The organism is Gemmatimonadota bacterium, assembly GCA_009692115.1.
GTDB lineage: Bacteria > Gemmatimonadota > Gemmatimonadetes > Gemmatimonadales > GWC2-71-9 > SHZU01.
Genome location: SHZU01000012.1, coordinates 1 through 56,097, shown reverse-complemented (window position 1 = coordinate 56,097; position 56,097 = coordinate 1). Strand labels below are relative to the sequence as shown.

Annotated in this window: 57 protein-coding genes, 3 tRNA genes and 1 pseudogene (1 of these 61 only partly in view); 50 read left to right on the top strand and 11 right to left on the bottom strand. The window is 67.6% G+C overall.

Annotated elements, in window-relative coordinates; all coding sequences use genetic code 11:
* The 6 genes in view from EXR94_13335 to hflX are tightly spaced (at most 10 nt apart) and all read left to right on the top strand, a layout consistent with a single transcriptional unit that may run on beyond the window.
* Positions 1 to 608 carry the 3' portion of a hypothetical protein gene (locus tag EXR94_13335; GenBank protein ID MSR03697.1) on the top strand. It extends 91 nt beyond the left edge of the window, so the window shows 608 of its 699 coding nt (coding positions 92-699); its start codon lies off the left edge, out of view; the stop codon is at positions 606 to 608.
* The gene (locus EXR94_13330) at positions 605 to 1,174 is read left to right on the top strand and encodes an SIS domain-containing protein (GenBank protein MSR03696.1); all 570 of its coding nucleotides are present in this window, start codon (positions 605 to 607) and stop codon (positions 1,172 to 1,174) included. Before EXR94_13335 ends, EXR94_13330 begins: the two co-directional genes overlap by 4 nt.
* Entirely contained in the window at positions 1,171 to 1,923 is a 753-nt protein-coding gene (locus EXR94_13325) for an SDR family oxidoreductase (GenBank protein MSR03695.1), read from the top strand. Before EXR94_13330 ends, EXR94_13325 begins: the two co-directional genes overlap by 4 nt.
* Positions 1,924 to 1,933: 10 nt before the next feature.
* Positions 1,934 to 3,109, top strand: coding sequence for a CCA tRNA nucleotidyltransferase (locus EXR94_13320; protein ID MSR03694.1), 1,176 nt, complete (start codon positions 1,934 to 1,936; stop codon positions 3,107 to 3,109).
* Positions 3,106 to 4,446: a replication-associated recombination protein A gene (locus tag EXR94_13315; protein MSR03693.1), complete on the top strand. Its 1,341-nt coding sequence runs from the start codon at positions 3,106 to 3,108 to the stop codon at positions 4,444 to 4,446. Before EXR94_13320 ends, EXR94_13315 begins: the two co-directional genes overlap by 4 nt.
* Positions 4,443 to 5,741: a GTPase HflX gene (gene hflX / locus EXR94_13310; GenBank protein MSR03692.1), complete on the top strand. Its 1,299-nt coding sequence runs from the start codon at positions 4,443 to 4,445 to the stop codon at positions 5,739 to 5,741. Before EXR94_13315 ends, hflX begins: the two co-directional genes overlap by 4 nt.
* Here hflX and EXR94_13305 read toward each other — a convergent pair.
* Positions 5,738 to 6,226, bottom strand: a complete 489-nt coding sequence (locus EXR94_13305) for a hypothetical protein (protein MSR03691.1) — start codon at positions 6,224 to 6,226, stop codon at positions 5,738 to 5,740. The genes hflX and EXR94_13305 overlap by 4 nt on opposite strands.
* On the opposite strand from EXR94_13305, the pseudogene EXR94_13300 reads away from it, so the two are divergent.
* Positions 6,125 to 6,373, top strand: a pseudogene (locus EXR94_13300) (hypothetical protein). The gene EXR94_13305 and the pseudogene EXR94_13300 overlap by 102 nt on opposite strands.
* 89 nt (positions 6,374 to 6,462) lie before the next feature.
* On the opposite strand, the gene EXR94_13295 reads toward EXR94_13300, so the two are convergent.
* Positions 6,463 to 6,750 carry a hypothetical protein gene (locus tag EXR94_13295; GenBank protein ID MSR03690.1) on the bottom strand — a complete coding sequence of 96 codons (288 nt, stop codon included), beginning with the start codon at positions 6,748 to 6,750 and terminating at the stop codon, positions 6,463 to 6,465.
* 50 nt (positions 6,751 to 6,800) lie between these two features.
* Positions 6,801 to 7,871, bottom strand: coding sequence for a glycosyltransferase (locus EXR94_13290; protein ID MSR03689.1), 1,071 nt, complete (start codon positions 7,869 to 7,871; stop codon positions 6,801 to 6,803).
* Between the two features lie 61 nt (positions 7,872 to 7,932).
* Here EXR94_13290 and EXR94_13285 point away from each other — a divergent pair.
* Positions 7,933 to 8,006: transfer RNA gene (locus EXR94_13285), tRNA-Met, on the top strand.
* Between the two features lie 85 nt (positions 8,007 to 8,091).
* Here the strand turns inward: EXR94_13285 and EXR94_13280 are convergent.
* Positions 8,092 to 8,763, bottom strand: a complete 672-nt coding sequence (locus EXR94_13280) for a twin-arginine translocation signal domain-containing protein (GenBank protein MSR03688.1) — start codon at positions 8,761 to 8,763, stop codon at positions 8,092 to 8,094.
* 111 nt (positions 8,764 to 8,874) lie between these two features.
* Here EXR94_13280 and EXR94_13275 point away from each other — a divergent pair.
* Positions 8,875 to 8,948, top strand: a tRNA-Val gene (locus EXR94_13275).
* Between the two features lie 14 nt (positions 8,949 to 8,962).
* On the opposite strand, the gene rfaE1 is transcribed toward EXR94_13275, so the two are convergent.
* Genes rfaE1 through EXR94_13260 form a run of 3 tightly spaced genes read right to left on the bottom strand, consistent with a single transcriptional unit; the run spans position 8,963 to position 11,486 of the window.
* A complete protein-coding gene (gene rfaE1, locus EXR94_13270) occupies positions 8,963 to 10,003 on the bottom strand; it encodes a D-glycero-beta-D-manno-heptose-7-phosphate kinase (protein ID MSR03687.1) in 1,041 nt (346 codons plus the stop codon).
* Entirely contained in the window at positions 10,000 to 11,085 is a 1,086-nt protein-coding gene (locus tag EXR94_13265) for a hypothetical protein (GenBank protein MSR03686.1), read from the bottom strand. Before EXR94_13265 ends, rfaE1 begins: the two co-directional genes overlap by 4 nt.
* Complete coding sequence (locus EXR94_13260; GenBank protein MSR03685.1) at positions 11,082 to 11,486, bottom strand: hypothetical protein; 405 nt, start codon at positions 11,484 to 11,486, stop codon at positions 11,082 to 11,084. Before EXR94_13260 ends, EXR94_13265 begins: the two co-directional genes overlap by 4 nt.
* 41 nt (positions 11,487 to 11,527) lie before the next feature.
* Between EXR94_13260 and EXR94_13255 the strand changes: the two genes are divergently transcribed.
* The 38 genes from EXR94_13255 to recN all read left to right on the top strand — a co-directional run bounded on the left by EXR94_13255 (position 11,528) and on the right by recN (position 50,952).
* A complete protein-coding gene (locus EXR94_13255) occupies positions 11,528 to 12,544 on the top strand; it encodes an asparaginase (GenBank protein ID MSR03684.1) in 1,017 nt (338 codons plus the stop codon).
* A 38-nt stretch (positions 12,545 to 12,582) separates the two neighbouring features.
* On the top strand, positions 12,583 to 13,194 hold the full coding sequence (locus EXR94_13250; protein ID MSR03683.1) for a hypothetical protein: 612 nt from the start codon (positions 12,583 to 12,585) through the stop codon (positions 13,192 to 13,194).
* Positions 13,191 to 14,207 (top strand): GTPase ObgE, encoded by a 1,017-nt coding sequence (gene obgE / locus EXR94_13245; protein ID MSR03682.1) that lies wholly within the window; start codon positions 13,191 to 13,193, stop codon positions 14,205 to 14,207. The genes EXR94_13250 and obgE overlap by 4 nt, the downstream gene beginning before the upstream one ends.
* Positions 14,182 to 15,303, top strand: a complete 1,122-nt coding sequence (dprA, locus tag EXR94_13240; GenBank protein ID MSR03681.1) for a DNA-protecting protein DprA — start codon at positions 14,182 to 14,184, stop codon at positions 15,301 to 15,303. Before obgE ends, dprA begins: the two co-directional genes overlap by 26 nt.
* Before the next feature lie 33 nt (positions 15,304 to 15,336).
* Positions 15,337 to 16,440, top strand: a complete 1,104-nt coding sequence (gene hemW, locus EXR94_13235) for a radical SAM family heme chaperone HemW (protein MSR03680.1) — start codon at positions 15,337 to 15,339, stop codon at positions 16,438 to 16,440.
* A 9-nt stretch (positions 16,441 to 16,449) separates the two neighbouring features.
* Complete coding sequence (gene hrcA, locus EXR94_13230; protein ID MSR03679.1) at positions 16,450 to 17,493, top strand: heat-inducible transcription repressor HrcA; 1,044 nt, start codon at positions 16,450 to 16,452, stop codon at positions 17,491 to 17,493.
* Positions 17,469 to 18,638: a molecular chaperone DnaJ gene (gene dnaJ / locus EXR94_13225; GenBank protein MSR03678.1), complete on the top strand. Its 1,170-nt coding sequence runs from the start codon at positions 17,469 to 17,471 to the stop codon at positions 18,636 to 18,638. The genes hrcA and dnaJ overlap by 25 nt, the downstream gene beginning before the upstream one ends.
* Positions 18,635 to 19,459 (top strand): methyltransferase domain-containing protein, encoded by an 825-nt coding sequence (locus EXR94_13220; GenBank protein ID MSR03677.1) that lies wholly within the window; start codon positions 18,635 to 18,637, stop codon positions 19,457 to 19,459. Before dnaJ ends, EXR94_13220 begins: the two co-directional genes overlap by 4 nt.
* Positions 19,320 to 20,171 (top strand): 16S rRNA (uracil(1498)-N(3))-methyltransferase, encoded by an 852-nt coding sequence (locus EXR94_13215; GenBank protein MSR03676.1) that lies wholly within the window; start codon positions 19,320 to 19,322, stop codon positions 20,169 to 20,171. Before EXR94_13220 ends, EXR94_13215 begins: the two co-directional genes overlap by 140 nt.
* Positions 20,168 to 20,515 (top strand): histidine triad nucleotide-binding protein, encoded by a 348-nt coding sequence (locus tag EXR94_13210; protein MSR03675.1) that lies wholly within the window; start codon positions 20,168 to 20,170, stop codon positions 20,513 to 20,515. The genes EXR94_13215 and EXR94_13210 overlap by 4 nt, the downstream gene beginning before the upstream one ends.
* Positions 20,516 to 20,556: 41 nt before the next feature.
* Positions 20,557 to 23,010, top strand: coding sequence for a hypothetical protein (locus tag EXR94_13205; protein ID MSR03674.1), 2,454 nt, complete (start codon positions 20,557 to 20,559; stop codon positions 23,008 to 23,010).
* Complete coding sequence (gene dnaG / locus EXR94_13200) at positions 23,011 to 24,789, top strand: DNA primase (protein ID MSR03673.1); 1,779 nt, start codon at positions 23,011 to 23,013, stop codon at positions 24,787 to 24,789.
* A 5-nt stretch (positions 24,790 to 24,794) separates the two neighbouring features.
* Entirely contained in the window at positions 24,795 to 25,508 is a 714-nt protein-coding gene (locus EXR94_13195) for a hypothetical protein (GenBank protein ID MSR03672.1), read from the top strand.
* A complete protein-coding gene (gene recJ / locus EXR94_13190; GenBank protein ID MSR03671.1) occupies positions 25,469 to 27,229 on the top strand; it encodes a single-stranded-DNA-specific exonuclease RecJ in 1,761 nt (586 codons plus the stop codon). The genes EXR94_13195 and recJ overlap by 40 nt, the downstream gene beginning before the upstream one ends.
* Entirely contained in the window at positions 27,226 to 27,744 is a 519-nt protein-coding gene (gene rsmD / locus EXR94_13185) for a 16S rRNA (guanine(966)-N(2))-methyltransferase RsmD (protein ID MSR03670.1), read from the top strand. The genes recJ and rsmD overlap by 4 nt, the downstream gene beginning before the upstream one ends.
* Entirely contained in the window at positions 27,741 to 28,223 is a 483-nt protein-coding gene (locus tag EXR94_13180; GenBank protein ID MSR03669.1) for a pantetheine-phosphate adenylyltransferase, read from the top strand. The genes rsmD and EXR94_13180 overlap by 4 nt, the downstream gene beginning before the upstream one ends.
* 352 nt (positions 28,224 to 28,575) lie before the next feature.
* Positions 28,576 to 29,472 (top strand): anti-sigma factor antagonist, encoded by an 897-nt coding sequence (locus tag EXR94_13175; GenBank protein MSR03668.1) that lies wholly within the window; start codon positions 28,576 to 28,578, stop codon positions 29,470 to 29,472.
* Between the two features lie 38 nt (positions 29,473 to 29,510).
* Positions 29,511 to 29,936 (top strand): ATP-binding protein, encoded by a 426-nt coding sequence (locus EXR94_13170; protein MSR03667.1) that lies wholly within the window; start codon positions 29,511 to 29,513, stop codon positions 29,934 to 29,936.
* Positions 29,937 to 29,950: 14 nt separating this feature from the next.
* Positions 29,951 to 31,504 carry a GAF domain-containing protein gene (locus tag EXR94_13165; protein MSR03666.1) on the top strand — a complete coding sequence of 518 codons (1,554 nt, stop codon included), beginning with the start codon at positions 29,951 to 29,953 and terminating at the stop codon, positions 31,502 to 31,504.
* A gap of 11 nt (positions 31,505 to 31,515) precedes the next feature.
* Entirely contained in the window at positions 31,516 to 32,319 is an 804-nt protein-coding gene (gene rsmA, locus EXR94_13160) for a ribosomal RNA small subunit methyltransferase A (protein MSR03665.1), read from the top strand.
* Between the two features lie 15 nt (positions 32,320 to 32,334).
* Positions 32,335 to 32,955, top strand: a complete 621-nt coding sequence (locus tag EXR94_13155) for a redox-sensing transcriptional repressor Rex (protein ID MSR03664.1) — start codon at positions 32,335 to 32,337, stop codon at positions 32,953 to 32,955.
* A 23-nt stretch (positions 32,956 to 32,978) separates the two neighbouring features.
* Positions 32,979 to 34,214, top strand: coding sequence for a hypothetical protein (locus tag EXR94_13150; protein MSR03663.1), 1,236 nt, complete (start codon positions 32,979 to 32,981; stop codon positions 34,212 to 34,214).
* Entirely contained in the window at positions 34,211 to 35,062 is an 852-nt protein-coding gene (locus tag EXR94_13145) for a 3'-5' exonuclease (GenBank protein ID MSR03662.1), read from the top strand. The genes EXR94_13150 and EXR94_13145 overlap by 4 nt, the downstream gene beginning before the upstream one ends.
* Positions 35,063 to 35,338: 276 nt before the next feature.
* Positions 35,339 to 36,139 carry a serine/threonine protein kinase gene (locus EXR94_13140; protein ID MSR03661.1) on the top strand — a complete coding sequence of 267 codons (801 nt, stop codon included), beginning with the start codon at positions 35,339 to 35,341 and terminating at the stop codon, positions 36,137 to 36,139.
* A 264-nt stretch (positions 36,140 to 36,403) separates the two neighbouring features.
* Positions 36,404 to 37,033 carry a translation initiation factor IF-3 gene (locus tag EXR94_13135; GenBank protein MSR03660.1) on the top strand — a complete coding sequence of 210 codons (630 nt, stop codon included), beginning with the start codon at positions 36,404 to 36,406 and terminating at the stop codon, positions 37,031 to 37,033.
* A 15-nt stretch (positions 37,034 to 37,048) separates the two neighbouring features.
* Entirely contained in the window at positions 37,049 to 37,243 is a 195-nt protein-coding gene (locus EXR94_13130; protein MSR03659.1) for a 50S ribosomal protein L35, read from the top strand.
* Between the two features lie 15 nt (positions 37,244 to 37,258).
* Complete coding sequence (locus EXR94_13125) at positions 37,259 to 37,609, top strand: 50S ribosomal protein L20 (GenBank protein ID MSR03658.1); 351 nt, start codon at positions 37,259 to 37,261, stop codon at positions 37,607 to 37,609.
* A gap of 91 nt (positions 37,610 to 37,700) precedes the next feature.
* Entirely contained in the window at positions 37,701 to 38,759 is a 1,059-nt protein-coding gene (locus EXR94_13120; protein ID MSR03657.1) for a phenylalanine--tRNA ligase subunit alpha, read from the top strand.
* Entirely contained in the window at positions 38,756 to 41,125 is a 2,370-nt protein-coding gene (locus EXR94_13115) for a phenylalanine--tRNA ligase subunit beta (GenBank protein ID MSR03656.1), read from the top strand. Before EXR94_13120 ends, EXR94_13115 begins: the two co-directional genes overlap by 4 nt.
* 57 nt (positions 41,126 to 41,182) lie before the next feature.
* Positions 41,183 to 41,710 (top strand): cell division protein ZapA, encoded by a 528-nt coding sequence (locus tag EXR94_13110; protein ID MSR03655.1) that lies wholly within the window; start codon positions 41,183 to 41,185, stop codon positions 41,708 to 41,710.
* Between the two features lie 57 nt (positions 41,711 to 41,767).
* The gene (rny, locus tag EXR94_13105; GenBank protein MSR03654.1) at positions 41,768 to 43,348 is read left to right on the top strand and encodes a ribonuclease Y; all 1,581 of its coding nucleotides are present in this window, start codon (positions 41,768 to 41,770) and stop codon (positions 43,346 to 43,348) included.
* Complete coding sequence (locus EXR94_13100) at positions 43,345 to 44,226, top strand: bifunctional 5,10-methylene-tetrahydrofolate dehydrogenase/5,10-methylene-tetrahydrofolate cyclohydrolase (protein MSR03653.1); 882 nt, start codon at positions 43,345 to 43,347, stop codon at positions 44,224 to 44,226. The genes rny and EXR94_13100 overlap by 4 nt, the downstream gene beginning before the upstream one ends.
* Positions 44,136 to 45,398, top strand: a complete 1,263-nt coding sequence (xseA, locus tag EXR94_13095) for an exodeoxyribonuclease VII large subunit (GenBank protein MSR03652.1) — start codon at positions 44,136 to 44,138, stop codon at positions 45,396 to 45,398. Before EXR94_13100 ends, xseA begins: the two co-directional genes overlap by 91 nt.
* Positions 45,395 to 45,616, top strand: a complete 222-nt coding sequence (xseB, locus tag EXR94_13090) for an exodeoxyribonuclease VII small subunit (protein MSR03651.1) — start codon at positions 45,395 to 45,397, stop codon at positions 45,614 to 45,616. Before xseA ends, xseB begins: the two co-directional genes overlap by 4 nt.
* Positions 45,609 to 46,514, top strand: coding sequence for a polyprenyl synthetase family protein (locus tag EXR94_13085; GenBank protein MSR03650.1), 906 nt, complete (start codon positions 45,609 to 45,611; stop codon positions 46,512 to 46,514). Before xseB ends, EXR94_13085 begins: the two co-directional genes overlap by 8 nt.
* Before the next feature lie 9 nt (positions 46,515 to 46,523).
* On the top strand, positions 46,524 to 48,422 hold the full coding sequence (gene dxs / locus EXR94_13080; GenBank protein MSR03649.1) for a 1-deoxy-D-xylulose-5-phosphate synthase: 1,899 nt from the start codon (positions 46,524 to 46,526) through the stop codon (positions 48,420 to 48,422).
* Positions 48,419 to 49,288, top strand: coding sequence for an NAD(+)/NADH kinase (locus tag EXR94_13075; GenBank protein ID MSR03648.1), 870 nt, complete (start codon positions 48,419 to 48,421; stop codon positions 49,286 to 49,288). The genes dxs and EXR94_13075 overlap by 4 nt, the downstream gene beginning before the upstream one ends.
* Complete coding sequence (recN, locus tag EXR94_13070; GenBank protein ID MSR03647.1) at positions 49,207 to 50,952, top strand: DNA repair protein RecN; 1,746 nt, start codon at positions 49,207 to 49,209, stop codon at positions 50,950 to 50,952. The genes EXR94_13075 and recN overlap by 82 nt, the downstream gene beginning before the upstream one ends.
* On the opposite strand, the gene EXR94_13065 is transcribed toward recN, so the two are convergent.
* Positions 50,949 to 52,481, bottom strand: a complete 1,533-nt coding sequence (locus tag EXR94_13065; protein MSR03646.1) for a hypothetical protein — start codon at positions 52,479 to 52,481, stop codon at positions 50,949 to 50,951. The two genes, recN and EXR94_13065, sit on opposite strands and share 4 nt — an antisense overlap.
* Positions 52,482 to 52,656: 175 nt before the next feature.
* Between EXR94_13065 and EXR94_13060 the strand changes: the two genes are divergently transcribed.
* From EXR94_13060 to EXR94_13050, 3 genes are all read left to right on the top strand, one after another.
* The gene (locus tag EXR94_13060) at positions 52,657 to 52,953 is read left to right on the top strand and encodes a hypothetical protein (GenBank protein MSR03645.1); all 297 of its coding nucleotides are present in this window, start codon (positions 52,657 to 52,659) and stop codon (positions 52,951 to 52,953) included.
* A 132-nt stretch (positions 52,954 to 53,085) separates the two neighbouring features.
* A complete protein-coding gene (locus tag EXR94_13055; GenBank protein MSR03644.1) occupies positions 53,086 to 53,553 on the top strand; it encodes a hypothetical protein in 468 nt (155 codons plus the stop codon).
* Positions 53,541 to 53,624: transfer RNA gene (locus EXR94_13050), tRNA-Leu, on the top strand. The genes EXR94_13055 and EXR94_13050 overlap by 13 nt, the downstream gene beginning before the upstream one ends.
* 36 nt (positions 53,625 to 53,660) lie before the next feature.
* Here the strand turns inward: EXR94_13050 and EXR94_13045 are convergent.
* Genes EXR94_13045 through EXR94_13035 form a run of 3 tightly spaced genes read right to left on the bottom strand, consistent with a single transcriptional unit; the run spans position 53,661 to position 55,832 of the window.
* Positions 53,661 to 55,040, bottom strand: a complete 1,380-nt coding sequence (locus EXR94_13045) for a site-specific integrase (GenBank protein ID MSR03643.1) — start codon at positions 55,038 to 55,040, stop codon at positions 53,661 to 53,663.
* Positions 54,991 to 55,293, bottom strand: coding sequence for a DNA-binding protein (locus EXR94_13040; GenBank protein MSR03642.1), 303 nt, complete (start codon positions 55,291 to 55,293; stop codon positions 54,991 to 54,993). Before EXR94_13040 ends, EXR94_13045 begins: the two co-directional genes overlap by 50 nt.
* Positions 55,290 to 55,832: a hypothetical protein gene (locus EXR94_13035; GenBank protein ID MSR03641.1), complete on the bottom strand. Its 543-nt coding sequence runs from the start codon at positions 55,830 to 55,832 to the stop codon at positions 55,290 to 55,292. Before EXR94_13035 ends, EXR94_13040 begins: the two co-directional genes overlap by 4 nt.
* Positions 55,833 to 56,097 lie beyond the last annotated feature (265 nt).

Here is a 56,097-nt window from a genome sequence, read left to right as displayed (position 1 = left end):
CTCCCGAGCACGACGAAGCCATGGCCGCGCTGACGTCCCAGGCGCCGGCGGGCATCCGACTCCATCGGGGTGCCGAGGTCATGCTCGACCGGGGTCTGACCCCGCGGGCGATTGCTACCCGCCGGATCACGTTGGCCGGGAGCCGGTACCTGCTGGTGGAATTCACCCGGCAGGTGGCGGGTCGCTCCGCCGGGGCGGCCTTGACGCAGATGGTCAAGGCCGGGCTGACACCCTTGGTGGCTCATCCGGAGCGCTACTCGGTGTGTTCGGTCGAAATCGTGACGTGGTGGAAAGAGATCGGCGCCATCATGCAGGTCGATGCGAACACCCTGTTCCTGCCCACGAGCCGGGGTAACCGAGCCCGGGATCTGGTGGCGCATGGATTGGCCGATGTATTGGCGGCCGAAAACCATGGCGACTCCCGCTCGCCCGGGATTCCGTGGCCCAAGCTGGTGGCGAGCGGTCTCGAAGCGGAGGCCGGGCTGCTGATGCAGGCCAATCCGGCGGCGATCCTGGCCGACCAGCAGGTGGACTCGGTACCGCCGGCCAAGGTGAAGGTGTCGCTGCTGACCCGTCTCAAGGGCTGGGTGCGGGAGGTCCAGGAATGAACGGCGAACGGATCCGGGCCCAGTTCGAGGGCTTGGCGGTGCTCGCCGCCGCGATGGCGGGGCAGAGTGAGGCGATCGCTCGGCTGGCCGACCGGTATGTGCGGGCGCTCCGGGCCGGTGGCACGCTGTTCTTTGCCGGCAACGGCGGTAGTGCGGCCCATGCCCAGCACATCGCGACCGAGTACGTGGTTCGTCTGGGTCGGACTCGGCGTCCGTTCCGGGCGTTGGCGCTCTCGGTGGATACGTCGGTCGTGACGGCGGCGGGGAACGACCTCGGGTTTGCCGAGGTGTTTGCCCGGCAAATCGAGGCCTTGGCGGGTCCGGCCGACGTGGTGATCCTGATCAGCACCAGCGGCCAGAGCGCCAATCTGATTCGCGCCGCCGAGGCCGCCCGGCGGGTCGGGGCGACCGTGGTGGCCTTGTTGGGCCGGGACGGGGGCGCGCTGGCTGGACTTTGCGACGAGGTGGTGATCGTGCCGTCGGAGGACACCAGCCGAATTCAAGAACTCCAGCTCGCCATCGATCACACGATCGTCGAGTTGGTCGAACGGGAGTTGGCACCATGATTTCATTGGCAGGCAAGTCGGTGGTGATTACCGGGGGTTCACGGGGGATCGGCCGGGCGGCGGCGTTGCTCTGTGCCCGGGCTGGGGCCGACGTGGGTGTCACCTACCACCAGCGGTCGGCCGAGGCCGACCAGGTGGCCAAGGAGGTCCGATCGTTAGGCCGCCGGGCTTTCGTCGGGGGTGGCGATCTGGCCGATCCAGCGGTGGTCGCCCGGATCTTCAAGGAAGCCAAGGCGGCCTTCGGGGGCCTCGATGGCTTCGTGGCCAACGCCGGGGTCTGGCCGAGCGATGACACGCCGTTGGCAGAGATGGCGGAATCGCGGTGGCGGTCGACGATGGCGCAAAACCTCGATTCGGTGTTTCTGTCGACCAAGGCGGCGTTAGGGCTGATGCGTCCGGGCGGGTCGGTGGTGATAGTGTCGAGCACGGCAGGCCAGCGGGGTGAGTCCTTTCACGCCGACTACGCCGCGACCAAGGGGGCGTTGATTTCGTTGACCAAGTCGCTCTGTATCGAGTGCGCGCCGGCCATTCGGGTCAACTGCGTGGCGCCCGGGTGGGTCGACACCGACATGAGTGCCCTGGCGTATGCCGATGGCGGCCGGGAGCGGATCGCGGCGACGATCCCGATGAAACGGGTTCCGCTGGCTGAAGACATTGCCGGACCGATTCTGTTCCTGTTGTCCGATCTGGCCTGTCACGTGACGGGCGAGGTGCTCAATGTGAACGGCGGGAGCGTGCTCTGCGGGTAAGGATGACGCGGTGACCCGGCTCGATCGGCTCGACATCCCCACGGAGGTGGTCGAGATCGCGGCCACCCTCGAGGCCGCCGGGTATGAGACCTGGTGCGTCGGGGGGGCGATTCGGGACGCCCTGCTCGGCGGAAGCCGCGACGACGTGGATCTTGCCACCGCGGCAACGCCCGACGAGGTCCAGCGACTGTTCCGCCGGACAGTGCCGGTCGGGCTCAAGTTCGGGACGGTCGGGGTCTTCGACCGCCGCAATCACCTCCACGAAGTGACGACCTTCCGCCGGGATGTGACCACCGACGGCCGCCACGCGGTGGTCGAGTACGGCGTGTCGCTCGAAGCCGATTTGGCCCGCCGCGATCTCACCATCAACGCCATCGCGTATCATCCGATCAAGCATCTCTGGCGCGACCCGTTCGGGGGCGTCCGGGATTTGGACCTCCGGGTGGTGCGTGCGGTGGGGAATCCCTCGGAGCGCTTTGAAGAAGATTACCTCCGGATTCTTCGAGCGATCCGGTTTGCCGGCCGACTGGGGTTCGAGATCGATCCGGCCACGTGGGCGGCGGCCAAGGCGGCCGCCCCCGGGCTCGAGCGGCTCTCGGCTGAACGGGTCCGGGACGAATGGTTTCGGAGTCTCGAGTCGGCCCTGGTGCTGCCGCCGTTGTTTGAACGGTGGCGCGAGGTCGGGGCGGCGGCGCGTTGGCTGCCGGGATTCCCGGAGGTCTACCCGTTTGCCGATCCCCGTCCGGTGACTCGGGATCCGGTGTTGCTGACCGCAGTGGCCTGGGACGACGGCGGTCCGGTCCTGGCCCGGCTCAAGGCGCCGACGGCCGCGATCGACCGGGCGGAGCGGATTGCCCGGGGGCCGGCGGCCCCGGAGGCGAGCGGGGCGGTGGCGGCGCGCCGTTGGTTGGCCGCGGTCGGGCCGGCGGCGGATGACCTGATCGAAGCGCACCAGCTCTGCCACGGGGTCCTGGCCCCGTGGCGGGACGAAGTGGCCGGGATCCGGGCCCGGGGTGAGGCCACGTCGCGGGCCGGACTGGCCGTGACCGGCACGGACCTCAAAGGGGCCGGGATCGCGTCGGGGCCGGAGATTGGCCGGGTGCTGGGCGAGTTGTTGGCGGTGGTGCTGGAGGACCCAGCAATGAACGAGCGGGAGGCGTTGTTGGCCCGGGTCCGGCGGTCATGAGCGAGACCTTGGGCTTGTTTGCGACCGAGACGGGGCCGCTGGCCGAGCGGATGCGGCCCCGGGTGCTGGAGGAGTTCCTGGGCCAGCGGCAGTTGTTGGGGCCGGGCAAGGCGTTAGGCGAATCGATCCGGCGGGGCGACCTCGGCAGTACGATCTTCTGGGGCCCGCCCGGGGTCGGGAAGACGACGCTGGCCCAGTTGATTGCGCAGCACACCGGGCGGGAGTTCGTCGGGTTCAGCGCCGTCACTGAAGGAGTGCCCCGGGTCCGGGAGATCATCAAGGAGGCCGAGTCGCGCTTGCTGATGGGCCGCGGCACGGTGCTTTTTTGCGACGAGATTCATCGATTCAACCGGGCGCAGCAGGACGCCTTCCTGCCCCATGTGGAACGGGGGACGGTGGCGTTGATTGGGGCCACGACCGAAAATCCGAGTTTCAGTCTGAACGGCGCGTTGCTGAGCCGGTGCCGGGTGTTCGTGCTGGAGCCGCTCTCGGTGGAGGACTTGGCCGGGCTCTTGGAACGGGCCCTGGCCGACCGGGACCGGGGCTTGGGCGCCCAGTCGATCGAGGCCGATCCGGAAGCGCTCCAGGTCATCGCCACCCAGGCCGACGGCGACGCGCGACGGGCGTTAGGCACCCTCGAATCCGCGGTCCGGTACGTGGGGCTCAAGGGGCATCTGACCGTGGCCTCGCTCGAGACGGCGCTGGCCCGGCGGATGCCGCGGTACGACGCCTCGGGCGAGGAGCACTTCAATCTGCTCTCGGCTTACCACAAATCGCTCCGGGGCAGCGATCCGGACGGGGCGCTCTACTGGGCGGCCCGGATGATCGAGGGCGGGGAGGATCCCCGGATCTTGTTCCGGCGGGCGATCGCGATGGCGGCCGAGGACGTGGGGCTGGCTGATCCCAATGCGTTGCTGATCGCGGTCGCGGCCCGGGAAGCCTTCGACCAGTTAGGCGCACCGGAAGGCTTTCTCCCGCTGGCTGAGATGACGATCTATCTCGCGACGGCGCCGAAGTCCAATAGCGCCATGAAGGCGATGCGGGCGGCGTTCGAGGCGGCCCGGGAGACGCCAGCGGCGCCGGTGCCGCTGCACCTTCGGAACGCGCCGACCCGGTTGATGAAGGACCTCGGGTATGGGGCCGAATACAAGTACGCCCATGACGCTCCCGATCATTTCGTCGCCCAGAGCTACTTGCCGGAGGCGCTGGCCGGGCGGGCATTCTATGAGCCGGGGCGGTTAGGCTTCGAAACCAAGGTGGCGGAGCGACTCACGTGGTGGCGGCAAAAGGCCGCCGGACCTCCAACGCAGGGGAGTACACCATCTCACGAGCCATGATAGAGGTCGCGCCGCCGGTTGAGCGGGCGATCTTGGTGGGGTCGCCGAGGAAAGGGTCCCGCGACGCGCAGCAGCTCGATGAGCACTTGGCCGAGTTGGCCCGGTTGGCGGATACGGCGGGGGCCCAGGTGGTTGGGCGCTTGACCCAGCAAATTGCCGCGGCCAGTTCCGCCACCTTGATCGGCGAGGGGAAGGTCGAGGAGCTCAAGGACCTGGTGGCCTCGCTGCAGGCGACGCTGGTCATTTTCGACGAGCAGTTGAGCCCGGTGCAAGGGGCCAACCTGGAGAAGGAGCTCAAGATCCGGGTCATGGACCGGTCCGAGATCATTCTCGCCATTTTTTCGACCCGGGCCCGGAGTGCGGAGGCCAAGTTGCAGGTGGGACTGGCGCAGCTGCAGTACCTGCTGCCGCGGTTGGCCCGGATGTGGACCCACTTGTCGCGGATCCGGGGCGGCATTGGGCTTCGGGGCCCGGGCGAAACCCAGATCGAGACCGACCGCCGGATGATCCGGGAAAAGATCCAGCACCACCGGCTCAAGTTGAAGGACGTCGAGCGGCACCGCGAAACGGTGCGGGCCGGCCGGAGCTCGATGCTGAGCGCGTCGCTGGTCGGCTATACCAATGCCGGCAAGTCGAGCATCCTTCGGGGTCTGACGGGCGAGCGGGAGATCGTGGTCGAGGACCGGTTGTTCGCGACGTTGGACACGCTGACCCGGGAGCTTTCGTTAGGCGACGGCCTTCGGGCTCGGGTGACCGATACGGTGGGTTTCATCCGGAAGCTGCCCCACCATCTGGTGGCGAGTTTCCGGGCCACGCTTGAAGAGGCGCGGGAGGCGGATGTGCTGCTCCACGTGGTGGACGCGAGTCATCCGGAGTACGAGGAGCAGATTCAGGTGGTCGAGGCGGTGCTCGGCGAGCTCGAACTGGAAGACCGGCCGGTGATCATGGTTTTCAACAAGATCGACTTGGTGGCAGACCCGGGGGCGTTTGCGGCCCGGGTTCGGGAGATGCACCCTGGCGCGGTGATTGTCAGTTCGGTGCGTCCAGGTGGGTTGGAGGAGCTGATCCAGGCGTTGGCAGAGCGGGCCAAAACCATGGCGCCGGTAGTCCGGGTAGTGGTGCCGGCGACGGATGGGAAGCGGATTGCGGAGGTGTATCGGCAGGGGGAGGTGGTAGGGCGGGAGGATACGGAGGAGGCGGTGGTGTTGATGGTGCGGATGGCGGAGTGGAGGGCGAAAGCGCTCGGCACTCGGCACTCGGCGCTCGGCGCTCGGCCGGAGGAGGGGCGGGGTTAGGCGGGGGGCTCGCCGCTTTGCTGGAGCAATTTGGTGACGAGTCCGGTCCAGCCGGTTTGGTGTGAGGCGCCGAGGCCGGTGCCGGTGTCGCCGTGGAAGTATTCGTGAAAGAGGACGAGATCGCGCCAATGGGGATCGGTGGCGAATCGTTCCGGCGCGCCCATGGCGGGCCGCCGGCTCAGCTCGCCGGCGATCTCCGAGAGGGTGAGCATCCGTCCTGACCCCGTCGGGAACTCCACCGTGAAATCGGCTCCGTAGTAGTGGTGATACTTCTGGAGCGCTTCCACCAGGAGGAAGTTGACCGGAAGCCAGATCGGCCCCCGCCAGTTGGAATTGCCCCCGAAGAGCCCGGTGGTCGACTCGCCGGGTTCGGAGTCGACCCGATGTCGTTCCCCGTTGACGTCGAGCAGGTAGGGGGCGTCGCGGTGCCGGCGGGACAGCGCCCGGATCCCGTGGGGCGACAGAAACTCGTCGTGGTCGAACACGTAATTCGCCTGTCAGGGCTCGAGGTTGGCCGCGACATCGAACTCCAGTTCACCGGGGTGAGGCCGGGCGAGAAGCTCTACGAAGAGCTGTTCTTTGGGAGAGGACACGCCGAGCCAACCGTCCACCCCAAGGTGCTTCGCGCCAAGCATGCTGAATTGCCGGTCGGGTTGTCGTCGGTCGTCGAAGAAGTGCTGACCCGGGCCCAGGCGGGACGGCCGAACCACGAGCTACTCGACTACCTCCGCCGCCTGGTGCCGGACTGCCACCCTGAGGACAGCGTGCACAACATTTCCGACCGCCGCCGATTCGGACGGTGGCCCCCAGCCAGGATTTGCTTGGCCGCCGGAAGGATGGCATCCCGCGACGATGCGACCAACCGGTTGGTGCCCTCGGTCACCGTCACGGGCCGTTCGGTATTGAGCCTGGCCGTGAGACAGGGGACCCCAACCACCGTGGCCTCCTCCTGTAAGCCACCCGAATCGGTCCGGGCGACGAGGGCGGCGGGTGCCAGGATCAGTGCCATGACGACGAGTAGCTCTCGCAATAATGCTCCGAAAAGTGCTGAGGGCCCAGTCACGATCTTGGCTCGACAGCGGCGGTCCAGAATTCGATGGTCTTGGCCGCGACCACGGTGGTCGAGAACCGGCTCATGGTCCACTGCCGGGCCACCGCGCCGCGGGCCCGGCAGCTTGCCGGGTCGGCCACCCAGGCCTGCAAGGCGGCCGTCAGGGCCTCTTGATCCGCCACCACAGGGCCTGCGTCGCCCACCAGCTCGGCCAGGGCGCCGGTACTGGTGACGATCGGAGTAATGCCCCGGCCCATCGCTTCCAGCAAGATCGGCGAATGATGATCGACCCAGGTCGGGGTATCGCGCGAGAGCACCGCCAGGCAGTCGATTTCCGACCAGAGCGTCGCCAGGCTCTCCTCGCGGAGACCGCCTAACCAACTCAACCGCGACGCCAAGCCCAACCGCTGCGCCGAGGCCTCGATCGCTTCCTGTTCGGGGCCGGTCCCGGCCACCACGAGGCGCCATTTGCCGAAAGTGTGCCGGAGGGCCTCGATCAAGAACGCCAGCCCGCGTTCGGGCACCAGGCGCCCGGCGAACCCCACCACCAACTCGTCGCGAACCGGCCGTTCGACCGGATTACCGACGGTCACGCCCGCCGGCAGGAGTGACGTCGCCACCGCCTGGGGAGCCAGCGCGCGGAGCAGGTTCATGGCCAGGCGGTTGCCGCCGATTACCCCGGCCGCGCCCTGGAGCACCCGGACGGCCCGGCGACGAGTCAGGAATCCGAGCGATTTCGGGACGGACTGCCACGAGAACAGGACGTAGGGAATTCCGAGCTTGGTGGCGAGCGAGGACGCTGTGCCCGCCAGATCCGACTCCGGCTCGGCCTCGATGTGCACCAAGTCGGGGCGGACATCGGCCAGCAATCGCCGAATGGTGGCGGCGTGCCAATTCTGGCCGGCGGGATCGGACGGGTCGCCCCGGACGGCGACCGGCGCCAACCGGATGGCGCCATCGGTGCCGGCCGTGCCGCCTGGCGTGGCGAGCACCACGTCGGAGCCTTGGGCAACGATGGCCCGGAGCCGTTCCCGGCGGCCGGCGTCATCGGATTGATCGGAGAGGACGAATACCCGCACGGGCGAAAAATGGGGGGGCGGGGGCCAAGTTGAAAGCCGACACCCTATATTTGCTCGGGTCGGGCCCTTAGCTCAGGCGGTTAGAGCAGCGGACTCATAATCCGTAGGTCCTGGGTTCGAATCCCAGAGGGCCCATACTCGGCACTCGGCGCTTGGCGCTCGGCACTCGGTACTCGGTACTCGGCTTGGGGGGGGCGGGTGCCGGGCGGGGGTGGGGGTTTTAGCCGGCGAAGCAGTAGGCGCAGCCTTTTTGTTGGGTGCCGCTGACGGCGAGGACGCCGGAGGGGACGACTTGGACTCCGGGGATCAGGTTGGCGATCCAGTCGGCTTTGACGGCGGCCGCATCCAACTTCATGGCTTGGGCGACGGCACCGGAGTTGAACGTGAGGGCCACGTTGCAGGCGCCGAAGAGGACGCCCTTGGCCAGGAGGGTTTCGACGCCGGTGCCGGGGATCGGGATGGGGAGGGGCTTGAGCCAGGTGTTTCGGGTGGCGGGGGCGGCCCCGTCGGTGATCTTGAAGGCCTCGCCGAGTTTGTATTTCGCCCACATGGAGTCGTTCAGAGCAAAACCCACAGCGCCGTGGCGGAGGATGACGACGGCGGTGTTCTGGGGGTCGGTCGTGCCGTAGTGCCCGTTGGTGGTATCGAGCCAGACCCGGGGCCAGATCACCGGCATGCCGCCGTTCGGTTCGGGGGCGTCGAACACCATCTTGTGCTTGCCGGTGACCTTGCTGAGCCAGGCTTCGTAGGCGGGATCGGCGCCGGTGGAGCCTGGCGTTGGCTCGGCGCTGAGGCTCCGGGGGACGAGTCCGCCGAGGCCAAGGGCAGCGGCCGTCGCGGTGAGGCGGCCGAGGAATCCGCGACGATGGGTCGAACCTTGCGAGTCGAACATCTGGGGAACTCCGGTGGTGGTAGGGAAGCGGCAACGATACGGCGGGGTCGGTGGGGCGGCAAGGGGCGCTTGCTCGGGGGTGAGGGGGGCCGTTAGACTATCGGCCACTTCGGGCGGTTAGCTCAGCTGGTTAGAGCGCTGGTCTCACATACCAGAGGTCGGGGGTTCGATCCCCTCACCGCCCATCTGTAGGATCCCGTCAAATCGCTCCCCCCCGCCGCCACCGGCCGATTGCGTCGTGTTCCTCGTCGAACATGGCCAACACTTCGGCCGGTGAGACGGTGGCCACGCCGGCTTTCGCGACCTCGAGCCCGGCGGCGTAGTTGCCGAGATAGGCCGCCTCCGGCACCGAGGCGCCGGCCGCCAGGGCGGTCGCCACCCAGGCAGTCACCGTATCGCCGGCCCCAGAGACATCGAAGACTTCGCGGGCCCGGCTCGGGACTTGGCTTCGAGTGCCGTCGAGGGTCACCAGTGCCATTCCCTCGCTGCCTAACGTTACCAGTAGGTTGTCGACCCCGAGCCGCTCTCGGGCGCTCACCAACGAATGGGGGTCGAGGGTGAAGTCGGCGCCGGCGCCCAAAGCGGCTTCGAGCTCGCGCCGGTTCGGCTTGAAGACGGTGGCGCCGCCGTACTCGAAGAAGTGCCGGAACTTGGGATCGACCACCACTGGCATTCCGCGGCGGCGGGCGGCGGCGATCGCGTCGCGGATCAGGGCGGGGACGAGGGCGCCCTTGTTGTAGTCCTCGAGCACCAGCGCATCGGCCGAGGCCATGGTGGCGTCGATGACGGCCCAAAGCCTGGCTAGATCATTCGACGCCAGGGGGGTGTCCCGTTCCTCGTCGATCCGGACCACTTGCTGGCCGCGGGCCATGACCCGGGTCTTGGTCGTCGTCGGACGGTCGGCCACGGTCACCAAGTACCGGTCGTCGAGGTGCTTGGCGGCGAGTTCGGTCCGGATCAGGGTTCCGTGCTCGTCGTCGCCGATGGCGCCGGCCAAGAGTGCCGTACCCCCGACCGCGGCGACGTTGGCGGCGACGTTCGCGGCGCCGCCTAACGCCGACCGGGAGCTCCGAACCGTCACGACCGGCACGGGGGCCTCGGGCGAGAGCCGGTCGGTGTCGCCGATCAGGTAGCGGTCGAGCATGATGTCGCCGACGACCACCACGCGGCGGCCGCGCATCCGGTCGAGCAGCGTGGTGATCCGGTCCCGCGTGAGGGGCGCCAATGGTTGGGCGGTCATTGCAATGCTTTCTGGGCTTGGAAGCCGACCGTGGCCCGGATCCGGGCCACGAAGCGGTTCCGGGTGGTGGTATGGTGCCAGCCGCCTTCGCCGAGGAACTGAAACGGGCCCAGGCCGCCGGAGGTGCGGGCGCCGAGGCGCCAGGTCGATTCGACCGCACCGAGGAAGAGCTCGGGGGTGGCGGTCAGGGCGGCGCCTAACGGAAACGGCTGGTCATATCGACCCTCGCCCTGTTGGAACAGCGTCAAATCCGGAGCGACCAGCCACGACTTGCCGACCGGGACGCCGACGCTCACCCCAAGACTCAGGTGGTCGGGAAACTGCGGGCCGATGCCGAGACCCTTGTCCACGAAATTCTGATCGTTGTCGAGGGTGCGATAGGCCAGTGTGCTCACAATCGCCAGGTGGGCTCGCCAACTGAGCCGGCTGCCGAGCGCGTCTGAACCGACCATGGTGGCGGCCCACCGGCCGGGGTGGGCCGGTTCACCGGTGCCGGTCGGATCGGGTTTTCGTCGCCACCGATCGTCGATCATCGCTTGGCCCTGGAACAGGACGCGGTGGGCGGGCCGCCACGACAGGTCGCCGCCGAGAATGGTATTGCGGTCGTCCTTCATTCCCTGTTGGATCAGGAAGGAAAACAGGATCAGGGGATTGGCAAAGCCTGGTTCGAAAGACCGGTTGGTTCCGGACAACACCGCCGTTTCCCACAGGGCCAGGCTGAGCCGGCTGGAGAGCCGGGTGTTGAGCCGGTGCGCCATGAAGTACCGCTGATGGATCGTCCCGTCGTTCGACCGCATCGCGGTGAACTGGGTGCCGAGCGCCGTGAACTGGAGGTCCCGAAAGACCACCTCGAAAGCCAAGTCGGTGCGGGGGTACCCTTGGTTCGCGATCGAGAGCCCAGTCGATCCAACCGGCCCTGAATTTCGTTCCATTTGCCCAAAGAAGAGCCGGGCGTGTTTCCATTGCCCCGCGAGATACGCGTCAATGAAACGGTAGGCTTGTGACTCGGTTCGCTGGGTGGCGGCCCCCGCCCAGGCGGGGTCGAGCTTGGGCCGGTTCTCGGCCGCCGCCCGGCTCATCATGACCAGGGGGCCCGACTGGAGTTCAAGTTCGACTCGAGAGACGGCCGGACCCCCCCGGCCCCCGCGGGATGGAAGAGATCGCGCCGGGCCCTCGAAAAACCGTCGACGCCAAGCCGGGGCGCTACTCGAATCCAGTGCGCTTCTTTGGGATCGGCAAATGCTTCGACGAGCCTTACCGCCAGCCGGCCCGAGGCCGTGGCCGAGTCGAGTCCGGCGTGACCGATGACCCGGAGCAAATCGGACCGCCGGAAGGGCCGAATCATTGGCGACGGGTCCGCGATGTCGCCCCGGGTGATCAGGTACTCGGCCGCCGGCAGGACCGGATGGTCGAGCGGGATATAGGGCGACGATTGCGCCGCCAGCGGGAGGGCCAGGACGAGTCCGACGAAGAGAAGGCGCACGGCCGGAATGTAATGGGCCAACCGGCTATGTTTCCCCCGGCATGCACCCATTTCGCATTGAAGTGACGCGGGGGCCGCTGGTGGAGTCGGTCCATCGGGTGACGGCCGTGGTGGCCGACAGCGATGGCCGGCTCCTGGCGGCCACCGGCGACCCCGACTTGGTGACCTTTTGGCGTTCGGCGGCCAAGCCGTTCCAGGTCCTGCCGTTGATTCTGGACGGTGCCCAGGAACGGTTTGGGCTGACCGACGAAGAGTTGGCCATCGCCTGCGCCTCGCACTCGAGCGAACCCGTCCACCTCGAGGCGGTGGACCGGTTCATGGCCAAGACCGGCATCGACGAGTCGCTCCTGGCCTGCGGGCCGCACCCGCCGCTCTCGCCCGAGGTGGCCCGGGACGTGATCCGATCGGGAACCCGGATGACGGCCCGGTGGAGTAACTGTTCGGGCAAGCACACGGGGCTCCTCGCGCTGGCCAAGCACCATGGATGGGATCTCGCGGGCTACGAGCGGCAGGGGCACCCGGTGCAGGACCGGATCCAGGACGAAATCGAGCAGTGGACCGGGATCCCGCGGAATGAGCTGGTGCTGGCGGTCGATGGATGCGCTACGGTGTGCTTTGGGCTTCCACTCCGCCGGATGGCGCAGGCCTACGCCCGGTTTGGGGTGTCGGCCCGCCCGGAAGTTCGGGCGCTCTGGCAGGCGGTCACCAAACATCCGCACTTGATTGCCGGAACGAAGCGGCTCTGCACCGATCTGATGACGGTGTTTCCCGGGGAAATCTTTGCCAAGATCGGGGCCGAGGGGGTGTATTGCGCGGCGATTCCGGCGCGGGGCGTCGGCATCGCGATCAAGGTTGAAGATGGTGACATGAGTTCCGTCGGGATGGCCCTCCTGGCGGTGCTCCACCAGGTCTTCGAACGGGGCCCGGCCGGTGACGCGGTGGACCGGCTGGACAGTTTGACCGAGCACCGCGAGGCGGCCGTTCGAACCACCCGAGGGGCGTTGGTGGGCCAGATTCGGGCGGCCGGCCATCTCGATTTTTTCGCGCCTGATCGCTGAAGAATGGTACGCCGCTTCCGGCCGGACTGGTTATTGTGATGGCGCTCGACCAGCCGACCGAGGCGTTGGTGCGGTTCGCGGCCGCCATTGCCGGCGGGCGGGGGGCTCGGGTTGCCGAGGCGGCGGTGGCGGCTTGTCGGGCCGGGGTGCCGGTGGTCTGGGGCGACGAACTCCTGCTGCAGTCAGTGCTGATGGTCGGGTACCCTCGGGCGCTATCGGCCGCGGTCGAATGGCGGTCGGCCACCGGGCAGCCGCCGGCGGAGTTGGAGGACGGCACCGATGGGTCCCAGGCGGCCGGTTGGCGGGTGCGCGGGGAAGCAACCTGCCGGATCATCTATGGGGCGAACTACGCCAAGCTCCGGGCCAATGTGGCTGGTCTGCACCCGGCCCTCGACGGCTGGATGGTGTCGGAGGGCTACGGCCGGACGCTGTCTCGTCCCGGGCTCGATCTGATCCGTCGGGAGTTTTGTGTGATTGCTCAAGTGACCGTGCTCGAGGCCGAGCGACAACTCCACTCGCATTTGCGAGGGGCCCGAAATGCCGGGGCCGATCGGGCGGCGATCAGCGCGGTGTTGGACGCGACCGCGAGTGAGGCGAGTGCGACAGCCATGACGATGGCGCGACGATTGTGGGAGCGGGTTACCGGATGAGCTTTGTCGATCGAGTGGAAGTCCAAGTTGAGGCGGGTACCGGCGGGTCCGGTACCGCGTCGTTTCAGCGCTTCAAATATGTGCCGAAGGGCGGACCCGACGGCGGGGATGGCGGCAACGGTGGGCAGGCCTATGTCCAGGGCGATTCCAACCTGACGACGTTGCTCGACTATCGCTATCGGACGATCTGGAAAGCCGAACGGGGCATGCACGGCAAGGGCAAGAACATGACCGGGGCCACCGGCGACGACGTCGTGCTGCCGGTGCCTCTGGGCACGATCATCAAGGATACCAAGACCGGCGACCTGTTAGGCGAGGTGCTGGTGTCGGGCCAGCTGATTCTGGTGGCCAAGGGCGGGCGGGGCGGGCGGGGCAACACCCGGTTTACGAGCTCCACCCACCGGGCGCCCCGGGAATGGGAGCCGGGCGAAGCGGGGCAGGAACGCACCATCGAGTTCGAACTGAAGCTGATTGCCGATGTCGGTCTGGTCGGCGAGCCGAACGCCGGCAAGAGCACCCTGCTGTCCGTGGTCTCGGCGGCGCGGCCCAAGATCGCCGACTATCCGTTCACCACGTTGGAGCCGAATCTTGGGGTGGTGTCGATGGGCGATTCCCGGACCTACGTGGTGGCCGACATTCCGGGCATCATCGAGGGGGCCCACCAGGGAAAGGGACTCGGACTCCAGTTCTTACGCCACATCGAGCGGACCCGGGTGCTGGCGTTCATGATCCCGGTCGATGCCCCGGACTCGCAGGCAGCCTTCGACCGGCTCCGGCGCGAGGTTCAGGCTTATAGTGAACCGTTGTACCGGAAGCCGTTTCTGGTGGTGCAGTCGAAGCGCGACGTCCTGCCGCCGGAGGAGGAGGTGCCGGCTATCGTGGCACCCGACGCCGTGGCGATCGTGGTCATCTCGGCGGCCGCCGGCACTGGGCTCGACGAGCTCAAGCGGACCTTCTTCCGCCTCATCGAGGCCGCCAAACTGAAGGATGATTCAGCCGATGCCCTTGAATGACGAACGCTACGCCTACCTCGCGCTGGCGCTGACGCCGGGAATCGGGCCGGCACGGCTGAAGAGGTTGAAGGATCACTGTCGAACCTGGAGCGGCGCCCTTGCGGCGCCGTTTGCGTTTTTAGGCTCCATTCCCACAATGACCGCCGCCGCCGCAACCGCCATCAAGGGCTTCGACGGCACCGCCCTCGACCGGATGGTGGCCCGGGTCACCGAACTCGGCGGGTTCTTGCTGACCCCGTTCGACGCCGAGTACCCGGGATCGTTAGGCACCATTCCGAGCCCTCCGGCCGTGCTGTTCGGGATTGGCCACCTCGACCGGCTCCGGGGGCCGGCGGTGGCCATCGTCGGGTCCCGGCATCCGAGCCCGTACGGGATCGGGGTGACCCGCGACCTGGCCCGGCTCGCGGCGGATGGCGGCCTGACGGTCGTGAGCGGGATGGCGCGAGGCCTCGATGCGGTGGCCCACTGGGCGGCGGTCCCGACCGGGCGGACCATCGGGGTGTTAGGCAACGGGCTCGGCGTCGTCTACCCGGCCGCCAATCGCACCCTGTACGAACGGATGGCGGCCGACGGGCTCCTCCTGACCGAGTTTCCCCCCGGCGAACGGCCAACCGCCGGAAGTTTTCAGCGCCGGAACCGGCTGATCAGCGGGTTGGCCCGGGCCACCGTGGTGGTGGAGGCCGCCGCCGGTTCCGGGGCTCTGATTACCGCCGGCACCGCGCTGGAGCAGGGCCGGGAAATTCTGGCGGTGCCGGGCCCGATTACCAGCCGAACCAGTCTCGGGCCCAACCAGTTGATTCGCGATGGGGGGGCAGCGCTCTACCGGGAGCCGGATGATCTCCTATCGCTCTACCCCGAGGTCGACCCAGGGTTCCGGGCCGGGCTTCGAACCGGCGGCGACCGCGACTTGGCCCGGGGTCGGATTCGGACTGAGTTGCAACGGATCTTGGGGGTGCTCGACGGGACGCCACGCACGCTGGAGGGCTTGGCCGAAGAGCTGACCGTTCGGCCTGAGACCCTGATCGGGGCGCTCTCGGAGCTCGAAATCGTCGGCCTCGTGGAACAGGACGGCGCCGGGTTTCGGCGGGTGCCGTAGGTATTCCGGGCCGGCAAGGCGAAATTTTCCGGCGTGCACCTCTACGTCCACGTCCCGTTCTGCGCCCGCCGTTGCTCGTACTGCGATTTTGCGATCGCGGTCCGGAAACAGGTGCCGTCGAGCCGGTTTGCCGAGGTGGTGGTGGCCGAATGGCGGCGGTGGCTTGGGGCGCCGTGGTGGGCCGACCAAGGGCCGATCGAGACGATCTATTTCGGCGGCGGCACGCCCTCGCTGCTGGATCCCGCCGCAATCGGCGCCGTCATCCAGGCGATCCGTCAGGATCGCTCGATCGCGGGGACCGCGGAAATCACGCTCGAGGCCAATCCCGAGGACGTCTCGCCGGAGCGGGCGGCCGCGTGGGCCGGGCATGGTGTCAACCGGGTCTCGCTCGGGGTCCAATCGTTTGCGCCCGCGGTGCTGGAATGGATGCACAGGACCCATGGGCCCGAACGGCCGGCGGCCGCGATCACCACGCTCCGCCGGGCGGGGATCGCCAACGTCTCGATCGATCTGATCTACGCGGTGCCCCGGGCGCTCCGCCGATCGTGGCGGGACGACCTCGACCGGGGGCTCGCCCTCGAACCGAGCCACCTGTCACTCTACGGCCTGACCGTTGAGGATCGGACTCCGCTCGGGCGGTGGGTGGCCCGCGGCGAGGCGGTGCCGACCGAGGAAGCGCCGGCCGCGGACGAATATCTCGAGGCCCATGAGGCGCTCATTGGGGCTGGGTATGGCCATTATGAGGTCTCGAACGCCGGGAAGCCCGGGTTGGAATCGCGCCACAATTGGGCCTATTGGCGGCGGGCCACCTATCTCGGGCTCGGCCCCTCCGCTCACAGCGCCGAGGGCCGCCGGCGCTGGTGGAACGTTCGGGATTGGGAGGGCTACCGGCGGGCGGTCGAGGCCGGGGGCGGGGTGGCGGGTGAGGAGGCCCTCGACGACCGCCAAGTCCGGCTCGAAGGTCGGTATCTTGGGCTCCGAACCACGGAGGGCCTCCCGGCATCATCCCTGCCTGATGGGGTCGTGGACCAGTGGGTTTCCGCCGGATGGGCCGGTCGGGATGGCAGTCGGGTGGTTTTGACGGTGGAGGGGTGGCTCCGGTTGGACGCCTTGGTAAGTCAGGTGGATGGGACCTAAATTACTGTGATGCAGAGAGTTGAAGAGTTGTCCGCCCGCGAGGCGCGGATTCTCGACGCCATCATTCAGCTGTACATCGAAACCGCCGAACCGGCGGGGAGCCAGGCCGTCGCGGTCCGCTCCAAGCTCGGCGTTTCTCCGGCCACCGTTCGGAACACGATGGGCGAACTCGAGGCCCGCGGCTATCTCTTTCACCCCCACACCTCGAGTGGCCGCATTCCAACCGATTTGGCTTACCGGGTGTACGTCGATCGGTTGATGCACCATGTCCCGCCGAGCTACGAGGAACGAGAGCTGCTCGAATCGGAGGTCGTCCTGGTTCAGGGGGGGGGGGCCATCGAAGAAATCCTTCGCCGGGCCGCCCAGGTGCTCGGGGTGCTGACCCAGGAACTCGGCGTGGCCGTGGCCCCGGCGCTCGACCGGGTGGTGCTGGAGCGGCTGGAACTGGTCCGGGTCAGCGCGGAGCGTCTGCTGGTGGTCCTGACGCTGGGCAGCGGCTTCGTCCGGACGATCTTTCTCGAAATTCCGAGCGCCCTCGCCGCCGAAGTGGTCGACCACGTGGCCCGGCTCCTCAATGAGCGGCTCGCGGGTCTCCCGTTAGGCGAGATCCGCGCTTCAGTGGCCGACCGGCTCCGGGACGCCGATGGCTCGGGGCGGGCCACCAGCCTGCTGAACGTATTCATCGCCGAGCGTGAGGGCGTCTTCGATACCGCGCCGGACGGCGGTCCCGTGCTATTGGGCAGCGCCCAACCGCTCGCGGACCAGCCCGAGTTTGCGTCGAACATTCGGATGCGGGAGCTGCTCGAACTGACCGAGCGGCGGGATTCGCTGCGGAACGCGTTCGAATCCCACCGCCGCCGCGGTTTGACGATTACGATCGGCACCGAAAACGCCGATCCCAAGCTGGCCGAGTTCACCTTGGTGACCGCGTCCTATCGGCGCGGCGATTTGACCGGCGTCCTCGGGGTCATGGGCCCGACTCGGATGCCCTACGACAAGATCATCGGGTTGGTCGAGCATACCAGCCGATTAGTGGAAGGATTGTTGGCGTGAGTGAGTTTTACGATCTCCTCGGTGTGGCGCGGGACGCCTCCGAGGATGAGATCAAGAAGGGCTATCGGAAGATGGCCATGCAGTACCATCCCGACCGAAACCGTGAGCCGGACGCCGAGGCCAAGTTCAAGGAGATCGCCGAGGCCTATGAGGTCTTGAGCGATGCCGACAAGCGGGCCGCATACGACCGATACGGCAAAGCCGGGCTCGGTGGCGCCGGCGGGGCCCGCGACGGCCGCGGCTTCCACCATGTGGATCTGAACGAAGCGCTCAACATCTTCATGCGCGACTTCGGGGGCATGGGCGGCCTCGACTCGTTGTTTGGCGGGGGCGGCGGCGGGGGTGACCCGGCGGAGTCGCGCCGGGGGCAGGACATGCGGATCACGGCCAAGCTTTCGCTGTTGGAGGTCGCGACCGGCACCAAGCGGAACGTCAAATTGAAGACGCCGATTGCCTGCACGGCCTGCAAGGGAAGCGGGGGCTCCAAGGGTAGCCGCCCCACCCGGTGCGCGACCTGCGCGGGGAACGGCCAGGTCCAGCGGGCCACCCGGAGCGTGTTCGGCCAGTTCGTCCAGGTCACCCCGTGCCCCACCTGCCACGGCGAAGGGACCATCATCAGTGATCCCTGCGAAGTCTGCCGGGGCGAGGGCCGGGTCCGGGGCGAACGGACCGTGGCGGTCGAGATCCCGGCCGGGGTATCGAACAACAATTACATCACGCTCCGAGGCCAGGGATCGGCCGGGCGCCGGAACGGGCCGGGCGGCGACTTGCTGGTGATGATCGAGGTGAAGCCGGACGACCGGTTCGAGCGGAACGGCGACGATCTCTTGTACGATCTGTTCCTCTCGTTTTCGCAGGCGGCGTTAGGCACTGACGTCCCGATCCCGACGCCGCACGGCGAGGAACAATTGACCGTGCCGGCCGGCGTCCAGCCCGGCACGGTCCTTCGGATCAAGGGGAAGGGGTTGCCCCGGCTCGGTCACAGCACCACCGGCGATCTCAATGTCCGGCTCATGTTGTGGACCCCGGAGTCGCTCACCGATGCCCAGCGGCAGTTGTTCCAGGAACTCGCCAAGGTCGAGGGCGAGCGCCCCCGCGAGAGCGGGAGTTTCTGGTCCAAGTTGAAGGAAGCCCTCGGCGCATGAACTGGTGGCTGATCGAGGCCGGGATGGCCGGCGCCGACCCCGAGGTGGTGGCGCATGCCTTGGCCGAGGTCACCGGGCAGGCGGTCGAAGAGCGGGCCGGGTCGGTGCTCGGCTACGCGGCCGACGAATCCGCGGCCGCCGTGGCGGCCGGCGCCATCGCGGAGCGGTTCGGGGCGTCGGTGGTGCTCGCCACCAGTCCGGTGGACCAGGCGGACTGGACCGTCCGATGGCGGGAGGGCCTCGGGGTTCGCCATGTGGGCCGGCTCCGCCTCGGACCGTCGTGGCTGCTGGAGCCCGGGCCGGGCACGGTGGTCATCGATCCCGAGACCGCGTTCGGGAGCGGCGAGCACGGCTCGACCCGGGGCGCCCTGTTCCTGCTCGACCAGTGGCTCGAGCCGGGCGGGTCGGTGCTCGACCTCGGGAGCGGGAGCGGCATCCTGGCCATCGCGGCCGCCAAGCTCGGCGCTAGGGCAGCGTTAGGCATAGAGGTCGACGATGAATCGGCCCCGATCGCCGACTTCAACGCCGAGCGGAATCTGGTGGCCGGTAGGGTCCGGTTCGTCACCGGTGATGCGGCGGTGCTCGGTCCCCTGGCCGGGCCCGTCGATCTGGTGGTGTCCAATATTCTTCGGAACGTGAACGAGCTGCTGCTCGACCCGATCACCCGGTCACTTCGTCTCGGTGGGGTCGCGATTTTTGCTGGGATGGAAACCCCGGAGGCCGATTTGTTCCGGCCTTCGCTCACGGCCGCGGGCTTCAGCGAGATCGGCCAGGTGGTCGACGAAGGCTGGTGGTCGGTGGCGGCCCGCCGGACCCGGTGAGCCGGTGATCCGGGTCCTGGCGCCGGAATCGCTGGCGGATTCGTCCCGCGTGGTTACCCTCGACGACGACGAGGCGCATCATCTTCGGGTTCGGCGGGCCGCCGACGGCGACCCGGCTGAAGTACTCGACGGCCGGGGCCGGATCGGGACCGGGCGGCTCGTGGCGCAAGGGAAGGGATGGCAGGTGGCCCTCGATCGGGTCCGCTCGGTGCCGGTACCGGCGGACTTGATCCTGCTGGTCGGCGGCGGAGACAAAGACCGATTTGCCTGGCTGATAGAAAAAGCCGTCGAGCTCGGCGTCACGGAGGTGGTGCCGCTCGATACCGAGCGGAGCCGGCACGTGGCCTCCCGGGTCCGCGACGAACATCGGGGGCGACTGGAACTCAGGGCGGCGGAAGCGTTGAAGCAATCCGGTGGCGCGTGGGGGCTCCGGATTTGGCGGGTCACGGGTCTCCAGGCCGCTCTCGCCGCGGTGACCGCGACCGACCGTTGGCTGGCCGACCCGAGCGGCGCCGACCTCAAGACGGCCGCTCCCGACCGGTCGGTGGCGATCGTGGTCGGGCCCGAGGGCGGCCTGACCGCGACCGAGTGTGATGGGGCCCGCGCGGCCGGCTTCGTGCCGGCGGCTCTCGGGGGCCGGATCCTCCGCTTCGAGACCGCCGCGATCGCGGCGGCGACGATCGCGGGCCTTGGACGAAAGGAACCAGGATGACCGACTGCATCTTCTGCCGGATTGCCACCGGGGAAATTCCGGCCACGATCCTGGCCCGAAATGAGGACGCCCTCGCATTTCGGGATCTCAAGCCGCAGGCCCCGACCCACGTGTTGGTGATTCCGGTCACCCATATCGGGGGCATGTCGGATGCTGATTCCGATGCCGGTGAGCGGGCCGGTGGCCGGTGTCTTCGTCTGGCGGTCCAGGTGGCCAAGCAACTCGGCCTGGACGAGGGCGGCTACCGGCTGGTGATCAATACCGGGCGGGACGGAGGCCAGTCGGTGGGACACGTCCATGTCCATTTGTTGGGCGGCCGCCGATTGGGCTGGCCCCCGGGCTGAGGCCCCTCTAGATTGTGGCTCATGACGCTCCGAAATCGCACGTGACTGAGGAAGTTGTCCGGCAGGACCGAACCGGGGTGCAGGCGCGAGAAAGCGTCGGCACCCCGTTCCAATTTCCAGCGGCGGTTTCCACCCCAACCAACGACGCGCTGGAGTTTTTTCGGGCCCTCGACGTGGTTGCGGTCCACGCCCGCGGGCCGCTCGGCGCCGAGCGGATTCGGCATCGCCGGCCGTCGGCTGCCGCCTTCGAAATCGAACACGCGTTGGCCCCGGTCGCCGAGTTGCTGACCCTCTGGGGCCGGGGCGAACAACTCGATATTCCACCGGTTCCCGATCTTGGGCCGGTCATCGCCCGGCTCCGGGTGGCCGGGAGCGTGCTGGACGGCTGGGAACTGGCGTTGGTCAAGCAGACCCTTTCGGCGGCGCGGGTCGCCGCCGGCGAGATCAAGCGGGTGGCCGAGGAGGCGCCGGCCATGGCGGCCTCGCTGGTGCCCTTGCCGGATCGAGCCCTCGATCAGCGGTTGGTGGCGGCGATCAACGACCAAGGCGAAGTCCTCGACACGGCAAGCCCCGGACTGTTTCGTGCCCGGCGCGAAATCCACGCCGCCCGCGACCGTCTGATCAAGAAACTCGAGCTCGTGCTCCGGGGGGCCGATCCCCATGCGGTTCCCGCCGGGGCTCAAGTCACGGTCCGAAGCGACCGGTACGTCATTCCGGTCCGCCGCGACTCGCGCTCCCGGCCCGAAGGTATCGTCCACGACGAGTCGGCCAGTCAGGGCACCCTGTTCGTCGAGCCGACGGCCGCGATCGAGTTCGGCAATGCGCTCCGCGGGGCCATTGTCGATGCGGAGCGGGAACTGCTCAAAGTGCTTCGAGAGCTGACTGATTTGATTCGGCCGGCCGCCGAGCTGATCGATGCCGCCCATGAAATGTGCGTGGCGGGCGATGATGTGGTGGCGCGGGTCCGCTACGCCCATGCGGTCCGGGCCACGGTGCCCAAGGTCGGCGGCGATGCGTTGGTGCTCCGCCAAGCCCGCCATCCGCTGTTGATCGATCGGGGCTTGGCGGTGGTTCCCTTTGACCTTTCCCTCGCAGCCTCCGAACGGACCTTGCTGATCAGTGGTCCGAACGCGGGCGGGAAGACCGTCCTGATCAAGACGGCGGGTTTGGCGGTGTTGCTGACCCAATCGGGCATCGTGCCACCGGTCGGACCGGGCACGGCGTTGCCGGTCATGACCGCCGTCTTTGCCGACATCGGAGATCATCAGTCGATCGCCGCCGACTTGTCGACCTTCAGCGCCCACGTCGTGTCGCTCCGCGAGATCCTGACCGAGGCCGGCCCGGCAACGTTGGTGCTGATGGATGAGATCGGGAGTGGCACCGACCCAGCCGAAGGGGGCGCGTTGGCGGCGGCGTCGCTCCGGGCGCTGACCAGGCGCGGGGCCCGGACCATCGTGACCACCCACTTGGGTTCGCTCAAGACCCTGGCGGGTGACGTGCCCGGCGTGGTGAACGGGTCGCTCGAGTTCGACGCCGACCAGTTGAAACCGACCTTCCGATTTCGAAAAGGTGTGCCGGGTCGTTCCTATGGCCTGGCCATCGCCCGCCGGCTGGGGGTCGATGCCACGGTCTTGGCGGAGGCCGAGCAGTCGGTGCCGGCCCAGGAACGGGCCCTCGACGAATTGCTGGCCCACGTCGAGACCCGGGCGCGCGAGCAGGAGAAGCGGGAAGCCGACCTGTCCGTCCGCGACCTCGACGTGTCGGCCCGCGAGGCCAACGCCGAAGCCATCGGGGAAGCGCAGGCGCTCCGGGAAAAGGAGCTCCGGCGGCGGGAACGCGAGGCCGAACGGATCGGGCGCCAAGAGGCCCGGCGGCATTTGCTCGAGGCCAGGAGCACGGTCGAGGCGGCGTTGCGAGCCGCAGCGGGGGCGGTCGACTCGGCCAAAGCGCGCGGCGTTCGCCGGATCATCGAAGAAGCCGTGGTGTCCAAACGCGCGGCCATCGAAGCGGTGGATCACCCCGAGGTCGATGAGGTTGACCCCGGGGCCACGGTGAAAGCGGGCCAGCGGGTTCGACTCGGGGCCGGGGGCACCGGGACCGTGCTCGAAGTTCGACACGACGCCAAAGCGGTCGTGGCACTAGGTTCGGTCAAGCTGGTCGTGCCGGTCGCTGATCTGACGCCGGTGGCCGGAGGCGGGCCGGCCGCTCGGCCCAAGTCGCCACCGCCGGATTTTCAGGCCACAGCGGCGTCCTTTGAGATCGATCTTCGGGGCATGCGGGGGGACGAGGCCGTGACCGTGACCACGGCCGCGCTCGACGCCGCGATTCTGGCGGAGAATCCGTACCTTCGGATCATCCATGGGATGGGGACCGGGGTGGTTCGTGACCGGGTTCGCCAGGCGCTCAAGGCCGATCGGCGGGTGGCCAAGTTCGAGTTTGCTCCTCGTAACCAGGGCGGGACCGGAGTCACCATCGTTGAATTTGGAGCGGTCTGAATGATCCCGGACGAGTTGATCGAGCAGGTTCGCGATTCGGCGAACTTGATCGACATCGTCGGCGAGTCGGTGGCCCTCAAGCGGGCCGGGTCCGACTGGCGGGGGCCCTGTCCGTTCCACGGCGGGACTCACCGGAACTTCGCGGTGGTGCCGAAAAAAGGGCTGTACTACTGCTACGTGTGCCATGCCGCGGGCGACGTGTTCACCTATTTGATGAAGCGGTTCGGGATGGACTATCCGACCGCGGTGAAGGACGTGGCGCGGCGGGTCGGAATCACCATCCCGGAGCGGGGCGCCCGCGAAGGGCCGGATCCCCGCGAGCCGCTCTACGGAGCCATGGGCGTGGCCGAGGAATGGTTTGCGGCCCGGCTCCGCGACGGAGCCGATGCCGATCACGCTCGGCGGTATCTCGAGTCGCGAGACATTCCGTTGCCGGTGGCGGCCGAATGGGGCCTTGGGTATGCGCCGACGGATCGGTCGTTCGCGGCGGCCATGAAACAGATCGGGCTCGACGAACGGCTCCTGCTCGACGTGGGCTTGCTGGTCAAGCGAGACGATGGAACGGTCAATCCGCGGTTTCGGGGCCGGCTGCTTTTTCCAATCAAGGACCAGCGGGGCCGGGTGGTGGCGTTTGGCGGGCGGATTCTGGGCTCGGGCGAGCCGAAGTATCTCAATTCCCCGGAGTCGCCGATCTTCCACAAGGGCAACACCCTCTACAACCTGCATCTGGCCAAGGGGGCGATCCGGAAGGAAGGGCAGGTCATCCTGGTCGAAGGGTACTTCGATGCCCTTCGGCTCTACGCGGCCGGCATTGAACACGTGATCGCCCCGTTAGGCACGGCCCTGACCTCCGACCAGGCGGCCTTGCTCAAGCGGTTTGCGCCGCTGGTGGTGCTGTTGTACGACTCCGACGGGCCGGGCCTCAAGGCCACGTTCCGGACCGGCGATGAGTGCCTCCGGCATGGGCTCCGGGTCAAGGTGGCCACGTTGCCGCCGGCCGAGGACCCCGACAGCTTGGTCCGGAAGGGCGGGGCCGCGGCCCTGACGCCGATTCTGGAACACGCGGTCGATGTGCTGGAGCGGAAGATTCAGTTGCTCGAGCGGAAGGGCCGGTTCGAGGGCGTCGAGGGCCGTCGCGACGCGCTCGACCGGCTGCTCTCAACGGTCCGTGCCGCCAGCGATCCGATTGCCCGCGACCTCTACATCGCGCGGGTCGCCGAGCGGGTGGGACTGACTCGGGCGGTGCTGGAACATGAACTAGCGGCCCCAGCGCCGCTGCCGTTTCGGCCGCCTGCGGCCGCCGAACCGGTGCGCCTCGACCAGCAACGGGTGCCTCGGCCGTCGGTGGAGCGGCGGCGGGTCGGGGCGCGGACCGAGGCCGATTTGCTCCGGTTGGTGGTGCACAAGCAAGCATGGCTCGATCGGGCACGGGAGGAAGTCCCGGCGGTCCGGTTCGAGGTTCCGACGTTCCGGGAAATCTATGAGGCGCTGCTCGCGCTGCCCCCGGGGTCGGCCCCGCTGGAAGCGACGCCCCGGCTGTCACCGGCCGCGCTCGCGGCATGGCAACGGTTGCAGGAGGATGAGGTCGAAGCGGGCCTCGACGAAGACGGCATTTATGCGGCGGCGGTGACCCGCCTCGACGAACGAGATACCCTGCGGTCGCTTCCCCCCGGGTCCGATGTCGTGGCTCGCCGGGATTCGCTCTCGCAGTTGTCCCCCGAAGCGAAACAACGGATGTACTGGCAGAAGCAAACGACCAAACCCCGATCCCGTGGATGAACTCAATGCACGCTGAACTTGCAAAACTGCTCGATCTGCAGACCAAAGACCTCACGCTGCTCGACGCCGATGTTCGCCTCAAGGCGATTCTCGACGAGGTGGCGCGCCTCGACACCGACCTCGAGGCCGGCCAGCGCGACATCGCGTCGGCGCGAAAGCGCCTGGATGACGGGGTCAAGAAGCAGGAGGATCTGGAAACGCGGATCGAGGGCTTCCGGTCGATCCAGGACAAGCGCCGGCAACGGCTCGAGTCCGCCAAGGGAGCCCGGGAGGCCCAGGCGGTCATGACGGAAGTCGAGATGGCCCGCTCGGTTCTCGCGAAAGAGGAAGGCGACTGGGTTCGGACCGCGGAGGGCGTCCACGATCTCGAGCGGAGCTTGAAAGCCGTCGAAGAGCGGGTGGCGGCGTTGGAAGTGGCGCAGGTGGCGGATCGGGAGCGGTTGGCCACCGAGCGGTCGTCGATCGAAGTGGAACGCGACGCCGCCAAGGCCGCCCGGGAGGGAAGCGCCGCCGTGATCGAGAAGGTCGTTCGGGCGCGGTACGACCGGCTCCGGTCGGCGCGCACCGTGGCGGTGGTGGTCGCCCTCCGGGGCGAGGCCTGCGGCGCCTGTTATACCTCGGTGCCGCGGAACCGGCGGACCCAGATTCGGGCCGGGATCCTGCTCGACGATTGTGAAGCGTGCGGGGTCATTCTCTACGCCGAGGAGTTCGAAGGTTGAGGCAACTCCCGCCGCGGTGGATCGTGCAGGCCACGCCTGATCCGGAGGCGGCCGGCCGATTGGCGGAGGCCATTAAGGTCCCGCCGCCGTTGGCGCGATTGCTGGTCCAGCGCGGTCACACGACCCCGGAGGCCGCCAAGGCGTTCCTCCGTCCCGACCTCGACCGGCTGACCGACCCGCTCGCCCTGGCGGGGATGGCCGAAGCCGTCGAGACCATCGTCCGCCACATCAAGACCGGCAACCGGATCTTGGTTCATGGCGACTACGACGTCGACGGACAATGCGCGGCGGCCTTGCTGACCCGCGGATTGCGAGCGGCCGGCGCCGACGTCGAAGGGTTTGTCCCCCATCGGATGGAGCACGGCTACGACTTCGGCCCCGCCGGTTTGGCCAAGGCCGTGGCGATCGGCGCCCGGCTCGTCGTCACCTGCGACTGCGGGATTACGGCCGTCGACACGATCCGCGCGGCCCGGGCGGCCGGTCTCGATGTGGTCGTCACGGACCACCACTTATTGGGACCCGAAGCGCCGCCCGCCAACGCGATCGTCGATCCGCAGCGACCCGATGACACCTCGGGGCTCGGTTCGCTCTGCGGCTCCGGGATTGCGTTCAAGCTGGTGCAGGCCGTGGCCCGAGCGTTAGGTCTGCCGGCCTCGCTGGCGTTCCATTTCCTCGACTATGCCGCGGTGGCCACCGTGGCCGACGTGGTGCCCCTGGTCGGCGAGAATCGGATTTTGGTTCGCCACGGGCTCAAATTGCTGGCCACCTCGCGGTGGCCGGGGCTCCGCGCCCTGATGACGGTGGCCGGCATCACCGGCGAGGTCCGGGCCTCCCAAGTCGGATTCATCCTGGGGCCCCGGCTGAACGCGGCCGGCCGAATCGGTGATGCCGCCGACGGCCTTCGACTCCTGCTCTCGGACTCGGCGGAGGAGGCCGCCCAAATGGCCCGGCGTCTCGAAGAGTTGAATGTCGAACGCCAAGCCCTCGACCAGCGGATTCTCGAGCAGGCCATCGACCATATCGAGCACACCATGGATCTCGACCGGACGGCCGGGTTGGTGTTGGCCTCCGATGAGTGGCACCCGGGGGTCGTCGGCATCGTGGCTTCGCGGGTCGTGGAGCGGTTTGGCCGGCCGGCGTTCTTGATCGGCCTCTCCGGCGACACCGGGAAAGGCTCCGGGCGGAGCATCAGTCGTTTCGACCTCCACGGCGCCCTCGGTGAATGTGCGGATTTGCTGGAGCGGTTTGGGGGACACCGGATGGCCGCGGGGGTTACCGTTCGGCGCGACCGGTTGGACGCGTTTCGGGCCCGGTTTGCCGAGGTCTGCGCCAAGCAACTCGATCCCGCCACGCTGGGCCCCGAGCAGCGGGTCGATCTCGAGCTCGGATTAGGCGAGGCGTCCGAAGAGTTGGAGCGGCTCTGCCGGCACCTCGAACCCTGTGGGATGGGGAACCCCGGTCCGGTGTTTCTGGCCCGGGATGCCCGGCTGGTCGACTGGAGCTATGTGGGACAAAAAAGCGAGCATCTCCGGGGTACGCTCAAAGATGACGCCGGAGGTCTGGCCGCCATCGGCTTTCAGTTTGCCGATCGGGTCCAATGGCTCAATAGCACCGATTCGGTCGATGCCGCTTTTCGGCTCGAACGGAACGAGTTCCGGGGCCGGACCAGCCTCCAGGCCCGTTTGGTCGGGCTCGCACCCGCGGCCGTCTCCGCGGTGTGACCCGGGTCATTGCCGGGGAGTTCGGTGGACGGCGGCTGACGGTGCCGGCCGACGACCGGGTCCGGCCCACGGCCGACCGGGTGCGGGAGGCGTGGTTCAGTATCCTCGGGGCCCAAGTCGAGGGGGCCACGGTGGTCGATCTGTTCGCGGGGAGCGGGGCGCTTGGCATCGAAGCATTGTCTCGGGGCGCCAGTACCGCCACCTTCGTAGATCTCAATCAGCGGTCGTTGGCGGCCATTCGGGCCAACATCGCGGCGTTAGGTCTCGCCGATCGGACCGAGGTCGTTCGGCAAGATGCGCTGCGATTCGTGGCGGGGCCACCGACGGTCCGGTTTGATCTGGCGCTCGCCGACCCGCCGTACGGGCTTGGGCTGGCCGAGCGACTGGCCCAATCGTTTCGCGAGGCCCCGTTTGCGACGCTGCTCTGCATCGAACACCGGAAGACCGAACCAGTGAACGGGGACGAGACCCGAGTTTATGGAGACACCGCGGTGACTTTCCTTGGTGGGCTATGAGCCGGATTGCCCTGTATCCAGGATCCTTCGATCCCCCGACGAAGGGCCATCACGATCTGATCCGCCGAGCCGCCCGGTTGGCCGACCGGGTCGTGGTGGCCATCGCGGTCAATCCGGCCAAGCAGCCGTTGTTCTCGGTCGAGGAACGACTCGACCTGCTCCGCCAAACCGTGGGAGAGGTGCCCGGCGTGGAGTTTGCCCATTTCGAGGGGCTCCTGGCGGACTACGCCCGCCGGATCGGCGCCGGATTCGTCGTTCGGGGCCTCCGGACCGCCGGCGACTTCGAGTACGAGCTCCAAATGGCGCTGATGAACCGCCAATTGTGGTCCGGCCTCGAAACTGTGTTCTTGGCTCCGGCATCGGACCTGACCTATGTCAGCGCCAGCCTGGCCCGGGAGGTGGCCCGGTTCGGCGGTGATGTCAGCCCGCTCGTCGATCCGGCAGTGGCCGCGGCCCTGGTCAAACGGTTTGCCCGATGAATCATTTCGATGAAGTCCAGAGCCGGGCCCGCGGACGGGGCATTCGGATCGTGATGATCGGCCAGGGCGACGGATCGCTGGAGTCCGCGGCGGCCCTCCTGGCCGCCGACGGGACGGCCGTCGTCACGATCGTCGGCGACGGGGGCATCATCCCGGACAGCGATCCGAGGCTCGGGCGGGTGGCCGCGGCACTGCGAGACCGGTGGCCCGAGCGGGTTCGGGACGGCATTCATGCCCTCGACCTGGCCACCAACCCCCTGTTGTTCGCGATCGGCCTGACCGCCGGCGGTGATGCCGACGTCTGTTTGGGTGGGACGGCCATCCCACTCGATGCGTTGGAGGAAGCGGGCCGATGGCTTCGGGGGCCGGAACGGGGCACGGCCGGACGGGGCCACCTCTCCTACCTGCTCACGACCGACCGGCGGCTCCTCACGCTCGTCATTCCCGACTCCGCCGGGCCGCTCGACGCCAAGATGGTGGCGCGGCTCGCCCTCCAGGCGTCGGACCATCGGACCCGGGTCATCGGCGATCAATCCCGGGTTGGTTTCTTGGTAGCCCCCCCGAGCCAGGATGCGAGCCACGCCGACGCCGAGCTCGCGCTGGCGGAGTTTCGGCTGCTCGCGCCCGGCATTGCCGCCACGGTGGAGTGGAACTGGACCCTGGACTCGGGGGCCACCGAGGCGGGGCGGTTCCGGTTTGGGCCCAACGTTCTGATATTCCCCGATCCGATCTCCGGCCACTTGGCCGAGTTGGTGCTGCGGGACGCCGCCGATCTTCGGACCTGGGGCCCGCTGCTTCCCGGCTCGACCTGGACCCTGGCCGGCGTGCCCGAGGGCGCGTCGCCGGCCGATATCGTGGCGGTCGCGACGCTCGCGGCCGCTGGAACCGCCTCTGCCTAACGATGGAAATCAAGATGAATTTCAAGAAATCGACCGCCGGGCAAGGTGTCACCGTCATCCGGGTCGAGGGCCAGCTCGTCGTCGGCAACCGGCAGGAACTCAAGGGCCTGATTCAGGAGGGGCTCGAAGCGGGGGAACGGAAGTTTCTGGTTGATTGCTCCGGGACGCCCTACATCGATTCGTCTGGTCTGGGCGCCTTGGTCACGATTTCCAAGAAGGTCCGGGAAAGCGGCGGCGAACTGCGCTTGGCCGGACTCAATAGCGACCTCCAGTCGTTGTTCGAGCTCACGAAGCTCGACACCCTGTTCGTCATCGCCCCGTCGGTCGCCGACGCCCTCGCGACGTTCTGATCGTGCCGGCTCCGTCCCGTCTGTCGGTCTCACGCTCAGTGCTGGATGCCTCCACCGACCTGGTGGCGGTGGACCTCGCCATGCCGAGTGATGTGGGCGAGGTTGAGCAAGCGGTCGAACTGATGGCCCGCCATTGCTTCGAAGGGAGCCCGCCCTCCGAGCGGACCGCGTTCCGGCTTCGGGTTACCTTGGCCGAGGCCCTGAGCAACGCCATCCTCCGCGGCAACCTGGAAGACCCCCGCAAGTGTGTTTGGGTTCGGGCCGAAGTGTCGCGGACGGTGATTCGGTTGTCGGTCCGGGACGAAGGATGCGGGTGCGAGCCGGGCCGCCGGGCCTGTTCAACCTTGCCGGAAGATCTCGAAGACGACGGGGGCCGCGGCCTCTTCATCATCAACCAGCTTGCCGACCAAGTCGAGTTCAACGACCAGGGGAATACCATCTGGATGACGCTGCCGCGCTGCTGAGGCGGCTCAAGCCGGTGCTCGACGCGCTCGACGGAACCACCGTCTGGCCCGATCGGCTCTGGATGACCGAGGCCCAGGCAGCCTGTCTGGTGCACGGGGCGGATCCGGGCTGGACGCCGGGCCTGCCGGCGGCCGCCGGTTTGGTCCTCACGCCGGACGGGCCCCGCTGGTTCGCGCCGGTGGCCGATGAGGCTGGTTTGTGGCTCGAGGGCGATTCCGGCCCCGCGGGCGCCTCGGGGCGGACGGCCACGGTGCTCGAAATCGTCGGCCACCTGCTGCGGGTCGAACGGGAAGTGGCCCGCCTGACGCAAGAACTCGCGAGCCGCTACGAAGAAATCGACCTCCTCTACACCATCAGCGAAATTCTCGGTCAGACCGTGCGGCTCGAGAAGGCGGCTCAAATCATCGTCCGCGCCGTGAGCAGCGTGGTCGGGGCTCGGCGGGCATCGATCGTGGTGCACGACGAAGGGAGCCGGGTGCTTCGAACGGTGGCATCCCTCGGGATTCCGCTCGGCCGGGCCGGTTTGATCGATCTCGACGATCCCCACTCGGTGGCCGCTCGGGTGTTCCGGGACCAGCGGGCCCTGATCGGCGATCCGCTCGATGCCGTGTTGGTCTCCGTCGGGAAGGAAGAGCGCGGTTATCAAGGCTCCGCCTTCATGAGTGTCCCGATTTGTTATGCGGCCCCCGGGGCGCCCTCGCGATGTATCGGGGTGGTCAACCTGACCGACCGGGTCGGCGGCGACCGGTTCGGTGCGACCGACCGGAAGCTGGTGATGGCCATTGCCAACCAGATCGGCGCCGCGCTCGAAAATGCCCGGTTGGTGGAGCGGGAACGGCACCAGGAGCGGCTCGAGCGGGAGTTGGAACTGGCCTCCCGCCTCCAGCAGAGCCTCCTCCCGAAACCCCTGGTGTTGGCTGGCATCGGTGATGTCGGCGTCCGGTGTCTCCCGCTCGAATCGGTCGGGGGCGATTTCTACACCTTTAGCCGACTGGGGCAGGGCGGGGTGGCGGTGATGGTCGGCGACGTGAGCACCCACGGGTTTGCCGCCGCGCTCCTGATGGCCTCGGCGGTGGCGGCCGCGGGCATTCACGTGGCCGCGAGCGCCGAGCCCGCGTCGGTCCTGGCCGCTCTCAAGGACACCCTGGCCGAGAATCTGGCGGAGTCCGAGCACTACCTCACCGTGTTCTTCGCTCGGATCGATCCGGCTCGCGAACTCTTGACCTTTGCCAACGCCGGGCATCCGCACGCGTTCCGGATCCCGGCCAATGGACTGCCCCGGCGGCTGGAGGCCACCGCGCCGCCGTTAGGCCTGAGCCCGGCCCCGATCGGCTCGGTCGAGGTGCCGTGGGTCCCCGGCGAGGATCTCCTCTGCGTCTGGACCGACGGGTTGACCGACGCGGCCAACGAGCGGGGCGAGCGGTTCGGCGAGTGGCGGATCCTCGAGGTGATCCGGGCCCGGCGGGCTGAGCACCCCGAGATGATCGTCACGGCCGTGATGGATCTGGTGGACCGCTTTGCCAGGACCCCGTCGGACGACCGGACCATTCTCATTCTCCGGGTGTAGGACTCGATCCCGTGCCCAAAAAAGCGCTGGGCCAACACTTTCTGTCCGATCCGCGGATTCTGGCCCGGATCGCCGGGGCGCTGCCGGCCGGGGCCGGCGCGGCCGTGCTCGAGATCGGGCCGGGGCGGGGGGCCCTGTCTCGCGCCCTGGTGAGCCGCGGGGTTCGCCTCACGATGATCGAGCGGGACCGGGACTTGGTGGCCGGACTCGCGCGGGAATTTCCCGAGTCGACCGTCATCGAAGCCGACGCGCTCGACGTCAACTGGCTCACGGCGCTCGGCGTACCCCCCGGGGGGCCCTGGTATGTTATTGGGAACATTCCCTACAACATCACGAGCCCCCTGATCGAGAAGGCGCTCGATCAGGCCTGGCCTCCGGTTGCCATCGTCTATCTGGTTCAAAAAGAGGTGGCGGTCCGACTCGCCGCCGAGCCGGGAACCTCTGAGTATGGGGCCCTGACCGTGGGGGTCGCGGTCGCGGCCACGGTGGAACGGCTCTTTACGGTACCGGCCGGCGCTTTTTGGCCGCCTCCCAAGATCGACAGCGCGCTCGTCCGGATCGTGCCCCGGAGCCCGGCGCTGGTTCGCGACGCCCGGTTCCGGCGCCTAGTGGTCGGACTGTTCGGGGGCCGCCGGAAACAGTTGGTGCGGGCCCTTCGCACCGTGCTCGACCTCGAGGATGGGCCCGCCCGCGGGTTGGTCGAGCGGGCCGGGCTCCGGACCGATCAGCGGCCGGAAACGGTTGGGGTCGAGGAGTTCGTCAGGCTGTTCCGGGTTGTCGTTGACGAAGGGATGGCCGATCCGTTAACTTTGTGAAAACTTTCACATGCCATGCGAACTATCGCCGACAACACCGTCCGACGTCTCTCCCTCTACCTCCTGTTTCTGGAGGACTTCCAACTCCACGGCGCCACGACGGTGAGCTCCGGAGCGTTGGCGGCACGAGGCGGGACGACGTCCGCCCAGGTCCGAAAAGACTTGTCGTTCTTCGGGTCGTTCGGCAAGCGAGGGCTGGGTTATTCGGTGCCCCAGTTGATTCGGCGGCTCCGCGAAATCCTCGGTCTCGGCCGGCGGTACCGGGTGGTCGTGGTCGGGGCCGGGAAGATCGGCAGTGCCTTGGCCCAGTATCGGGGCTTCAACCAACGGGGCTTCGATATTGTGGCGATCTTCGATAACGACCCGGCCAAGGTCGGGCAGCCATGGAACGGACTCATGGTGTCGGACGTCGCGGACTTGGAGCGGCAGGCCGCCGAGCTCAAACCCGATATCGCCGTCATCGTCACCCCGGGTGATGCGGCTCAGCCGATCGCCGATCGGTTGGTCCAGTGCGGCGTGGCAGCCATTCTCAATTTTGCGCCGGTGCCGCTCCAGGTTCCTGATGCCGTCGCCGTGAAGGCCGTCAATCTCGTGTTGGAATTGGAGGCGCTGAGCTACGCTCTGGCAAGCAAATAGAGGTCCCCGGTTACCTTCCTCAGATGCCGTCGGTTCATGTCACCTCCGAGATCGGTCCCCTCGAGACCGTGTTGGTTCATACCCCGGGCAAAGAACTCGAAGCCGTTACCCCGAGAACCCGCGAAGACTACCTCTACGATGATTTGATCGGGCTCGAAGTTTCGGTCCGCGAGCACCGGCGTTTGGTGGCGGTGCTCAAGAAATTTGCCAAGGTCCACGAGGTCGCCGACTTGTTGGCAGAGACCTTGGCCGGTTCCGAGGCGCGCGAGTTTCTGGTGACCCGGACCATGGATGTGGTGGCGTCTGAGCCGCTGGCCCAACAGCTGACCGCGCTCGCCCCGAAGGCGCTGGTCCGGATGTTGATCGAAGGGGTCGAAGAGCCGGGCGGGGCCATTTCCCGAACGGTCAACGAGGTCGGGTTCGTGCTGCCACCGCTGCCCAATCTGTTCTTTCCGCGCGATATCGGGATGGTCATCGGCGACCACGCGGTGGTCGGCTCGATGCGCTTCGGGATTCGCTGGACCGAAGAGCTCCTGATCAAGACCCTGTTCCGGTTCCATCCGGACCTGGCCAACGCGGGCATCCTGTACGACGGCTCCGAGGAGCGCCGGAGCAACTACACCCTCGAAGGAGGCGACGTGCACGTGCTCCGGCCCGACCTGCTGGTGGTCGGGTACTCGGAACGGTCGTCAACGGCCGCGCTCGATCTGCTCTGCGATGAGGCGTTCGCCAAGACCCGGGTCACCGATGTCGTCGTCGTGATCATGCCCAGAGAGCCGACGGCCATCCACCTCGACATGTTATTCACTCAGCTGGACCGGGACCTCTGTGCGGTTTATCCGCCGGCCTTCCTCGGTCCGGAACGGCTCACGATTCTGCACCGGCGCAAGGGCGCCAAGACGGTCCGGGAGCGGAGCGATCTGTTCACGGCGTTGAAGCAGGTCGGGATGCCGCTCGCGCCGGTCATGACCGGGGGCCATCACCGGTTGTCGCAAGAGCGGGAGCAGTGGGCGAGCGGCTGCAATTTCTTCTCAGTGCGTCCCGGCGTGGCGATCAGCTACCAGCGGAACGAAGTGACCCTGCGGGAACTCGAGAAGGCCGGCTTTGCGGTGGTGCCGAGTCAGGATTTTCTGGCTTTCGACGATTGGGACGAATCGCGCGGGCGAGTGGTCGTGACCATCCCCGGTGGTGAACTGGTCCGGGGTGGTGGCGGACCTCGCTGCATGACGCTGCCGATCCGGCGGGCCGACATCTGGTGACCGGCCTTTCGGCGGTACCGGCCGGCGCGTTGGCCGATCGGGCGATCGAACTTTTGCTCCGGGGGCCGGAGTCGGCCGCGGTGCTGACCCGTGACGTGTTCGGGATGGCCCGGGCTCCGGTGGCGGTGGCCGAACGGCTGGCGGTGGCGCTCCTCGGCGCCGATCCGCGGGTTCGGCGGCTGCCGGATGGCCGGTGGGGGCTCGTGGTGGGAGCGTCGGGTTCGCCGTTGATCGAGGAGACCGGATTCGCCGTGGTCGATGTCGAAACCACCGGCAGCCGAGCGGGCGGCAGCGATCGGGTCACCGAAGTCGCGGTGGCGGTGGTTCAGGGGAGTCGCTGCGAGATCGTGTTCGACAGCCTGATCAACCCGGAGCGGCCGATCCCCCCGATGGTGGTCTCGATTACCAAGATCACCGATGCGATGGTTCGAAATGCCCCGACCTTCGATGTCGTGGCCGATCAACTGGTGTCGGTTTTGGCCGGCCGAGTGTTCGTGGCGCATAACGTCCGGTTCGACTGGCACTTCGTCGGGTCGGAACTGAAGCGGGCCAAGTCGGTCGGGTTGGAGGGGCCGCGGCTTTGTACCGTGCGCCTGGCCCGGAGTCTGATTGTGGGATTGCCATCCTACGGGCTCGATGTGGTGCAGGAGTACTTCGGCGTTCCGAACCCCGCCCGGCACCGGGCCGGCGGGGACGCGCTCGCGACCGCCCTGGTGCTCCAGCGGCTGCTCGACCTGGCCCGGGGCACCGGCGCCCGAACCCTGGCCGACCTCGACGCCATGCAAACGAAGCGCAAAAAGCAGCGGAAGAGCAAACGCCGCCCCAGTGCTCCGGAGGACGCGTTCTGAGAGCGACCGAAGTGGTGCCTGGTTACCCGTCCCGCGTTCGAGGGGTCTGATGGAGACGCCGATGGTTCCCGCGGCGTTATCTGAAGCGCTGGCCGGCCGCTACACCCTGGAGCGTCCGATCGGGTAGGGCGGGATGGCCACCGTGTTCCTGGCTCGCGATGAGAAGCACGGCCGTCGGGTGGCGGTCAAGGTGCTCCGTCCCGACCTGGCTGCGAGTCTGGGCGCTGAGCGGTTTCTCCGGGAAATCGGGATCGCGGCCCAGCTCCAGCACCCCACATCCTCGGGCTGATCGATTCCGGCGAGGCCACCGGATTCCTCTATTACGTCATGCCGTTCATCGAGGGCGAGTCGCTTCGGGGCCGGATGGACCGGGGCCCAATGCCGCCGGAGGAAGTGGTGGCGTTGTCCCGGCAGGTGGGTGATGCACTGGAGCATGCCCACCGGCAGGGGGTCATCCACCGGGACATCAAGCCGGAGAACATCCTGCTGTCCGACGGTCACGCGATCGTCGCAGATTTCGGGATTGCCAAGGCGGTCACGGCGGCCTCCGACCGGTCGATCACTCGGACTGGGTTTCCGGTCGGGACGGTCGGGTACATGAGTCCGGAACAAGCCGCCGGGTTTGCCGAGCTGAACGAACGGTCCGACGTGTTCAGCCTGACCGGCGTGATCTACGAGATGTTGGTTGGCCAGGTGGCCGGGATCGTGGCCCGGGCGGCCGAACTCGATGCGTTGCCGACCCAGTCGGGTAACTTGTCGCTCGGCGGGATCCAGCAGCTTGCCGCCGACGTCGGCATCCCGCCGCAGCACGTCGAGCGGGCCGCCCCGCCCGGGAGTTGGCTCACCGTCCGGCCGCTCGCTTGGCGGACCGTGGGAACGCAGCACCAGCCCAGCCGGGTGGTCAGCGTTTCGATTTCCCCCGCCGGAGGCCGGACCCGGATCTTGATCGACGAGTCGTTGACGCCGACCGCCGGGGGGATCTTCGGGGGGCTGATGGGCGGGCTGGGCGGGGGGCGGCTTCATGGCGTTTGGGCTGAGCATGGGGGCGTTTCACGCGCCACTGATTGGCTTAGCTAGCGTGGTCACTGTGGTGGGGGCTCGTTCCTAGGGGCCCGGAACCTGTTCCGCCGAACCAGCGTCAAACGAAACCGGCAGCTCGAGGAGATGGCCGACCGGATGGCCGGTCATATTGCCGACACCAATGCCAGGGCCGGCCGCGGCCGGTCACCACGCTAGGGACGCGCCCGGTTGACGACCGGGCTGTAACTCGTTACCATTGTGGGCGTTGAAAGCGGAGGCCCGACGAAGGCTTCCCACCCTGAGCCCGATGCAGAGCAGGACATGCGCGGCAAGTGGGTCCACCAATTCGCTCGCGGCCGCCGTGCCGGGAGCGTTGTGGACACCCCAGCCGCCTGGGGTGTTTTCGTTTTTTACCAGGAGGAACACCAACTGAGCACCAACGAGCGCGAGCGCAGGGTTCGGATCAATCGGATGATCCGGATCAGTCCGGTTCGAGTCATTTCCGATGCGGGCGAGCAGTTGGGAGTTTTGGCAGTCGAAGATGCGTTGGCCATGGCGGAAGAGAAGGGGCTCGACTTGGTCGAAGTCGCCCCGATGGCCCGGCCGCCCGTGGTCAAGATCATGGACTACGGCAAGTACAAATTCGAGGAAGCCAAGGCGGCCCGAGCGGCGAAGAAGAAGCAGCACGTGATCGAGGTCAAGGAAATCAAGTTCCGGCCCGGGATCGACGATCATGACTTCGACTTCAAGGTCCGGCACATGCGCGAGTTCTTGAAAGAAGGCAATAAGGTCAAGGTCACGATGATGTTTCGCGGCCGGCAAATGGCCCGGCTCGATCTTGGCAAGGCCGTGCTGGACCGAGTGGCGGAGCAGTTGGTGGATGTTGGAAAAATTGAGTTCGATGCCCGGGTCGAGGGTCGGACGATGACGATGGTCTTTGGACCGAAGTAACTAGGGAGACAGCCGATGCCGAAGCAGAAAACCAAACGGGCCGCGATGAAGCGGTTCAGTTTCACGGGAAGTGGCAAGATCAAGCGGGGGAAAGCCAACCGCCGCCACATTCTCACCAAGAAGACGCGGAAGCGGAAGAATGCGCTCGGGAAGCCGGCGCTGGTCAGCTCTGCCGACTTCAAGCGTGTCGAACGCTTGCTGTTGGCCTAACGCCGGAGACACACGATGCCTCGCGTAAAAAGCAATGTGGCGCACCATGCGCGCAAGAAGAAGGTCATGGAAGCCGCCAAGGGTGCCTACGGCGGCCGGAGCAAGCTCTACAAGGCCGCCAAGGAAACCGTCGAACGGGCCATGCGGTATGCGTACCGCGACCGGCGGAAAAAGAAGGGCGACTTCCGGACCCTCTGGATTACCCGGATCAACGCGGCCGCCCGGATTCACGACCTCTCGTACAACCGGTTCATCTCGGGCCTCAAGAAGGCCGGCGTCGAGATCGATCGGAAGATGCTGGCTGAGATGGCCGTGACCGACATGGACGCGTTTGCACGCTTGGCGGAGTTGGCCAAAGGGGCCTGAATCGGCGCGCGCGACCTGATCTGTTCGATCTGACCTCCCCCGCGGGCGCCCCCTTTGGTGATCGCAGGGGAGGATCGTTTTGAGGAGTGACATGGAACCGACTGGCTATCACGAACTCGACGGATTGTTGCCCCGCCTGGCCGCGATTCTATCCCTGACTGGTGAGGCGCTCGAGGCCGAGCGGATTGCCGTGCTGGGCCGGAAACAAGGGCTGCTGACGGCGCTGCTGAAGCGACTTCCCGACCTGCCTCCCGACCAGCGGAAGGCCTTCGGGGCCGCCGTCAATCAGGTCAAGCAGGCCTTCGAGGCCGCGTTTGACGCCCAGGCCACCGCGCGGGCCGGCGCCGAGACCGCCGCCGGATCGGGGCTCGACCTCACCATGCCCGGCCGGCACCGGTGGGCCGGTGCCGAGCACCCGGTCACCAAGGTGGTGGCCGAAATTTGCGACATCTTCCGATCGCTCGGGTTTGCGGTGGCCGTTGGCCCCGAAATCGAGGACGAGTGGATGAACTTCTTCGCGCTCAATTTTCCGAAGAACCACCCGGCGCTCGATGCCCACGACACGTTGTACTTGTCCGACGGCACCGAGGCGGCAGACGGCGGCAAGTTGCTGCTCCGGACCCACACCTCGCCGGTGCAGATCCGAACCATGCAATCCGGACCGCCTCCATACCGAGTGGTTATTCCCGGCATGGTCTATCGGAACGACCCCTTCGATCCGTCCCACGCGCCGGCCTTTGCCCAAATCGAGGGGCTGGCCGTCGACGAGGGCATCGGACTCGTGGACTTGAAGGCAACGCTGACCCAGTTCATCCATCGGTTCTTCACGCCGGCCACCAAAGTTCGCTTCCGGCCGTCCTATTTCCCGTTCACGGAGCCATCGGGCGAACTCGACGTTGAGTGCCAGTTGTGCCACGGGAGCGGCTGCCCCGCCTGCAAGCAGACCGGCTGGATGGAAATCCTCGGATGCGGCATGGTCCACCCCAACGTGCTGACCAACGCGGGCGTCGACGCCGAGCGGTATTCCGGGTGGGCGTTTGGAATGGGACCGGGCCGGGTGGCCATGAACCGGTACGGCCTGCCCGACATTCGGTATCTCTATAGCGGGGACATGCGGTTGCTCCGCCAGTTCGGAGGAGTGAAGACATGAACGTATCTCGCCGTTGGCTGGAGGCGTTCCTCGGCCGCCCACTCGAGATCAAGGACCTGGTGCCCCGGTTGGCCATGCTCGGGCTGCCGGCCGATGCGGTCGAGCCGGTCAATGCCCATCTGGCGCCGGTGGTGGTGGGGCAGGTCGTGGAGTTGGCCCGCCATCCGAACGCCGATCGGCTGAGCGTTTGTCAGGTCGACATCGGGGGCGGTCAACGCCGGCAGGTGGTCACCGGCGCGTCGAACGTGGCGCTGCTGGCCAAGTACCCGTTTGCGGCGGTCGGGGTCACTCTACCGAACGGGATTACCCTCGAAAAACGGAAACTCCGGGGTGAGTTGTCCGAGGGGATGCTCTGCTCGGCCGACGAATTGGCGCTCGGGAGCGACCACGACGGGCTTTTGACCCTCACCACGGAGGCCGAGCCGGGTACCCCGATTCTCGACGTCCTCGGGCTCGGCGATGACCGACTGGTGCTCGATGTCTCGCCGATGCGGGGCGATTTGCTTGGTCACAAGGGTGTGGCTCGGGAGTTGGCCGCGTCGCTCAAGGTGGCGTTCCGGTTGCCGTCGATTCCCGGGACCAATCCGGCCGAAGGGCACTCGGTCCGCCGAGCCGACGGGGCCTCAGGCACGCTGGCTGGCGGACTGACGATCGCGGTCGAGCCGGGATCGTCGTGCGGGAGGTTTACCGCGGCGGTCATCGAAGGGGTGACGGTGGGGCCCTCGCCCGAGTGGCTCCGGCGCCGGCTGGAGTCGGTCGGGCAGCGCTCGATCAGCAACGTCGTCGACGTCACCAACTATGTCCTCCTCGAGTTGGGGCAGCCCTTGCACGCGTACGACGGCGCCAAACTCCGCGGCGGGAGACTCGGCGCCCGTCTGGCCCGCGCCGGCGAACCCCTGACCACGCTCGACGGAACCGACCGGGCCCTTGCCGCCGAGATGACGGTGGTAGCCGACGGCGCCGGCGCGGTGGGGGTGGCGGGCATCATGGGCGGCCGGGACAGCGAGGTGAGCGACACCACGACCACCGTGGTGCTCGAGGTGGCTTGGTGGGACCCGGCAGCCACCCGGCTCACCCGGCAGGCGTTAGGCGTCGTTACCGAAGCGAGTCAGCGCTATGAGCGGGGCACCGATTTGTGGGGACTGCCCGACGCGCTCCGGCGGGCCCTCGACTTGGTGGTCGCGACCGCGGGCGGCCGGGTGGCGGACGCCATTGACGTCTGGCCTGATCCGTCCAACCCGCCCCGGGTGTTTCTCCGCCAAAAACGAGTGGCCCAAATCGTCGGGCTCGATCTGCCCCTCGCCACGATCGAGCAGGCCATGGTCGCCATCGGCGCCACGGTCTTGGCCAAACCGGACGACGGCCGCCTGGCGGTGGATGTTCCCGGCTGGCGGCGGGACCTGACGACGGAAATCGACCTGGTCGAGGAAGTGGCCCGGATCTACGGCTACGACCGGCTGCCGGATCAGATCCGGCCGTACCGGCCCGGAGCCCAGCTCGATGCCCCGATCGACCGGGCCGCGGCAATGGCCCGAAAGGGGCTGGCCGCCGAGGGGCTCTACGAGGTGGTGTTGCTGCCGATTGGTCCCGCCACCAGCGAGCAGGCGGTGGCGGTGCTCAATCCGCTGTCGGCCGATCACGGGTTCCTCAGGGAGCGGCTGCTCCCGGGGTTGATCCGACAGGTCGAAGCCAACTGGGCGGCCCAGGTTCGGGACGTCCGGCTGTTCGAGATCGGGACGGCCTTCCAGGCCGCCCCGAGCCGCCCGGTCGAAACCACCCGGATCGCGGCGGTCATCACCGGCTCCCGGGGCCCTGCTCACTGGTCGGAATCGGGCCAAGGCCCGGACCTCGATTGGTGGGATCTGAAGGGCCTGTTCGAGCGGGCCGTCTCCCTGGCGAATCCCGGGGCCCTGGTACAAGTTGAAGGCGGGGAATTGGTTGCCCGGGCCGGCGGGGCGGTGGTGGGCCGGGCCCTGGAGTTGACGGCGGACGCGCCGCCGTGGGCGGCCCCGCTGTTCGGCATCGAAATCGACCTCGATGCGGCGCCGCCATCGGTGCTGGCTTTTGTTCCGCCACCGTCCGTTCCGGCTGCCGTTCGCGACCTGGGTCTCGTGGTGCCGTGGTCGGTCACCGCGGAGGCGGTCGGTGCCGAGATCCGTAAGATCGGGGCCGGGTTGCTCGAGTCGGTTGCGGTCATTGACGAATACCGAGGGACCGGGGTGGCCGCGGGTGCCCGCAGCGTGGGGTTCCGATTGGTGTTCCGCCGCCGCGATCGGACCTTGAAGGACACTGAAGTCGACAGCGCGGTCACCCGGATTCGGGGAGGCTTGGAGAAAAAGCTTGGCGTCACACTCCGAACATCCTGAACAGGCACTCGTGGAACTCGAGCGCGTTGCCGGCCTACTCGAGACCGAGTTGGCCGGGTGGCGTCGGCGCTGTCTCAAGGCCGAGTCGTTGGTCGAGGAGGCCCGGAACCGGGTCCCGGAAGTCACCCGCGGCGATCTGGTGCTGCTCCGGGGCCGAATCAGCGAAGTCGAGTCGGAAAACCACCGGCTCCGGGACCGGATTGGGGCAGCCCGCGAGCAGCTCGAGCAGTTGAAGACCCGGCTCCGGTTCGTCGGCGATCAGGTCACGGGAGACATCCGGTGAGCGGGCCGAAGCCGGTCGAAGTGGTCATTGCCGGCCAGAAGCTGACGGTGAGTTCCGATCACCCCGCCGAGTATACCCGCGGCGTCGCGGCGTATCTCGACTCGGCGGTCCAGCGGATTCGGACGGCGGCCCCGACCATCGATGGTCATCGCGCCACGATTCTCGCGGCGCTTGCGGTTACGGATGAACTGTTTCAAGCCCGCCCGCACGATGCGGCAACCACCCACCGTATTGACGCGGTGGCGGATCAGCTGGCGCGGTTACTTCCCCCGGCAGTACGGGGTCCCCGAGCCCAAGACTAGGTTGCCTCTGGGCCTTAACCGATTCGTGGCGCCCTCGCCGCGTGCGGAGATACACTGATGTCGATCCTCGAATGGCTCCTCGCGGGTGGAGGAGTAGTTGCTGGAATAGTGCTGGCCCTGGTTGGCTACACCGTCGTCCTCCGCTCCAAGAAACGTGACGCGGCCGGCCTGGTCGCGACGGCCGAGCGCGACGCATCCCAATTCGTCACCAAAGCCCGGGACGAGGCCGACAAGGCCCGTTCCGCCGCGTTGGTCGAAGGCAAGATGGAGGCGCTCAAGCTCCGCGAAGAGTTTGACCGCGACCTCGGCCGGCGACGCGAAGAAATCGACCGGACCGAGCGCCGACTCGAAGAGCGGGAGCGCGGAGTTACCAAGCGCAACGAGGAGCTCGACCGCCAGTCCAAGGCGGTCTCGGAGCAGCAGGGCGCCCTGGCCCAGAAGGAGCTCACCCTCGAGGCGCGGACCAAGGAAATCGACGCGCTGGTGCACGAGCAGCGGCAGCGTTTGGAGCGGGTGGCCGGCCTCACGGTCGAACAGGCCCGGCGAGAATTCATCCAGCGGGTCGAGGACGAAGCGCGAGCCCAGGCCGCGGCCCTGGCCCGGGACATCAAAGACCAAGCCAAGAAGAACGCCGAAAAGGACGCCAAGCGGATCATCGCGATGTCGATCCAGCGGGTGGCCGCCGAGCACACGGCGGAGACGACCGTGGCGGCCGTTGCGTTGCCGAGTGACGAGATGAAGGGCCGGATCATCGGGCGCGAAGGACGGAACATCCGCGCCTTCGAACTCGCGACCGGGGTCGATTTGATCATCGATGACACCCCTGACACCGTGATTGTGTCCTGCTTCGACCCGATTCGCCGCGAGGTGGGCCGGCGGGCGCTCGACGCGTTGATCACCGACGGCCGGATTCACCCCGGCCGGATCGAAGAAATCGTCAAAAAAATCCAGAAAGATCTGGAGGATCAGCTCGTCGAGCTCGGCGAGCAGGCGGCGTTCGAAACCGGCATTCACGGGCTTCATCCTGAGATGATCAAGCTGATCGGCCGGATGCGCTATCGGACCAGCTATGGCCAGAATATCTACGAGCACTCGAAGGAGGTCTCGTGGATTGCCGGGATGATGGCGGCGGAACTCCATCTCGATGTCATGCTCGCCAAGCGGGGCGGGCTGCTGCACGACGTCGGCAAGGTGCTGACCCACGAGAGCGAAGGCACTCACGTTCAGCTCGGCGTCGAGATGGCCACCAAGTATCGCGAGAATCCGCTGGTCATCAATTGCATCGCGGCCCACCACGATGACGTGGCCCACGAGACCCCGGAGTCGGTCCTGGTGCAGGCCGCCGACGCCATCAGCGGGTCACGGCCCGGCGCGAGGCGCGAGGCGTTCGAGACTTACGTCAAGCGGCTCACCAAGCTCGAGGAGATCGCCACCAGCTTCGAGGGGGTCGAGAAGGTCAACGCGATTCAAGCCGGCCGGGAAGTGCGGGTCATCGTCGTACCCGAAAAAATTAACGACACCAAAGCCCAAGAGTTGGCCGAGGCCATCGCTAAGCGGATCGAGGGCGAGTTGCAGTATCCCGGACAAATTCGGGTCACGGTCATCCGGGAGACCCGCGCCACCGGGGTCGCCAAGTGACCGCCCGGCTTCTCGACGGGACTGCCATCGCCAACACCATCCGGGCCGACATTGCGAAGGATGTCGCCGGGCTGGTGGCCGGCGGCGTGCAGCCCGGGTTGGCCGTGGTGATCGTCGGCGACGATCCGGCGAGCCTGGTCTATGCCGCCAGCAAAGGAAAAGCCTGTCTCGAAGCGGGGATGCACTCGGAAACGATTCGGCTGCCCGACACCGCCACCGAGGCTGAGTTGCTGGCGATCGTCGACCGACTGAACGCCGATCCGAGGATCCATGGGTTCCTGGTTCAGCTGCCGTTGCCGAAACACATCAGGACCGAGCGGGTCCTGCTTCGCATCGATCCGAACAAGGATGTCGACGGGTTCCACCCCATGAACGTTGGGCGGGTCTCGGTCGGCGATCCGTCGGCCTTTCGACCGGCCACCCCCTACGGGTGCCAGCAGATGTTGATCCGGGCGGGGATCGAGACCAAGGGCGCCCATGCCGTGATCGTCGGCCGCTCCAACATCGTCGGCAAGCCGATTGCCAATCTCCTCGTGCAAGACACGCCGGGCGGGAACGCCACCGTCACTATCTGTCACTCCCGCTCCCGGGACCTCCCAGCCATTACTCGTCAGGCGGACATCTTGGTGGTGGCCATCGGCAAGCCGGAATTCGTCACCGCCGACATGGTCAAGCCGGGCGCCGTCGTCGTCGATGTTGGGATCAACCGGGTTCCCGATGCCACTCGTCCCAAGGGCTATCGGATCGTCGGCGACGTGGCGTTCGAGCCGGTGGCCCAGGTGGCGAGTTGGATCACGCCGGTGCCGGGCGGAGTGGGCAAGATGACCATCGCGATGTTGCTGCGCAATACGGTTCAAGCGGCGAAACAGAGCCGGTGAAACGGCAGTCCCGCCAGTCGCCCGATCTCTTCGGCAAAGAACCGGCCCAACCGACGAACCGGCCGGCGTACACGGTGTCCGAACTCGGGGCGGCCCTCCGGGTGGCCGCCGAGTCGGCGGTGGGGCAGGTGTGGATCAAGGGCGAAGTGATCGGGATGAAGGCCTACGAGGCCGGTCACTGGTACTTCACTCTCAAGGATGCGGAGTCTCAACTCCGCTGCGTCATGTGGCGCTCGTACGCGGAGCGCCAACGCCTCGTGCCGGTTGACGGGGTGGAGGTGTACGTCCTTGGCACCCCGACCGTCTGGGCCGCCCGCGGCGAACTCCGGATCAATGCGGTGGCCTTGCTCCCCACTGCCGGTGTCGGTCTCCAACAACTCGCCCTTGAGCGGACCCGGGAGCGGCTGGCCGAGGACGGACTCTTCGACCCGGCCCGCAAGCGGAGCCTGCCCGCGTTTCCGAGGGCCATGGCGGTGGTCACAAGCGCCGACGGCGTGGTCGTGCACGACATCGTGACCGTGGCGCGGCGGCGGTGGCCATCGGTTCGGATCGTGCTGGTGCCGGCCAAGGTCCAGGGTGACGACGCCGTGGACGAACTCGTCCGGGCCCTGGCCATCGTGAACCGGCTCGATGGCATCGATCTCTGTATTGTCGGGCGCGGGGGCGGCGGGCGGGATGATCTCTCGGCGTTCAATGCGGAGCCGGTGTGCCGGGCGGTCGCGGCGGTCCGGGTGCCGACCATTTCGGCCGTCGGGCACGAGACCGATGTGACGTTGACGGATCTGGTGGCCGACCTCCGGGCCCCGACCCCCTCGGCGGCGGCGGCGATGGCGCTCCCGGACCGGAGCGCCATCGGCCGGCAGGTCGCGTCACTGGGCAGCCGGTTAGGCAGCGGACTTCGGCGCCGGAGCCGGGTGCTGTCCGAGCGGCTGGCCCGGGTGTCGCTCCGGGCTCGACATGCCATCCGGCGCCGGGTCGAGGTTCCCCGGCGCCGGTGGGAACGGCTGGCGGCATCGCTCGACGCGCTCAGTCCGCTCGCGGTTTTGGGCCGGGGATACTCGGTGGCCCAACTTGACGATGGCCGAGTGGTGCTCACCCGCGATCAGCTACCGGCGGGGACGGGGTTTTCACTGCGGGTATCGGACGGCACTATCAAGGCAAGGTCAGAATGAGTGAAGATCCGCTGGCGACCGATCTCAAACGGCTCGAAGAGATCGTCCAGGCGCTCGAGGGCGATGAGATTGACCTCGACCGGGCCCTGGCGTTGTTCGAGGAGGGGGTCCGGTACCTCAAGACCGCCAAGGACCGGCTGTCCGAGGCTGAGGCGCGGGTCGAGCGGGTCCTGGAAGACGCCGATGGAGTGCTCAAGCTGACGTCGTTTGATGCCTGATCTGGCGCCCGCGGCCGAGCTGCTCGCCGAAGCGCGGGACGTGGCCGACGAGCACCTGCTGGCGGTGGCGGAGCGGCTCCGGTCCGAAAGCCCCGGCCCGTTGGGTGAGGCCTTGGCCTACGCGCTCGGCACGGCGGGCAAGCGAGTCCGGCCGGCTCTGGTGCTGGCCTGCTACCGGGCGGCGGGCGGTCGCCACGACGCCATTACCCGCCTCGCCACGGCGGTCGAGATCATCCATACGTATTCGCTGGTCCATGACGATCTGCCCTGCATGGACGATGACGCTCGACGGCGGGGGCGGCCGACCACCCACGTGGCGTTCGATGCCCCGACCGCCACCCGAGTCGGGTATCTGCTGGTGCCGGTGGCCATTGAGGTGCTCTGCGAATCCAATCGGGAGCTCGGGGTGTCGGATGCCACCCATCAGGCCATTGCCCGGACGCTGCTCGAGGCGAGCGGCATTCAAGGCATGGTCGGGGGGCAGTGGCTCGACTTGGCGGCGGAGGGGCGCTCGCTGGTGGCCGACGACCTGACGACCATCCACGCCCGGAAAACGGGGGCCCTGATCGAGGCCGCCTGTGTGGTCGGGGGGCTGGCGGCTGGAGCGGGCGGACAGACCATTGAGGCGCTGGCCGGGTATGGCCGCGAAATCGGCCTGGCTTTTCAAGTGGCCGACGATGTCCTCGACGCCACCGCCACCACGGCCCAACTCGGGAAGACCGTGGGCCGGGACGTCTCGCTCCAGAAGTCGACCTACGTGAGCTTCCTCGGCGTCGACGGGGCCCGGGCCGAGGCGGAGCGTCTGGCGCACCGAGCGGTGGAATGGTTGGAGCGCGGCGGGGTGGCGTCGCCCTCGCTGGTGAGTCTGGCACATTATATTGTGAATCGTCAGTCCTGAGGGCTCAACATGTCATTACTGCCAGCCATTCGCGGTCCGGCCGATCTCAAACGGATCGGGCGCGATCAGTTGCCCGTGCTTGCCCAAGATCTTCGGGACCGGCTGATCCAGTCGTGTTCGGAAACCGGCGGCCACATCGGGGCCAGTCTCGGGTGCGTCGAACTCGCGATCGCGTTGCTCTACGAGTTTGATTCGCCGACCGACAAGATCGTCTGGGACGTGGGGCACCAGGCCTATGCGTGGAAGCTCCTGACCGGCCGGAACGAAGGTTTCGACTCGCTCCGCCAGCGGGGAGGGGTGTCCGGGTTTCTGAAGACTAGCGAGAGCGCGCACGACCAGTTCGGCGCGGGTCACGCCGGTACCGCCATGTCCGCCGCCTTCGGCATGGCCACTGCCCGGGATCTCCTCGGCCTCGACTACAAGGTCGTGGCGGTCGTGGGCGACGGGGCGCTCACCTGCGGCCTGTCGTACGAGGGCATGAACAATGCGGGACACTCCGACCGGGACATCCTCCTGATCGTCAACGATAACGGGATGTCGATTTCCCCGAACGTGGGCGCCATCAGCAAGACGCTCGGCGGGATCGTCGCGACGCCGTTCACCAACCGGATCCGGGAGATCATCAAGCACTGGACGCTCAAGGCCGGCAAGGTGTTCGGTGACGAGGTCGTCGAGTTCGCCAAGAATGTCGAAGAGAGCGCCAAGAACCTCTTTTCCGAGGGGATGTTTTTCGAGGAACTCGGCTTCCGCTACTTCGGCCCGATCGACGGCCACGACCTCGGCAAGCTCTGCGATACCCTCCGGTTCGTCCGGACGCTCAAGGGACCCCGGGTGCTCCATGTTCTGACCGAAAAAGGGAAGGGGTTCTCCTACGCCGAGGACAACAAGGAAAAGTGGCACGGGCTGGCGGCGTACGACCCTGACACGGGCGAGGCCCGGAAGAAGGCCAGCGGCCCCCCGACCTGGACCCAGGTATTCGGCGATGCCCTGTCCGATCTGGCGGAGGAGCATCGCGATTTCGTCGTCATCACCGCGGCCATGCCGTCGGGGACCGGGACCAACATCTTTCAGAAACGATGGCCGGAACGGTTCTTCGATGTCGGGATCGCCGAGGGGCACGCGGTGACGTTTGCGGGCGGGCTGGCCACTCAAGGGGTCCGGTCGGTGTGCGCCATCTATTCCACCTTCTTGCAACGGGCCTACGACAACATCATCCACGACGTCGCGGTCCAGCACCTGCCCGTGATGTTCTGCATGGACCGGGCGGGCCTGGTGGGCGAGGACGGCCAGACCCACATGGGTCTCTACGACATTGCCTACATGTTGGCGGTGCCCGGCATGGTGGTAACCGCGCCCAAAGATGCCGATGAATTGGTCGGGCTCCTGAAGACCGGCCTCACCCATCACGGCGGCCCGTTCTGCACTCGCTATCCGCGCGACAAGGTGCCGGCCGCACCCCGCCCGGTAGCGGAAACGCCCGCCGTGCCGTTCGGGACGTGGGAACTCCTCCGGCCCGGGAAGGACGCTGCGATCCTTGCGGTGGGTACCATGGTCGGCCCAGCGCTCGCGGCGGCCGACCGGCTTCACCAGGATGGGATCGAGGCGGCTGTGGTCAATTGCCGGTTCCTCAAGCCCTATGATCGGGCCCTGCTCGACCAGCTGGCGCAGGACACCAAATTGCTGGTCACCGTGGAAGAGGGTACCGTGGTCAATGGGTTCGGGGCGTATCTCGGTCGCGAGTTGGCCGACACCCACCCCGGGGTCCGGGTCGTGGCCATGGGTATTGCCGACCGGCTGGTGGAACAGGCTCCGCGGAACGCACAGCTCGAGAGTTTCGGTCTGTCGGCCACCGGGATTGCGGCCCGGGTGGTCGCGCTCCACCACGAGGGCAGCGTCGAAGCGCGATGAACGTCGGCGTGGTCGGGAATCCCCGCTATCGCGGATTGGCCGGGATCTTGGCCGGCATGGCCGCGCGCGCGCCCGGTTTGGGCTTGACCTTCTTTACCGAGCCCGAGCTGGCGCCTCTGTGGGAGGGGTCGGTGGCCCCGATCGGCGTCGCCGACCTCGACGCCTTGGTCACGTTAGGCGGCGACGGGACTCTGCTCCGGGGGGCCCGCTCGCTCGGCCGAAAGCCGGTCCCGGTGCTCGGGATCAACCTGGGCCGGGTCGGGTTCCTGACCGCCTGCACCCGCAACGAGCTCGACGGGGCGCTGGCTCGGCTGGCCGCCGGTGATTACGTCATCGAACCCCGGATGGCGCTCGATGCCGAAATTGTCGGGGCCGGCAATCCCCGGTTCCCTCTGCCGCCGGCGCTCAACGACGTAGTGGTCCACAAGGCGGGCGTGGCCCGGATGATCCAGCTGGGCGTCCGGGTCGACGATCAGGATGTCGGGCCCTACAGCGCGGACGGACTCATCGTCGCAACCCCGACCGGATCGACGGCCTACTCGCTCTCGGCCGGTGGCCCGATCATCGCGCCCGACGTCGAGGCCGTCGTGATCACGCCGATCTGCGCCCACACCCTGGCGGTTCGCCCGCTGGTCATTCCGTCCACCGCCGTGATCACAATCACCCCGATCAGCGGATGGGCCGAGGATCTCCTGGTTTCGGTCGATGGCCAGCAGGCCATGACACTCGGCCCCGATGACACGATCGAGATCGGCCGGAGCGAGCACACGGTCCAGCTGGTGCGATTCGGCCAACGCAGCTACTTCGCCCGGATGCGCCAGAGCCTCCGGTGGGGGGATTTGGCCGAGCGCGACAACACTCAGTGATCTCCGAACTCCGGGTTCGTGACCTCGTCACTGTCGCCGACGCCACGCTCCACCTCGGCGCCGGTCTCAACGTCTTGACTGGCGAGACGGGCGCCGGCAAATCGATGCTGGTCGATGCCTTGGCGCTCTTGCTCGGCGGCCGGGCGGAGAGCGGGGCGGTTCGGCCCGGGGCCCAGAAAGCCATCATCGAAGGCGTGTTCGAGGGGCTTCCTCGCCGGGTCAAAGCGGTGCTCGAGTCCCTCGGTCTCGATCCGGAAGACGACCGGGTCGTGGTGCGCCGGGAAGTGTCGGCGGAGGGCCGGTCCCGCGCCTGGGTCAATGGGAGCCCGACTACGGTGGCGGCCTTGGAGCAACTGGGCGGCGCCCTCGCCGACCTGCACGGCCAGCATCAGACGGTGTCGCTGCTCCAACCCGAAACCCAGCGCGAGGTGCTCGACGGATTTGCGGGGGCCGTCGCGGAAGCCCGGCAGGTGGCGGAGTGCCACGCGGGGCTCGGCCGGTTGCAGGAGGAGGAACGGCAGTTGATCGACCGCCGGGAGGCGGTCCGGAAGAAGGCCGACTACCTCCGGCACGTGGTCCAGGAAATCGACGCGGCCAAACTCCAGGCTGGCGAAGACGAGCGGCTTGACCAGGATATTCGGAAGCTGGCCAACGCCGAAGAGCTCCGGTCGTTAGGCGAGCGGGTGGCGGGAGCGCTCGAGGAGGACGACGGCGCGCTCAAGGGGCTCCACGCCGCCGAACAGGCGTTCGGGCGGCTGGAACGAGTCGACCCCGGGGTGGCCGATTGGCGGATGTTGATCGACCAGGCCTATGCCGCCCTGGAGGAACTGGCCCGCCAGGCCCGGGACTACGCCCGCGCCATTGAGGACGACCCGAGCCGGCTCCGCGAGCTCGAGACCCGCCGCGGCGTCCTCGATCGGTTGGGCCAGAAGTACGGCGCGTCGATTGATGCGGTGCTGGTCACCCGGGTGGAATCCGCGGGCGAACTCGATCTGCTCGATGCCGCGGCCTTCGATTTGAAGGCGCTGGCGGCCCGTCGCGAAGCAGCGGAGCGGGAACTCAAATCTCTGGCCAAGGGACTGACCGAACGGCGCCGGATCGGCGGCGACCGGCTGGCCCGAGCGGTCAACCGCCAACTCCCGAAATTGGGGCTGCCCGGTGGACGGTTTGAGGTGATGCTCATGCCGGCGGCTCAGATCGGCAGCTACGGCGCCGAGGCGGTGGTGTTTTCCGTCCAACTCAATGTCGGGCTCGAGGCTCGGCCGGTGCATAAAGCAGCCTCGGGCGGCGAGCTGTCCCGGCTGATGCTCGCCCTGACCTCGGCGTTGGCGCGTCAGGACGCGATCCCGACGCTGGTGTTCGACGAAATCGATCAAGGGGTTGGCGGCGAGGTCGGGGCCCAAGTGGGCGAGGCCCTGGCCGATGCCGCCAAGCGCCATCAGGTGCTCGTCATCACCCATTTGCCGACGATTGCCGCCAGGGCCGATCGTCATTTGGTGGTATCGAAGCGAGCCAAGGCGGGCATCGCCACCAGCGCCGTCGAGGTGATCCACGGCGAGGACCGGGTCGGAGAAATTGCCCGGATGCTAGGCGATGCCGACAGCGACTCGGCCCGCCGTCATGCCCTGGCCCTCCTCGGACCGAAAAACGCTGTCCAGGCCTAACGGCCCCCGCCGAGTAGCCGGGTGTAAAACCGCAAATCAATCCGCACCGAATGGACATCGGGAATGATGCCCTTGGTGGATCGGGCGATCCGTTCGTAGCGGAAGCTCGCGTCCATGGGGAGACCGAGCGCCCCCAACTTGCTCAGACCGGCGTGGGAGTACGAGAGACCCCCGGACAGCAGCAGCGCATCGGAACGGGTGCCGTCTCCGAGCACATCAACGTCGACCCCTACAATCTCGGTTTGACCAAGCGCGTAGCCGAAACGGTCTCGCCCCTTGGTCCAATAGTCGGCCCCAGCAAAGAACGACAGGTACGGCGCCAGCCGGAAAAACGGGTGGGCGCTCACTCGGATCACATCGCCGGGATCGCGCCGCACCCCGGCCAGGGTGGTCTTCGGGGCAATCGGCGCGTCGTAGCGAGTGATCCGCCGGTTCTGGTTCCCGGGCAGTTGGAGATTGTAGCCCCCGGTAAACCGGGCGCCGAGCCGGCCCTTCACGTAGTCGGCGGTCAGGGAGAGCTCGACGTCGGGCTGACGGTCGCCGGTGCCGACGTCGAACGGGCGGTCGGGGTTGTCGAGTTTGGCTGTCCGGAGCCGGACCGTGGCATCGACCACCGCCCGAAGGCCGGAGCCGAACGTGGTGCTCGGAAACCGGTCGATCACCGCCACCGCGACGCCCACCTCGATATCGCCGAGGAACGAGAGGGCGGGGATGTCGTTGATGGGACGCATCCCGATCGTCCCGTCTGGATTGGTGAGATAGTTGTCGAACCGGTCGTAGTCGAGGCCCTGAGCGGCGAAGGCCGGGGTCCCGGTACCCATCGTGACGCCGAGGGATCCGAGCGTGTTTCGGAACGCGTTGATCGCCGCCAGGATCAGCTGGCCCGCTTCGGAGTTGTCCCGCGGGGCAAAATCAGCCGACCCGTCCTGGAGCAGGGCGGTCAACTCGCTGTCGAGGAGTTGGCCCCGGATCAGGGCCTGGTCCGCCGCTTGGCGGAGGGCCGGATCGGTGTCGTACGCGCCGGCGGTAATCCGGGTCCGCAGGCTGCTGATGGCCACTCGGAGCACCGAAAGAAACGACGAGGTCTGGCTTCGGCCCAGGACGTTTCCGAAGGCCTCGCTGGCCGGGTTGAAGCCGGCGTTCGATCCCGTAGAGTCGACCAACACCCGGGGGGCCACCTTGACGGCAATCAGCGGCACCATGCCGTGGATCGTGATGGTCTTGGTGAGGCCGTAGGCGCCGCCGAATCCGGTGGTTCCGAGATTCACGAGTTGCGAGGCGGTTGACCGGCCCACGTTGAGGGAAAGGTCGGCCCGGCCGGTAATCGCCCGGACTCGCCGCTCGGCCTCCGCCAGCCTCGGAATGAACGAGGCGTCCATCAGCCGGTTGAAGGCCGCGGCGGCCTCGGTCCGGGAGCCGTCGTTCCAGCGCCAATCATAGCTTTGGAGCTGGCCCATGAAATCAAGCCGGAGCTTGTTTTTGGGGACGGTAATCGGGGTGATCTGGGCGGCCAGCGATGGGACGGACATGCCCGCTCCAGCGACGCCAATAAGCCCGGCGACAAGACTTCGGATCCGCATCGGGGAAACTTGTCCGCCGAGGGCGACGGATGGTAGGGGGGGCGGGGCAGGTGACGGACCTGAAAGCAACCTGTCTCAGTCGAGTCACGGCCCTCGCGGTTGGTGGCCCGGCCCGATGTTCGAGATGGCCACCGGAATCGGCACGATCACCATTCGGGGCCACCTGTCGACCGGCAGAAAGGGTTGGCGGCTCCGGGCTGAGGCGGCGCGCCGGCGATCGGTCGTCACCATTCACATTACCGCCATCGAAACCGCCGACCAGCGGTTCCCCGACCTCGAACACCACGAATACACCGCCACGGTCCGCCTCGCCGGGGCGGGCCGTTACAGTGTCCGGATCGCCCACGCTTTTCTTCTGCGTGATCAAGGCGGCCAAGGCATGCCCCGCCCGGTCTTCGAGGACACGGCCTCGGTCCTCTGACCCCACCCCGGCACATCGTTTGCCGTGAGCTTCCCGTGACGTACGTCCATTCAAGTTGCCACCCCCTCTCTGCCGAGACCCATCAGAGGGTTCGGGTGGTCACCATTCCAAGGGCCCGGGCGGGCCCTTGGAATGCGGACGTTCGTGAAACAGGTCGTGGTTGCCGGGCTGATGGCGTTAGGTGGAACCGCCTGCGGCTTCGAACCGCCGACCGCGGTGCCGTTCGAGCCGCCGCCGGAGTACCGGGTCTGGTTCGCCGCCACGGAAGCATGCTCCGACCGGCGCGGGGATTTCGCAAAGATCCGGTGGTTTCAGGTGCCGGGCCGGTCGTTTCCGTTCCCGACCGGGGAGTGTGTGGCCCGGTGGGAACCCGGCTCCCGCGTCTATGTCGCTGATTTCTGGATCGGGCACGAGATGGTGGCCCGCCATGAAATGCTCCATGACCTGATCGGCCGCTCCGGCCATCCCAATCCCCCCTTCGGTGTCGGGTGCCCCCTCACCTGGGACACCTGGCCGTCCGGCCGCCTGGCCGGCCCAGCGGCCCCCCCCCGTTCAGATCGACTGAATTTGGCTATCTTCCGGTCACCGCTCGGGTGGTGAAACCGGTAGACACAAGGGACTTAAAATCCCTCGGGGGCAACCCCATCCGGGTTCGAGTCCCGGCCCGAGCATTCGAGTTACGCGTTTTGTCCACATGGGATTTTGGGTTACTGTGCCCGTACTGTGCCCAAACTCGCCAACTTCGCCACGCCTTCCCGCAGATCTTGCTCGCTCACAATGGCATACCGACGGTACACGTTTTCGGTCTTGTGGCCGGTCAGTTTCATGGCGACCGACCGCGACACGCCCGCCCGTTCGAGGTTCCGAACCGCCGTCCGGCGGGCGTCGTGGAGCAGCCGACCCGGTACTTTGGCCCGTTCACAGGCGGCCCGCCAGGCGTGGTAGTGGTCCCTGATCGGCAGGCCGAAGTGGTGAAAGACCAGGGCCACCGGCTTGCCCGTGGCGGCCTCCACCATGTCGGTCAGATTCCGTTGGGACCGAAGCACGGCCTCGAGGGCGGGCAGGGCATCGACCGGAAAGACCCGCGCCGCATGGTTCTTCGTGTGCTCGGCTTCGAGGCGGATCGTACCGGCCTCGAAATCGACTCGATCCCATGTCAGGGTGAGCAGCTCCTGCTTCCGCCAGCCGGTGAGCACGGCGGCCTGCAGGACCGGGCGGAGATACTCAGGCAGCTCGACCAACAGCGCCTCGACCTGGGCCGGCTCGAAGAATCCTTGGCGGGCGTTCTGGACCGTGATGGTGGGGAAGGCGGGCCGAGCCGGGAGCCGACGAGCGCGAACCGCCAACGTGAATCCACGGCGGAGAATCGCCAACTCATATTGAATCGTGGCGAGGGCCAACTCATCCGCGAGGCGTTCGGCGGCGTAGGCCGCGAGTCGGTCATAGGTGATCGCCAGCGCCTTGACGCCCGCAAAGCGGCCGGCCAGCGCTCGCGTGGCCCGTTCCATCCGGGCGGTTGATCGGTTCTGTTTCAGGGCATAGTCGGCCGTGACCATCTCGACCAGATCCTCGAAGCGGAGGCGCTCGGCCGCCTGGCCGATGTGGGCGCCGGTCCCCACTTCGCCGAGCCGTTGCTGGAGCCGCTTTTCCGCCACGCGCCGGCTGGTGGTGCCGGCGCTTTCCCGGACGGCGCGGTCGTTGACGGAATACTTCATCCACCAGATCGCGCCTCGGCGGAACAGCGAGCCGGTGCCGCGAGGGCGGCGGGTCGTGGTCGTGGTCATCGGGCGCCACCTTTCCGGGCCTCTTGGGCTTTCTTGGTTCGGACCTTGGCGGCGGCGGCACTTGCCTTCGTGGCGCTCGCCACCCGTTGGGCCGCCGTGAGCGTGGCGGCCCGGGCCAGCCCACCACGGCGGCCGAGTGATACCGCGGCGGGGTCTTTCTTCGGCGTCGTCAATGTGCGCTCCCCATTCGTCGGTCGGGGATATTCCCGACCCCTCAAATAGAACCACCGTAGCGGTTCGGTGTCCAGTCCCCTTACGCCACCTTGCCCCGGGTCCGGAGCCAGGCCGCCAGTTCGGCCGCATCGAACCGCAAGACCCGGTGAGAGATCTTCCGCGTGAACGGGTACCGCTTGGCCTGGCGGTACAGGGTGCCGGGACAAATCCCGAGCCGGGCCGCGGCTTGATCCACCGTGAGCAGGTCCGGGGCGGCCAGCGGGGCCACCGGGGCCACCGTTTCGGCTAAGAGGGCTTCGAGCCAGGGCGTCGGCACCGTGACGGCGGAGGCGGCCGGCTGGGCGTCCAGGAGCGCCCGCAGGTGATCGCGTGGGGTGGTCATCGGCGGCCCGGGTCTTCAGCGAGTTCGGGGCCCCGCCGAGAGAGACTAGTCATCAAGTCGTAGATGATCGCATCGAGCGCCGCCGTGGCTTCAGCAAGACTTCGCAACCCGACGATTCGATGGGATTCCCGCGTCGGCGTGGCAAGAAGTTGCGCCCGCAAGGCCCCGAGCAGGTCGCCGACCGCCTTCTCGGTTTCCTCAATCGAGACCACCAAGCCCGCTTCTCGCGCCTCCCGGGCTTCGGATAGCCGCCGCTTCGAGGCCACCAGCTTGGTTTGTTCGTCCACGAGATCGGGACTGGCGACGGCGGCCACGGCCTGCTCGACCTGGCGGGCGACCCACCAGGGCAGGTAGGCGGGCCAGAGAACCCGGGTCACGCCACCGATGACGGTGATCGGGCAGCCAGGAGCCTTGGTGTCGTTCGAGACCGACCGGACCGACCGCGGGAGACCCAAGCCGGTCAATCGCTCGGAGGTCTGACGGGTCGAGAGGCGTTCCGGGGTCAATCCGGTTCCTTCGGGCTCATTCAAGTTTTTCATGTCAACTTTCCACATATCGGGGCCAGCTCGGGCAACGGCATCGGTCGATCACTCGCCCTAGCACAAGTTCTTGAACGCGCTCTGCGCGGACCCGCATGAGAGTTTTCGGAAAGAACCTAGGCGGGGGGGGGAGGGGGCTCCAGGCGCGGCGATCGTCGGGCGTTAGGTGTGCTGGTGGCTCGGTTGGGTTCAACCGGCCGACCGGGCAGCCGCGCGGGTCACGCATGGGCCACCGCCTCGACCTGCAGCGATCGGCCGTGATCGG

Coding starts and splice junctions, on each gene's coding strand:
- EXR94_13330 (MSR03696.1), top strand. CDS start 605: ATGAACGGCGAACGGATCCGGGCCCAGTTCGAGGGCTTGGCGGTGCTC.
- dxs (MSR03649.1), top strand. CDS start 46,524: ATGTCATTACTGCCAGCCATTCGCGGTCCGGCCGATCTCAAACGGATC.
- EXR94_13045 (MSR03643.1), bottom strand. CDS start 55,040: ATGCGGCCGAACTGGCGGCCTGGCTCCGGACCCGGGGCAAGGTGGCGT.
- EXR94_13180 (MSR03669.1), top strand. CDS start 27,741: ATGAGCCGGATTGCCCTGTATCCAGGATCCTTCGATCCCCCGACGAAG.
- EXR94_13135 (MSR03660.1), top strand. CDS start 36,404: ATGCGCGGCAAGTGGGTCCACCAATTCGCTCGCGGCCGCCGTGCCGGG.
- EXR94_13210 (MSR03675.1), top strand. CDS start 20,168: ATGACCGACTGCATCTTCTGCCGGATTGCCACCGGGGAAATTCCGGCC.
- EXR94_13035 (MSR03641.1), bottom strand. CDS start 55,832: ATGAAAAACTTGAATGAGCCCGAAGGAACCGGATTGACCCCGGAACGC.
- EXR94_13220 (MSR03677.1), top strand. CDS start 18,635: ATGAACTGGTGGCTGATCGAGGCCGGGATGGCCGGCGCCGACCCCGAG.
- dnaG (MSR03673.1), top strand. CDS start 23,011: ATGATCCCGGACGAGTTGATCGAGCAGGTTCGCGATTCGGCGAACTTG.
- EXR94_13175 (MSR03668.1), top strand. CDS start 28,576: ATGGCTTCGGGGGCCGGAACGGGGCACGGCCGGACGGGGCCACCTCTC.
- EXR94_13315 (MSR03693.1), top strand. CDS start 3,106: ATGAGCGAGACCTTGGGCTTGTTTGCGACCGAGACGGGGCCGCTGGCC.
- EXR94_13065 (MSR03646.1), bottom strand. CDS start 52,481: ATGTCCGTCCCATCGCTGGCCGCCCAGATCACCCCGATTACCGTCCCC.
- hflX (MSR03692.1), top strand. CDS start 4,443: ATGATAGAGGTCGCGCCGCCGGTTGAGCGGGCGATCTTGGTGGGGTCG.
- EXR94_13130 (MSR03659.1), top strand. CDS start 37,049: ATGCCGAAGCAGAAAACCAAACGGGCCGCGATGAAGCGGTTCAGTTTC.
- EXR94_13075 (MSR03648.1), top strand. CDS start 48,419: ATGAACGTCGGCGTGGTCGGGAATCCCCGCTATCGCGGATTGGCCGGG.
- EXR94_13325 (MSR03695.1), top strand. CDS start 1,171: ATGATTTCATTGGCAGGCAAGTCGGTGGTGATTACCGGGGGTTCACGG.
- EXR94_13195 (MSR03672.1), top strand. CDS start 24,795: ATGCACGCTGAACTTGCAAAACTGCTCGATCTGCAGACCAAAGACCTC.
- EXR94_13265 (MSR03686.1), bottom strand. CDS start 11,085: ATGATGAGCCGGGCGGCGGCCGAGAACCGGCCCAAGCTCGACCCCGCC.
- xseB (MSR03651.1), top strand. CDS start 45,395: ATGAGTGAAGATCCGCTGGCGACCGATCTCAAACGGCTCGAAGAGATC.
- EXR94_13115 (MSR03656.1), top strand. CDS start 38,756: ATGAACGTATCTCGCCGTTGGCTGGAGGCGTTCCTCGGCCGCCCACTC.
- EXR94_13040 (MSR03642.1), bottom strand. CDS start 55,293: ATGACCACCCCACGCGATCACCTGCGGGCGCTCCTGGACGCCCAGCCG.
- obgE (MSR03682.1), top strand. CDS start 13,191: ATGAGCTTTGTCGATCGAGTGGAAGTCCAAGTTGAGGCGGGTACCGGC.
- EXR94_13280 (MSR03688.1), bottom strand. CDS start 8,763: ATGTTCGACTCGCAAGGTTCGACCCATCGTCGCGGATTCCTCGGCCGC.
- EXR94_13150 (MSR03663.1), top strand. CDS start 32,979: ATGCCGTCGGTTCATGTCACCTCCGAGATCGGTCCCCTCGAGACCGTG.
- EXR94_13085 (MSR03650.1), top strand. CDS start 45,609: ATGCCTGATCTGGCGCCCGCGGCCGAGCTGCTCGCCGAAGCGCGGGAC.
- rfaE1 (MSR03687.1), bottom strand. CDS start 10,003: ATGACCGCCCAACCATTGGCGCCCCTCACGCGGGACCGGATCACCACG.
- hrcA (MSR03679.1), top strand. CDS start 16,450: ATGCAGAGAGTTGAAGAGTTGTCCGCCCGCGAGGCGCGGATTCTCGAC.
- EXR94_13250 (MSR03683.1), top strand. CDS start 12,583: ATGGCGCTCGACCAGCCGACCGAGGCGTTGGTGCGGTTCGCGGCCGCC.
- rny (MSR03654.1), top strand. CDS start 41,768: ATGTCGATCCTCGAATGGCTCCTCGCGGGTGGAGGAGTAGTTGCTGGA.
- EXR94_13155 (MSR03664.1), top strand. CDS start 32,335: ATGCGAACTATCGCCGACAACACCGTCCGACGTCTCTCCCTCTACCTC.
- EXR94_13125 (MSR03658.1), top strand. CDS start 37,259: ATGCCTCGCGTAAAAAGCAATGTGGCGCACCATGCGCGCAAGAAGAAG.
- EXR94_13120 (MSR03657.1), top strand. CDS start 37,701: ATGGAACCGACTGGCTATCACGAACTCGACGGATTGTTGCCCCGCCTG.
- dprA (MSR03681.1), top strand. CDS start 14,182: ATGATTCAGCCGATGCCCTTGAATGACGAACGCTACGCCTACCTCGCG.
- EXR94_13060 (MSR03645.1), top strand. CDS start 52,657: ATGGCCACCGGAATCGGCACGATCACCATTCGGGGCCACCTGTCGACC.
- EXR94_13055 (MSR03644.1), top strand. CDS start 53,086: ATGCGGACGTTCGTGAAACAGGTCGTGGTTGCCGGGCTGATGGCGTTA.
- EXR94_13295 (MSR03690.1), bottom strand. CDS start 6,750: ATGGCACTGATCCTGGCACCCGCCGCCCTCGTCGCCCGGACCGATTCG.
- EXR94_13255 (MSR03684.1), top strand. CDS start 11,528: ATGCACCCATTTCGCATTGAAGTGACGCGGGGGCCGCTGGTGGAGTCG.